Source organism: Sphingomonas sp. 67-41 (assembly GCF_001899725.1).
In the GTDB taxonomy this organism is placed as follows: Bacteria; Pseudomonadota; Alphaproteobacteria; order Sphingomonadales; family Sphingomonadaceae; genus Sphingomonas; species Sphingomonas leidyi.
Window position 1 is genome coordinate 1 of the sequence record NZ_MKWJ01000011.1, and the last position, 57,671, is coordinate 57,671.

33 protein-coding genes and 1 tRNA gene (1 of these 34 running past the window's edge) are annotated in these 57,671 nt (G+C 66.3%); 12 read left to right on the plus strand and 22 right to left on the minus strand.

The features are described from left to right. Positions 1-9,564, minus strand: a 9,564-nt coding sequence (locus tag BGP17_RS05850) for a beta strand repeat-containing protein (protein ID WP_286711324.1), incomplete at its 3' end; no start/stop codon positions are given. A 164-nt stretch (positions 9,565-9,728) separates the two neighbouring features. Next, a complete protein-coding gene (locus BGP17_RS05855; RefSeq protein ID WP_286711325.1) occupies positions 9,729-10,547 on the minus strand; it encodes a helix-turn-helix transcriptional regulator in 819 nt (272 codons plus the stop codon). A gap of 525 nt (positions 10,548-11,072) precedes the next feature. Between BGP17_RS05855 and BGP17_RS05860 the strand changes: the two genes are divergently transcribed. Continuing rightward, on the plus strand, positions 11,073-13,502 hold the full coding sequence (locus BGP17_RS05860; RefSeq protein ID WP_286711326.1) for a TonB-dependent receptor plug domain-containing protein: 2,430 nt from the start codon (positions 11,073-11,075) through the stop codon (positions 13,500-13,502). A gap of 78 nt (positions 13,503-13,580) precedes the next feature. Here BGP17_RS05860 and BGP17_RS05865 read toward each other — a convergent pair whose 3' ends face one another. From BGP17_RS05865 to moaA, 13 genes are all read right to left on the minus strand, one after another. Continuing rightward, positions 13,581-13,862, minus strand: a complete 282-nt coding sequence (locus BGP17_RS05865) for a hypothetical protein (RefSeq protein WP_286711327.1) — start codon at positions 13,860-13,862, stop codon at positions 13,581-13,583. Further along, positions 13,862-23,908 carry a LysM peptidoglycan-binding domain-containing protein gene (locus BGP17_RS05870; RefSeq protein ID WP_286711328.1) on the minus strand — a complete coding sequence of 3,349 codons (10,047 nt, stop codon included), beginning with the start codon at positions 23,906-23,908 and terminating at the stop codon, positions 13,862-13,864. The genes BGP17_RS05865 and BGP17_RS05870 overlap by 1 nt, the downstream gene beginning before the upstream one ends. Positions 23,909-24,129: 221 nt before the next feature. Then, positions 24,130-26,199, minus strand: coding sequence for a porin family protein (locus BGP17_RS05875; protein WP_286711329.1), 2,070 nt, complete (start codon positions 26,197-26,199; stop codon positions 24,130-24,132). A 183-nt stretch (positions 26,200-26,382) separates the two neighbouring features. Continuing rightward, the gene (locus tag BGP17_RS05880; RefSeq protein ID WP_286711330.1) at positions 26,383-27,930 is read right to left on the minus strand and encodes an amidase family protein; all 1,548 of its coding nucleotides are present in this window, start codon (positions 27,928-27,930) and stop codon (positions 26,383-26,385) included. A gap of 28 nt (positions 27,931-27,958) precedes the next feature. Continuing rightward, entirely contained in the window at positions 27,959-29,590 is a 1,632-nt protein-coding gene (locus BGP17_RS05885; RefSeq protein WP_286711331.1) for an alkaline phosphatase D family protein, read from the minus strand. Between the two features lie 25 nt (positions 29,591-29,615). After that, positions 29,616-29,978 carry a hypothetical protein gene (locus BGP17_RS05890; protein ID WP_286711332.1) on the minus strand — a complete coding sequence of 121 codons (363 nt, stop codon included), beginning with the start codon at positions 29,976-29,978 and terminating at the stop codon, positions 29,616-29,618. A gap of 68 nt (positions 29,979-30,046) precedes the next feature. Next, a complete protein-coding gene (locus BGP17_RS05895; protein WP_286711333.1) occupies positions 30,047-30,541 on the minus strand; it encodes a PraA/PraB family alkane oxidation protein activator in 495 nt (164 codons plus the stop codon). A gap of 104 nt (positions 30,542-30,645) precedes the next feature. Then, on the minus strand, positions 30,646-33,924 hold the full coding sequence (locus tag BGP17_RS05900; RefSeq protein ID WP_286711334.1) for a TonB-dependent receptor: 3,279 nt from the start codon (positions 33,922-33,924) through the stop codon (positions 30,646-30,648). Between the two features lie 205 nt (positions 33,925-34,129). Next, positions 34,130-35,005: a FecR family protein gene (locus tag BGP17_RS05905; RefSeq protein WP_286711335.1), complete on the minus strand. Its 876-nt coding sequence runs from the start codon at positions 35,003-35,005 to the stop codon at positions 34,130-34,132. Between the two features lie 40 nt (positions 35,006-35,045). After that, complete coding sequence (locus BGP17_RS05910) at positions 35,046-35,561, minus strand: RNA polymerase sigma factor (protein ID WP_208413404.1); 516 nt, start codon at positions 35,559-35,561, stop codon at positions 35,046-35,048. A 130-nt stretch (positions 35,562-35,691) separates the two neighbouring features. Beyond that, positions 35,692-35,766, minus strand: a tRNA-Asn gene (locus BGP17_RS05915). A 73-nt stretch (positions 35,767-35,839) separates the two neighbouring features. Continuing rightward, positions 35,840-36,610, minus strand: coding sequence for an NAD kinase (locus BGP17_RS05920; protein ID WP_167298509.1), 771 nt, complete (start codon positions 36,608-36,610; stop codon positions 35,840-35,842). Further along, positions 36,607-37,596 (minus strand): GTP 3',8-cyclase MoaA, encoded by a 990-nt coding sequence (gene moaA, locus BGP17_RS05925; protein WP_286711336.1) that lies wholly within the window; start codon positions 37,594-37,596, stop codon positions 36,607-36,609. Before moaA ends, BGP17_RS05920 begins: the two co-directional genes overlap by 4 nt. Before the next feature lie 59 nt (positions 37,597-37,655). Here moaA and BGP17_RS05930 point away from each other — a divergent pair, with 59 nt between their 5' ends. Beyond that, on the plus strand, positions 37,656-39,638 hold the full coding sequence (locus tag BGP17_RS05930; RefSeq protein ID WP_286711337.1) for a putative bifunctional diguanylate cyclase/phosphodiesterase: 1,983 nt from the start codon (positions 37,656-37,658) through the stop codon (positions 39,636-39,638). Continuing rightward, positions 39,635-40,018 carry a hypothetical protein gene (locus BGP17_RS05935; RefSeq protein WP_286711338.1) on the plus strand — a complete coding sequence of 128 codons (384 nt, stop codon included), beginning with the start codon at positions 39,635-39,637 and terminating at the stop codon, positions 40,016-40,018. The genes BGP17_RS05930 and BGP17_RS05935 overlap by 4 nt, the downstream gene beginning before the upstream one ends. A gap of 2 nt (positions 40,019-40,020) precedes the next feature. Here the strand turns inward: BGP17_RS05935 and BGP17_RS05940 are convergent, their stop codons facing one another. The 3 genes from BGP17_RS05940 to BGP17_RS05950 form a co-directional block, all read right to left on the minus strand. Next, positions 40,021-40,482, minus strand: coding sequence for a GAF domain-containing protein (locus BGP17_RS05940; protein WP_286711339.1), 462 nt, complete (start codon positions 40,480-40,482; stop codon positions 40,021-40,023). A gap of 418 nt (positions 40,483-40,900) precedes the next feature. Next, positions 40,901-44,356: a transcription-repair coupling factor gene (gene mfd, locus BGP17_RS05945; protein ID WP_286711340.1), complete on the minus strand. Its 3,456-nt coding sequence runs from the start codon at positions 44,354-44,356 to the stop codon at positions 40,901-40,903. Positions 44,357-44,362: 6 nt separating this feature from the next. After that, a complete protein-coding gene (locus tag BGP17_RS05950) occupies positions 44,363-44,629 on the minus strand; it encodes an FAD assembly factor SdhE (protein ID WP_286711341.1) in 267 nt (88 codons plus the stop codon). A 188-nt stretch (positions 44,630-44,817) separates the two neighbouring features. On the opposite strand from BGP17_RS05950, the gene BGP17_RS05955 reads away from it, so the two are divergent. After that, positions 44,818-45,036, plus strand: a complete 219-nt coding sequence (locus tag BGP17_RS05955; RefSeq protein ID WP_086130900.1) for a hypothetical protein — start codon at positions 44,818-44,820, stop codon at positions 45,034-45,036. A 50-nt stretch (positions 45,037-45,086) separates the two neighbouring features. Beyond that, positions 45,087-47,144, plus strand: a complete 2,058-nt coding sequence (gene recG, locus BGP17_RS05960) for an ATP-dependent DNA helicase RecG (RefSeq protein WP_286711342.1) — start codon at positions 45,087-45,089, stop codon at positions 47,142-47,144. 71 nt (positions 47,145-47,215) lie between these two features. Here recG and BGP17_RS05965 read toward each other — a convergent pair whose 3' ends face one another. Together BGP17_RS05965 and BGP17_RS05970 are read right to left on the minus strand one after the other, a co-directional pair. Next, positions 47,216-47,515 (minus strand): hypothetical protein, encoded by a 300-nt coding sequence (locus BGP17_RS05965; RefSeq protein ID WP_167298517.1) that lies wholly within the window; start codon positions 47,513-47,515, stop codon positions 47,216-47,218. Between the two features lie 349 nt (positions 47,516-47,864). Next, on the minus strand, positions 47,865-49,283 hold the full coding sequence (locus BGP17_RS05970) for a right-handed parallel beta-helix repeat-containing protein (protein ID WP_286711343.1): 1,419 nt from the start codon (positions 49,281-49,283) through the stop codon (positions 47,865-47,867). A gap of 190 nt (positions 49,284-49,473) precedes the next feature. On the opposite strand from BGP17_RS05970, the gene BGP17_RS05975 reads away from it, so the two are divergent. Beyond that, positions 49,474-49,662 carry a hypothetical protein gene (locus BGP17_RS05975; protein WP_167298519.1) on the plus strand — a complete coding sequence of 63 codons (189 nt, stop codon included), beginning with the start codon at positions 49,474-49,476 and terminating at the stop codon, positions 49,660-49,662. A gap of 37 nt (positions 49,663-49,699) precedes the next feature. On the opposite strand, the gene BGP17_RS05980 is transcribed toward BGP17_RS05975, so the two are convergent. Together BGP17_RS05980 and tyrS are read right to left on the minus strand one after the other, a co-directional pair. Beyond that, positions 49,700-50,020 (minus strand): PilZ domain-containing protein, encoded by a 321-nt coding sequence (locus BGP17_RS05980; protein ID WP_280279222.1) that lies wholly within the window; start codon positions 50,018-50,020, stop codon positions 49,700-49,702. Positions 50,021-50,131: 111 nt separating this feature from the next. Continuing rightward, positions 50,132-51,358, minus strand: coding sequence for a tyrosine--tRNA ligase (tyrS, locus tag BGP17_RS05985; RefSeq protein WP_286711400.1), 1,227 nt, complete (start codon positions 51,356-51,358; stop codon positions 50,132-50,134). A gap of 293 nt (positions 51,359-51,651) precedes the next feature. Between tyrS and BGP17_RS05990 the strand changes: the two genes are divergently transcribed. The 6 genes from BGP17_RS05990 to BGP17_RS06015 form a co-directional block, all read left to right on the plus strand. Beyond that, entirely contained in the window at positions 51,652-53,139 is a 1,488-nt protein-coding gene (locus BGP17_RS05990) for an alginate export family protein (protein WP_380926294.1), read from the plus strand. A 42-nt stretch (positions 53,140-53,181) separates the two neighbouring features. After that, positions 53,182-53,697, plus strand: a complete 516-nt coding sequence (locus tag BGP17_RS05995) for a DOMON-like domain-containing protein (RefSeq protein ID WP_286711345.1) — start codon at positions 53,182-53,184, stop codon at positions 53,695-53,697. A 63-nt stretch (positions 53,698-53,760) separates the two neighbouring features. Next, entirely contained in the window at positions 53,761-54,957 is a 1,197-nt protein-coding gene (locus BGP17_RS06000; protein ID WP_286711346.1) for an exo-beta-N-acetylmuramidase NamZ family protein, read from the plus strand. 44 nt (positions 54,958-55,001) lie between these two features. Continuing rightward, a complete protein-coding gene (locus BGP17_RS06005; protein WP_286711347.1) occupies positions 55,002-56,204 on the plus strand; it encodes a hypothetical protein in 1,203 nt (400 codons plus the stop codon). A 36-nt stretch (positions 56,205-56,240) separates the two neighbouring features. Further along, a complete protein-coding gene (locus tag BGP17_RS06010; protein WP_286711348.1) occupies positions 56,241-57,341 on the plus strand; it encodes a DUF2336 domain-containing protein in 1,101 nt (366 codons plus the stop codon). Continuing rightward, positions 57,338-57,671 carry the beginning of a sensor histidine kinase gene (locus BGP17_RS06015; RefSeq protein ID WP_286711349.1) on the plus strand. The gene runs 1,064 nt beyond the window's last position, so the window shows 334 of its 1,398 coding nt (coding positions 1-334); it begins with the start codon at positions 57,338-57,340; its stop codon lies off the right edge, out of view. Before BGP17_RS06010 ends, BGP17_RS06015 begins: the two co-directional genes overlap by 4 nt.

Consider the following 57,671-nt stretch of genomic DNA (forward strand, 5'->3'; position numbering starts at 1 on the left):
CAGCGCCAGCGTGCCTGCCTGCACGACGAGCGGGCCTGCCGCATTGCCGTTCAGGGTCGAGCTGCCGCCCAGGTTGAACACGGTGCCCGCACCGAGGTTCGCGTTCACGGTTGCGCCGGTGAGCTGGTACTGGCTGGCGGTGAGCGTGCCCGAACCCGCCAGCGTGCCGGCGATGGCGGCGATGGCCACCGCGTCGCTGTTCGCGCCCAGATCGACCGTGCCTCCGGCCTGGACGACCAGAGTCGAGCTGTCGGCCAGCACGTTCGAAGCGCCGAGCGTGAGCGTGCCCGCCACCACGGTCTGGCCGGTATAGGCATTGGCGCCCGACAGGGTGGCAGTGCCGCCGATCAGCAGGTTGCCGCTGCCCGAGATCGTGCCGGCGAAGGTGGTGCCGTTGCCGAGCAGGGTCAGTCCGTTGGCGCCAAGCGACACTGCGCCGGTGCCCGACAGGTTGCCGATCGCTTCCGACGCGCCCAGCTGCAGCGTGCCGCCGGTCATCGTCACCATGGCCGTGTCGGCGATGGCATTGCCGCCGGAGAGCAGCAGCGTGCCGTCGGCGATCGTCCACGAGGTCATGCTCGTCGGGGCCGAGATGGTCCAGGTGCCGCTGCCCGACTTGGTGGCGCTTCCGATGTTCATCACATCGCCCAGCGTTGCCGAACCGCTGCCCGTCAGCGTCAGCGTGTCGTTGCCCCCAGAGCCGCCATCCAGCACGCCGGTCACGATCGCACTGGTGTCGAGCGTGATCCTGTCGTTGCCCGCGCCGCCGGCATAGCCGCCGTTGAGCGTGCCCGAGATGTTGATCACGCGGTCGCCGGAGCCGCCCGAGAAGATCTTGCCGGTGGTCGAGCCCGCGTCGAGATTGACCGCGATCGCGCCCGTGCCGTCGAGATACATGCCGCCGAGGCCGCCGGTGATGGTGCCGCCCGACTGGTTGGTGAAGGTGCCACCCGCGCTGGTCCACAGGCCATAGCCGGCGGTGCCGCCGGTCAGGCCGCCCGAGTTGATGACCGTGCCGCCCGCGCCCAGATAGACTGCGGTCTCGTCGCGGGAGGTCACGGTGCCCGCGTTGGTCAGCTTCGAGCCGGCGTCGTACATTGCCACGGTAGTGCCATTGCTGGCGATCAGGCCGCCGGCATTGTTGGTGATCGTGGCCGCTCCGCTGCCGACATAGACGGCGGGGTAGCCGTTGAGCGACTGGATCGTGCCCGAATTGTCGATCGTGCCGCCCTGGGCGAGGTACACCGCGTTGTTGGTGTTGCCGATGATCGTGCCGTGAGCGCCGTTGATCAGCTGGATATTGGCGGCATTGCCATAGACGCCGCGGGTGCCGCCGATGGTGCCGTCATTGTCGAGCAGCGCGTTGGCACCGCCCAGCTGCACGGCCGCATTGCCGGTGCTGGCGATCGAGCCGAGATTGTGCACGCTCTGGTTCGCGCCATAGGCAGTCACTGCGGTGTTGCTGCTGGTCAGGCTGCCCGTCGCCGTCACATCGAGCCGGCTGGCGTCCGCGCCCAGATCGACGCTCACATGGGCGCCCGTGCCGGTCGCGCCGCTGATCGCGACTCGCGACGCGTCCTGTATCAGGATCGAGCCGTTGAAGCTGTTGGTGCCGGAGAAGGCGAGGGTGTTGCCAGCCGCCAGGCCGCCCACGCGCACCTGGCCGTTGCCGGTGATGTTCTGCGAGACGGTGCCGCCATAGGCCTGCTGATAGGCGAGGGTGCCGTTGTTGACGATCGCGGAGCCCGAGATCGTGTCGCTCGCCCCCTGGAGCGTCGCGCCCGACTGGATCGTGGTGGTGCCCAGCCAGCTGTTGGCGGTGTTGGTGAGGACTATCGTGCCCTGGCCGCCGATGACCAGGTCCTGGCTCGGATCGATGCCCGCGCCGGTGCCGGTGGTGATCGCGCCGGTCAGCGTCGCGGTCACGCCCGCATCGGCGTTCAGCGTCGACGGGTTGGCCGAGGACGGAGTGACCACTTCCAGCGAGATGTTGTTGGCATAGCTGCCGGTGGCGCCGAAGGTCGCGGTCGGGTCGATCATGTGAATCGTGCCGCTGCCGAAGGCGCCCGCGGTGTTCGCGCGGATCGCGCCGCCATTGACATAGATGTCGCCGGTCAGGCCGCTCGTGCCGTCGAAGGTGATCGTGCCGGCAGGCATGCCGCCGATACCGGCATGGATCGCCTGGCCGGGATCGTTGCTCGGTCCGGTCAGGGTCATGTTGCCGGAGACCAGGCCGATGCTGTCGAAGTTGATGAAGTTGGCCAGGCTGACATTGTAGCTCTGCCCGGCACCGAAATCGGCGAACAGCCGGTCATAGCCCGCGCCGCCATCGACGATGCCGGTGATCGTGCCGCCGAAATAGGTGAAGCTGTCGTCGCCGTCTCCCAGGTACACATTGGCGATCAGGCCGGAGCGCATGATGACATTGTTGGTGCCGGTGCTCGACCTGGCGTCGTAGTCGCCATAGACGATGCCCGACAGGTCGATGTTGCGCGTGCCGTTGCCGGTCGAGACGATGCTGCCATACATCGCCGAGCCGACCTCGTTGGTCATGTTGACCGTGCCGTCGCCGGAGAGCAGCACCGCGCCCATGGCGCCGACGAACGAACCGCTCCTATGGTTGGTGATCGTCGAGGTCTGGCCTGCCGCCGTGTCCAGCGAGACGCCGTAGCCGGTGTTGCCCTGGATGGTGCCCGAGTTCTCGATCGTCGCCGCGCCGCCCGTGATGACCAGGCCGTTGGCGCCGCCGACGATGATACCGCCATTGTTGGCGCCGCCGGTGTTGATCACCGTGCCGCCGGCAGTGAACCGAACGCCGTCGCCGTTGCTGTAGTCCTGGTTGATCTGCCAATATTGGGTGACGGTATTGGCCGCGGTGCCGACGGCGATGACGCCGGTGTTGTTCAGCGTCTGATAGCCGTCGCTGCCGATCACGCCACCGGTGCGGCCGACGATGATGCCGGCATTGTCGATGGTGTTCGTGCTGGCCGAGGCGGTGACGCCATTGCCTTCGGCGACGATCAGGCCGGGAGCCTGGTTCCCGAGCGTGCCGCCGAGCAGGGCGACGCCGCTATAGTTGGCGTCGGTCGAGCGGATCAGGCCGGCGTTGGTCACGGCGGTGCCGGTCTGGGCGAAGACGCCGTTGCCGAGATTGCCGATCACCGTGCCGCCATCGGCGATGGTCAGGCTCGTGCCGCTGCTGGCCAGCGTGACGGCCGTGCCGTCGGTTCCGATCTGGACGGTGCCGTCGAGCGTCAGCGTGCCGTCGTTGACGATCCAGCCGCCGATGCTCGCCGACGCGCCGCTCAGCGTCAGATCGCCGCCGTTGAGGGAAAGCTGCTCGAAATTGCCGAGCTTGCCGAGGTCGAGCGTGGTCGGGCTGGAGACGCTGGCGTTGAACCTGTCGAAGCCGATGGTGCCGGCTTCGATATGGCCGAAGCTGCCGCCATACCAGTTGACCGTGTCGTTGCCGTTGCCGAGCATGATCGCGCCATCGGTTACCGAGCCGGCAAAGAGGCTGATCGTGTTGTCGTTGTCGCCGGTCAGGTAGATCGCATAGTTGCCGCCGGTGATGGTGCCGCTGTTGAGGATGTTCACCGCGGTGCTGCCGCCCGAGTAGACGCCGTAATTGCCGCCGACGATCGTCGCGCCGGCACCGTTGGTGAGGTAGCCGCCGTTGAAGACGACGCCGCTGCCGGTGCCGTTCGCCGTGAAGGTGCCCGTGGTGCCGCCCAAGAGCGTGCCCGCGCCGATGAAGCCGGCATTGTTGATGTTCGCGGTGGCGCCGCCCTGGATGCCCCAGCCCTGGCCGACGATCACGCCGCTCGCCTGGTTGGTGACGGTGGCATTGCCGAACTGCTGATAGACGCCGCGGCTGCCGGTGCCGGTGCCGACGATGGTGCCGCCATTGTCGACGGACACGCTCGCGCTTCCCGAATAGACGCCGCCGGCGGTGCCGCTGATCAGCCCGCCCGACTGGTTGTTGAGCGTGCCCCCGGCGGCGGGGACGAAGCGCACGCCATAGCCCAGCGTCGCATTGGTGCCGCCGGTGATCGTGCCCGAATTGTAGATGGTGTTGCCGATACCCAGCAGGTTCACGCCCGCGTTCGTCGTGGCGGTGATGGTGCCGCCGTTGCCCAGGCTCAGCGTGCCGGCCGCGGTGATACCGGAGGCGCCGCGGATCGTGCCGTTATACTGGTTGGAGACGCTGCCCGAGCTGAGCACCAGGCCGGTGCCCGCACTGGGAGTGTAGGTGTCGGTTGCCGAGTTGTAGGTCGCCGCCGCGATCAGCCCGCTGTTGTTGACGGCGCCGCCCGCCAGCATCGACGCCCCCCCGGCGACGCCCAGGAGGCGGCCGCCGGCATTGTTGGTCAGGGTGCTGGCGTTCTCGACGCCATAATATTGGTAGCCGGCGATCGTGCCCGAATTGGTCACCGTGCCGCCCGACGCGACGTACACGCCGTCCCAGCCGCCGGTGATCAGGCCGGTGGCATAGTTGGTCACCGTGCCGCCGCCGCCCGAGACATAGACGCCGTTGGTGCGCACGTTCGAAGTCGATCCGTACGCGACGCCCAGGATCTGGCCGGAATTGCTGATGGTGGTCGCCGCGGTCGAGGTGATCGCGTTGGTATTGTCGCCGTTGCCGCCCAGGAACGAACCGCGGATCACGCCGCCCGCCTGGTTGGTGATGGTGCCGCCCACCGTCTGGATGCCGTTGCCGCCGCCCGCGACCAGCGTGCCGCTGGTGCCGCCCGAGAGCGTGCCCGCCGCGATCGTGCCGCTGTTGGTGATGCTGGCCGAGCTGCCGGTGAGGACGCCGTTGACGCGGCCGACGATCAGGCCGGCATTGGTGAGGCCGAGCGCGCCCGAGCCGACCGCGTAGATGCCGTTGCCGTTCGTGCCGCCGGCATTGCCCTGGCCGACGATCCTGCCGGTGCCGTAGTTGGTGACGATGAGGTTGCCCGAGCCGGCCTGGTTCTCGATCGCGTTGGAGAGGTTGCTGGCGATCAGGCCGTAATTGTTGACCGACAGCTGGCCGGTGGCGACCACGCCGTCCGAGCCGAGGTGATTGATGCCGCTATTCCGGCCGCTGATCGTCGCGGTGGCGTTGCTCGCCGAGCCGTTGTTGATGATCGAGGTGCCGCTGGTCGCCGCGACGCCGATCGCCGCGCCCCAGTCCTGGTCGATAGCGGTGCCGGTGTTGCTGATCGCGCCGAAATTGTCGACGCCGTTCCCGGCGCCGCCGAGATAGACGCCAAGATACTGGCCGCCCGCGATCGTGCCGCTCTGGATGACGCGCAGGATGTTGTTGGCGCCGCCCAGGGTGACTGCGGCGGCATTGGCGCCGCCGCTATACGCGCCGCTGCGCGCGCCGCTGAGCGTGATCGTGCCGCCGGTGGCCGAATTGACGTTGAATGCGCCGGTGTTGGTGATCGGGCCGCTCAGCGAGAGGGTGCCGAGCGCCTGGAGGTCGCCCGCGCCGCTGATCGCGCTGGCGAAGTCGTAATTGTCGTTGCGGCTGAAGACCAGCGTCGCGCCAGAATCGACGGTGATAGCGCCGGTGATGCGGCCATTGGTGGTGCCGTCGCCCACCTGCAGGCGGCCGCCGGCGACGGTCGTGCCGCCGGTATAGGTGTTGAACCCGGTCAGCGTGACCTGGCCGCTTTCCAGCCGCAGCGCGCCGCTGCCCGAGATCACCGTGCCGCTCGAGCTGCTGCCCGACTGGGCATAGGCGACCGTGCCGTTGCTGACGATGTCGCTGCCCGAGATCGCAGTGGTCGAGCCCCGCGCCGTCACGCCCGAATTGATCGTCGTGGTGCCGGTCCAGCCATTGGTGCCGGTCAGGCTGAACAGGCTTCCCCCGATGCCGGCGAAGGTAACGGCCTGCGAGGTACCGATCGCCTGGCCGGCGGCGTTGGTGCCGCTGCCCGAGGTGATGTTGCCGCTCAGGATGGCATTGCCGCCGAACAGGTTCTCGAACATGACCGGCTGGCCGTTCAGCACCGCGGGAATGTCGAGCACGAAGGTGTTCGCATAGACGCCGGATGCGGCGAACTGCACGTTCGACGTGAGCATGTGGACGGCCGCGCTGCCGAACGCGCCGGAGCCATTGGCGCGCAGGATGCCGCCATTGACGTTGATCGTGCCGACGCCGCTGGTGCCCTGGAAGTTCAGCGTGCCGCCATTGGCGTTGACGGTGATGCCGGGCACCGCTGCCACGCCGGTGAGGGTCCAGGTGCCGCTGTCGAGCTTGGTGATGGTCCCCGCGCCGGTCGAGGTGGCGAGCGAGAAGCTGCCTGCCTGCGCGCCGGTGCCGGTGCCGCGCAGCTGCAGCGTGTTGTTGCCGCCGCCGAGGTCGATCGCGCCGAAGGTCGCGGCCGCCAGCGTGCCGCTGTTCTGCAACGTCACGTTGCCCGTCGCGCCGCTCACCGCGTCGGTGTAGCCCTGCGTCACCGCACTTGCATTGATCTGGCCGTTGTAGATCGCCAGCGTGTCGTTTCCGGCGCCGCCGGTGATGCTGCCCGAAGCCGAGCCGGCGAACAGGTTGATCGTGCCGCCGGCATTGCCGGTGATTGCGGTAGCGCCGATCCCGCTGCCTGCCTGGCCATAATTGTTGAACGTGCCGCCGTTCAGGAAGACGGCGGCGCCGGAGCCGGGGTTGTTGCCGCCGCCCAGCGCGGCACCCACCGCATTGGTGATCGTGCCGCCGCCATTGGCATGAATGGCCGCGCCGCTGCCCTCGCTGATCGTGCCGGCGTTCAGGATGTTCGCCACGCCGCCGACATAGACGGCATCGAGATTGAGCGAACCGGTGCCGGTCCCGCGGATCATGCCGGTGTTGACCAGGGTGAGGGCGCCGCTGGTCTGGATGCCGCCGGACGCGCCTTCGATCAGGCCGGTATTGGTGATGTTGGCGCTGGCGCTGCGGATCGCCGTGGTGGTGCCGCCCTGGACATAGTTGTTCGCGCCATTGAGCGTGCCGGTGGCGATCGTGCCCGCGTTGCTGACGCTCAGCAGGCCGGTGCCGCCATTGTAGATGCCGGCATAGCCCGCGCCGACGATCTGGCCGCCGGATGCGTTGGTCACGCTGGCGGCGCCGCTGTTGATCAGCACGCCCGCACCTTCGCTCGTCGCGCCATAGATGCGGCCGGTGGCATTGTTGAGGACGACGCCGGGGCCGCTGATCTCGATGCCGGCGAAGCGGTCGCCCTGGATCAGGCCGCCATTGACGATATGGGCGCCATTGTTCGCGCGCACGCCGTCCCAGCGGCCATAGAGGCTCGCGCCGGCATAGTTGGTGAGGCTGAGCTGGTCGGAGCCGGCGAGGACGCCGTTGCCCTGGGTCGCGATCGAGCCGCCGGCGGCATAGGTGATCAGGCCATAGTTATCGACCGTGCCGCTGCCGATCGCGATGCCGGAGGAAGCGCCGGTGCCCGACGTGATCGTGCCGCTGTTCTGGATGTTGTTGCCGGTCGCGAGCGAGTAGATGACGTCGCCGGTCGCGCTCAGCTGCGCGCCCGACTGGACGACCATCAGGTCGGCGGTGGTGAGCGTGACCGCGTTGCCCGCGACATTGGTCAGCGCGCCGTTGACGATGAGCGTCGTCGCATTGCCGCCCGCCACCGTCCAGCCCGGGCTGCCGTCGCGGCTGCCGGTGAGCGTCAGGTTGCCGGTGACGAGGTTGTAGGCGTCGAAATTGACGATGTTGGCGAAGAAGCTGCTCTGATCGATCGTCCGGCTGGTCAAGGAACCGATATCGACCGCGAAGGTGTCCGTGCCCGTGCCGGCATCGACGGTGCCGCCGATGGTGCCGCCGCCCCAGGTGAAGGTGTCGTTGCCCGAGCCGAAGGTCGCGCCCTGCATCGCACCGGTCGCGCCGAGCGTGAAGTTCTGGGCGCCGGTGGCGGCGCTGGCGTCGTAGTTGCCGTTCAGCGTGCCGCCGAGATTGGTGGTGGTCGCGCCGCTGCCGGTGATCTGGATCAGGCCGTTCGTGGTCGATCCGGCATTGAGGTTGAACAACGAGGCGGTGGTGGCGTCGAGCCGGATCGCACCTGCGCCGCCGCCGGTGATGGTGCCGTTGTTGGTGACCGTCTGGCCGGTCGAGAAGGTGCTGCTGTCGAAGCGGATCGCCCAGCCGGTAGCAGCGTTGGCACCACCGGTGATGGTGGCGCCGGCATTGTTGGCGATCGTGCCGCCACGGCCCGAATAGATCGCCATGGAGTTGGTCGCGGTGATCGTGCCGGCGTTGGTGACGTTGGTGGTTCCCTGTCCGTCCACCACGGTCTTGCCGGCGCTCATCGCGCCGTTGTTGGTCACGCTGAGAGTGGAGGGCGCCTGGGAATTGCTTACGCCGGTTCCGGCGCCGCTGGTCGCGTTGACCGTGCCGTTGTTGACCAGGGTGATGTCGCGGCCGGCCCGGATCGCGAAGGAGCCCTGCGAGGTGACGCTGACGCCCGACGCCACGTTCACCGCGAGATCCGTGTTTATGGTGTTCGAACCGATCGCGGCGAAGCCCGTGCCGCTGCTGATATTGGCGTTGGCGTTGGCGGTGTTGGTGCCGCCGACCACGCCGGTGCCCTGGAACACCACGCCCGAACTCGGGCGCGTCGCGTTGCCGATTGCGGCGCCTACCGTCACGGTGCTGGTCTGGCCGGTCAGGGCGGCATTCACCTGGATGCCGACGCTGCCGCCATTGATCGTGCCGCCCGGAGTGGTGGTCACGCTGGTGGCGGCGTTGTTCGACGAGGCGTTGATGCCGATGCCGGCGCCGCTGGTGCTGATCGCCGAACCCGAACTGACCGTGACGGCGCCCCCCGCGCTGCTTGCGGTCGCGCTGATCCCGGTACCGCTGGCAGGGGTACTGATCGAGCCGCCGGTGGTGGTGACGTTGGCGCCCGTGGCCGAGATCGCGGCGATGCCGGTGGAGAAGCCCGAGATGACCGGCGCCTTCAGCGACAGGGTCACCGAGGAACCGCTGGAGCTGGCGTAGATGCCCGCCCCGCCGGCCCCGTCGGCGGTGACGCTGCGCAGGCTGGTGACGGTGCCGAAATCGACGACGTTCACGAAGCCGGTGGCGATCAGATAGGCGCCATAGGTGGCGGTGAGGTCGGTGGTCGAGGCGGCATCGAACTGGCCGATGGCCCAGGTAAGGTTGCCGTTGGCGGCCGTCATGCCGATGGCCGCGCCGTTCTGGTTGCTCGAGAGCGCGTTCGCGCCGCTGGTGAAGAGCACCGCGCTCTGGCCGTTGCCGGCGATCTGCTGATAGGCGATGCCGGTCGGGTCTCCGGTGGTGTTGTTGATGGTGACGCCGGACAGGGTGACGCCGGAGTTCTGCGTGTTGGTGACCTGCACGCCACCGCCGGCACCGGTAACATCGGTATAGGAGCCCGTGCCGGAGATCGTGCCGCCGCCCACGGGGTTGGTCGACTGGGCCAGCGCCGGCGTGGCGAGCGCGATGCCGATCAGCGCCGTTGAACCGAGCAGTGCCTTGCGCAACAGCGCCTCGCGGCCCACGCGCACGGAAACCGCCTTGGACGCACGCGCGCCATTGCCACGATCGATCATTTCAGAAGCCCCCGAAATCCTAAGGACCGTGCGCCCCCGACTCATTCGGGACGCACGGCAGACATGGGGAATTCCTTAGGCCCGGGTGGGGATTTTGCTGTTGAACGCCCGTCTCACCGATTTGGATCGATGTCGCACGGCGACACGGGTCCCGCTTTGGGACATCAGCGGTTCAGGATGCTCCGCGCGCGGCAATCGCTGGGAGTCTCGCCGAAGCGGGCCTTGAACAGCCGGCTCAGATGTGCGGCGTCGCTGAAGCCGAGCCGCTCGGCGATATCGCCGATCCGCTCGGGATTTTCGGGGTTGAGCAAGGCCTGGCGCGCCGCTTCCAGCCGCATGTCGCGGATATGGGCCTGCACGCCGCCGCTCTCCTCGAACAGCCGGTGCAAAGTGCTGCGCGACACGCCCAGCTTGCGGCAGAGATTGGCGATCGTCAGGCTGGGCGAGCCGAGATGCTCCTGGATCTCCTTGCGGGTGCGCAGCAGCAGCGTGGCGGGGTCCTCGCGGAAGCCCGGTGCTTCGCTGCGATTGGCGCCCTTCAGCGTCAGCATCAGCACGTCGAGCATCGATCGGCCGAGCCGGGGGGCATCTTCCTCGCCGAAGCGGGGCAGGGCCTCGCGCACCTGAAGCATGTGCGAGGTGAGCATGGCGCTTTCCGCCGGGCTCAGCACCATGCCGTGCAGGCTGGCGGCATCCAGTCCCGCTTCGGTCGCCAGGTGGCGTGGCACGGAAAAGCCGATGCTGCGTCCGCCGGCGGAATCGTGGAGCGAGGTCTGGCCATGGTCGACGAGCACCGCGGCGCCCGGCATCTGCACCCAGTCGTTCCTGCCCGCGATGCCGGCTGCCTTGCCGTCCAGGTTCACGGCGACCGCTATCGTGTTCCGCCCGATATCGACGAGCCGCCTGTCGCGTTTCCAGCGTTGCGAGGAGATGTCGGTATACATGAAACCGATCTCGCCCAGCCGTACGAACTCGCTCGACACGCGGAACGCTTCCAGGGGTTCGGTGCTGAAGAGCGGGCCGGCATTCGGCCAGTGACTCTCCCACGCGTCAAAGCGCTCGCTGGGGGCAATATCTGCGGTCGTGTAACGGTAAACATGGACGGGATGTGATGCCAAATCACGCTCCGGAGTTGCTTTGCTTCCAGGTTTCCATTCGATTCCCGGCATTTAAGCCATTCACATTAAAGGTGGGAAGATTCGGCTGCACGCAGATTCTGTGCATGTGCCCTGAAGCGGCACGAATATTAACAAGAATTAATCTTCGTCCGCAAGGGATGCCGCCGGCCATCGAACTGCGGCCCCGGCTCCGATCATGGTCGATGGCGCAGCGCGCCGCGACATCGGCGGGCGGCGAGGATCACGCCGAATGCGCGGACAGAAGGCGGTGCGGGCGCGCCGCTGCCTGCGAGTGGTTGACACGCCGTCGCCGCAAAAATACGAAGCCGAAAGGATATGATGCAACATATCATTGAAGGGGGCTCCGTGAACTTATCTGGGATGGGCGTCTTGGCGGCGTCTCTGGCGTGCGTTTGCCAGCCTGCCCTTGCGCAGGAAGCCAGGAATGGCGAAGCGCCGCAGCGGGGAGCGCGCCAGGATCGCCCGGCGGCGCATGGTGATGGCGGGGCGGAGTCCGAAGCCGGTGCCATCGTCGTGACCGGCTCGCTGATCCGGGGCCTGCCGCGGGAATATATGGCCAGCCCGGTCTTCACGCGCGACCGAATCGATATCGACCGATCGGGCGCTGGTTCGACCGCCGAGTTCCTGCTGACCATCCCGCAGAACTTCACCGGCGATCTGAGCGAATTCGCCACCACCGGCGCCGGTATCGGCAGCCCGCTCGGCGATGGGACGACCTACAACCAGTTCGACGGCTTTGCCGGCTTTGCCCTGCGCGGGCTCGCCTCGGATGCGACGCTGACGCTGCTCAATGGCCGGCGCATGCCGTCGGTCGGCATGACCGAAGCGCCGACCGTCTCCGTGCTGCCCTCGATGCTCATCGAGCGGATCGACATCATTCCGGATGGCGCTTCCGCCACCTATGGCGCCGATGCGGTCGCCGGCGTGGTCAATATCGTCACTCGCAAGCCCAGGCAGGGCCTCGAGGTCGAAATCCGCGACGCGATGGCGACCGAGACCGGCAAGACCAGCCTCCAGGTCAGCGCGCTCGCCGGGCATAGCTGGAACAGCGGTTCGATCTACGGCATGGCGATGTACCAGAAGCGCGCGCCCTACACGCGCGATCCTGTCCGCGTGTCGAACGAGTATCTCCAGATCGACGCGTTGCCCGACGAACTGCTCACCGGCTTCTATGCCGGCGGCCAGCAGTCCTTCGGCGATTTCACCTATTCGCTCGACGCTTCCTATTTCGAGCGTGAGCGCAGGTCGCAGCAGCGCTACCTGGACGAACCCCAGTACAATCGGCGCTTCCATACCGGCACCTCGGGCTATTCCTTCTACAACAATCTGCACTGGCAGGGGCGCGGGCGGACGGCCATCGACCTCTATGTCGATTATGGCCGCAACGACACCGGCAGCGATTCACGCCGCGTCACCGGCAGGCCCAGCTTCCGCAATTATTCGAACACGCTGTTCGTCGCTGAACTGCACGGGCAAGCCGAGCTGTTCCGTCTGCCCGCGGGCCCGGTAATCGCGGCTGCCGGTGCGCAATATCGCGCCGAGACGCTCTGGACCGATGCGAGGATCTTCTTCAACCGAAGCGGCGGTTCGCGAAGGACCAGGTCGGTGTTCGGCGAGGTCAACGTGCCGCTGGTCGGTGTCGATCAGGCGGTCCCGCTGGTCCGTTCGCTGACCTTGTCGGCAGCCGGCCGCTTCGAGGATCTGGGTTTCGACACCGCCTTCTCGCCCAAGCTCGGGTTGCGCTGGCAGGTCGATCGCTCGATCGCCCTGCGCGGGACCTATGCGCGCTCGTTCCTCGTGCCGCGCTTCCGCAGCACGATCGGCATTGCCGAGCAGGTTTCGATCGGGCTCTATCCCTACAAGTTCCTCGATCCCGCATTGCAGAACCCGGCGCTTCCGGCCGGCCAGACGCTGGTGATGTATCGCGCCGGCGCCAATCCCGCGCTCAAGACACAGAATGCCGACACCTTCACGATCGGCGCCGATCTCACGCCGGCCCTTATCCCGGGCCTGACGATCAAGGCGGATTATTACCGCATCAAGATCACCGGCCGGGTAGGCACGCCCGCGCCCGATGACAGCCTGTCCGTTGCCGACCTCCAGATCTTCAACACCAGGAATCCGAATATGGCGCAGCTGCAGGCGGTGCTGCGGAACCCGGATGTCTTCCGGCGCTTTGCCGAGGTGCCGGGCTATAATGGCGGCGAGCTGACCTTCTTCGACAATGCGGGCCAGGTGCCGGCGAGCCTGCTGTCGCAGATCCAGCTGATCGCGGACATCCGCTCGCAGAACTTCGCCGTCGAATCCACCGACGGCATCGACCTGGATCTGGATTACAAGACCCGGCTGTTCGGAGGAACCGCCGCGTTCACCCTGTCGGGCCAGTATATCCTCAACCTCGCGCTGAACGCAGGCGGCGCGACTGCGATCTCGCGGCTCGACGGCTATGCCAAGCCGGCCGACCTGCGCTTCAACGGGACCGTCGCCTGGGGCAGCGACGGTTTCTCGATCGGCTCGATGATCAACTATGTCGACGGCTTCGTCGACGATCGTGCCGGCCAGCCGCGCCGCCGGGTCGGATCCTTCACGACCGCCTCGCTGTTCGCCAGCTTCGACCTTGGCCGCCTGTCGCGCGCATCCTGGCTGCGCGACAGCGCGCTCCAGCTCGTCGTCGCCAATGTGTTCGACCAGGCTCAGCCGCGGATCGTCGATGGGGTAGTGGGCTATGATCCGTACAACAACCCGCCCAATCCCCGGACCGTCGCCGTCACCTTGTCCAGGCGCTTCGGCGGCCGCTGAACGGGGGCGGCGGAGAAAGCCCGCCGCCGTCATTCGCACCTGCCGTCCTGCACTCTCTGCGGCAACTACACCACAGCTCTACGCCGAAAGGACCTTACCAATATCGGCCAGAACCGCTTTCAAAGCGGCCTCTGAGCATCTGATCATAACGCAATCGATCGATGGTATCGTGGTAACGTTTGTACCCATGGCATTCATCTGGTGAGCGACCGTATCGGTTATATCGCGCCTATCCGCGTCGCTCACGGAAATGCCACACCCCTCAGAACCATAGGCAACCAAGGCGGTGAAATCTCCCACCGACCACCACTGCCGTTTCCCGATCACACCCGCGGAAGTTTCTTTGACTAGCTGAATCATCACTTCACCCGATAGTCGTATGTGGCATCGAAAACGTTCCTTCGGCCAGTGCTATTCAATATCAGACTGCGCTCTTGTCCCATGAGCTGCAATGCGTATCGATCGCCTGCGGAAGCATCCAAAAACAAATCTCTGTTACCCGGCTGCGTGTGGGCCGACCAGCGATATCCCCCGGCGGACAGCCCTGAAATCTCCTCCGGAAGGAGTGGAACGCCAGTTTTGTTACCCCGTATCAGCAAGCGCTGACTTCCCCTTGTAAACAGTGCGAATTCATCGCCAGTCTTAGCAGTCAAGGCGGCAAGGTCAGTTACGTTAACAGCCGATTTTCGCAGCGTTATCTCAGAAAGCTCGCTGGGCAGCTGGTCCAGGAGCCTTTGTTGCCTTCCGGACAGCTTGCCGTAGCCATAGAATATTTCACCCGGCGAACTCGCCGATATCGTAGATATTCCCTTTGCGGCACTTGCGGAACGCCAAGCCTGGATGCCGCGATAGCCGCCATAGAGCAGGTTGCCGCCGGTCGCGCTGACATCGAGAATGTTGCTCGCACCATCGCCAGCGAGATAGTCGAGCGGCAACTTGGTTGCCCCGGTAAACGGCGCACTGGCTCCAAGCGCGTGATTGGCATCCGCCGAAAGCGCCAGGGCTCCGAGCACGGTACCCAGGCCACCCTCTAGAAGCAGTGGTACCGTTGCCGGGGCAGCCGCCGCCGCGATGATGCCGCCGAAGAACATATCGACCCGATTCAGTTCCGGAGCCGCCGCGGCGTTGATTTTGAGGATATACTCTTCTTCCGCTTTGAACCCGGCAATGACGTTTGTGTAGTCATACAACTGCATTGTCGGATCATGCTCGGCGATCCAGGGCCCCCACTGCATCAGGCGCGCATTGTGCGTATTGATATCGATCGCGAACCCGACGACCGTGGCGGGCGCCATGGGAAGAGGAGTTTCCTCCACTTCCTCATCAAACTGAATCGTTGCCGTTCCTCTCCGTGGAGTTCCCGAGGAACTGCTCTTCCTCCTTCCGGTTACAACGATCTCAACGCCGTCGGCGGTATCCATGGCCGTGTTCTGGCCGAGCTCGACTGGAGCTACTGTGCCCGCGACAGGCCCGGCCCCCGGCGAGGGCGTGGTTTCGGCGGTGACGCCGCCCTTGCGCGCACCGCCGGTTCCCTCGATCGCCCCCTTGCCAACCGATACGACGAACTGCGCCAACGTATCCGGCAACGCGGCGATGAGGTTATCGCCAAAGTCCGTACCCGCGACCAGGGAACGGGTCGCGGCGTTCGCGATGTTGTTCGCCATCCCCGCCGCGAGACCCTTGAGCGAGTTGTCGAGATGGAAACCCTTCAGATCGGCATTGTATTTCAGAGCGCCACCAATCGCCGCCCCCGCAGCCGCACCGACGCCCGCCGCGGCGACGCCGGCCCAGTCGAACTTGGGCTGCAGACCGGTGACCACCCCGATGCCTTGCGAAACTGCGTTTGAGATCACCCCGTTTATCGCCGCATTGGCAACCTTGTTGCCGACGTCGACCACCATGTTGAGCTTGTCCAGCCCCGCCGCAACGCCTGCAGTAACGGCGGTCATCGCAAGGCTCTTGAAGCTGAACTTGTCCTGGATGCCGGTGACGATGCCGACGCCTTGGCTGACGACGTTCGCGACGACCGCGGCACCGACGCCACCCCAGACACCGCCAAAGACCGCCGGCGCGACATGTGGCAATGCCACGGCAACCGCGACCGAGATCACTGCCAGCAATATCTGCCCGAACACCCCGCACTTGTTCTTCTTCGCGGCCTTTTGCGGCTGCGGGGTCGTCGGGCTGGTGTCGCCGAGGATGTCGGCGGGGTTATAGGGGTTGAACGTGCCCGCGTTGTTGGTCGAGCGCAGCACGCCCGAGGGGATGGTGAGCGCCTGACCCTGGATCAGGCCGCTTGCGCCCGCCATGCCGTTCGCTTCGGCGAGGCGATACCAGAGCGCGCTGTCGCCCCAGAGTTGCGCCGCGATCGACTGGAGCGTGTCGCCGGCGCGCACCGTGTAGCTGCCGCCCGCGCCGCCCTGGCTGTAGCTGGTCAGCCCGGAGAAGCTCTGGTCGAAATCGGCATAGGACGAGCCATAATTGGCCCCGTTCTGGAAAGCCCCGTTGCCCGGCAGCGCGACCCGCCCGTTGATCGAGCTCTGGTAATCGGTGTTCTGGGTGCCGTTGTTGCCGGTATATCCCATCTGCTTGCCGTTGAAACGGTACCAGACCTCGTGCGGATCGCCGAGGTTGGGGTTGTTGTCATATTCGTCGCGCCGGATCGCCTGGCCGTTCATGTCGTTGGTGAACGAGATCGAGTGCGGCCGGCCATCGCCGACCCAGACGGAGAGCAGGTCGCCCGAGGCGCCATAGGTGAAGTTGGAGGTCTGCACCGCCTGGCCGGACTGGGCATAGGTGGTGCTGGCCTGAACCGCCCCCGCGAACCAGGCGAAGCTGTTCGTCGTCGTGGCGTAGTTCTGGTAGCCGCCGTTCTTGTACGTCGTCGTCGAGATGCTGACCGCCGCGCCCAGCGCATAGTTGCTGCCGAAGCCGAAGTCGGTGGAGCTGTAGGTGGTGATCGTGTCGAAGCCCTGGAGCTGGACGGTCACCTCGGACTCGACCTGCCCCCGCAAATTGTAGGTGAGCGTGTGGTCATAGGCGGCGCTGTAGCCATAGCCCAGCCAGTCGACCTGGCGGGTGAGGCGGCCCATGCCGTCATAATAGTAATTGGCCTTCAGCCCTCCCGTCGCGGGCGGCGCCGTTACCGTGAGGGTGCCGTCGCCATTGTCGTAATAGCCGCTCTCCGCAAGATAGACGGCTGAAAGGCGGCCGTCCGCGTCATAGGCATAGTCCTCGCGGCGCTCGGCCTCATAGGGGACCATGGCGTTGACGTTGACCCAATCGCCCCATCCGCCGGCGGCGTTCGGGTCATATTGCATGTAGCTGACCAGGCCCTCGGTCATCGCGTTGCGGGTCGACTGCACCCGTTCGCCCGCGACGTTATAGGCGAGGTCGATCCCCTGCGTGCCCCGCACGATCGAGCTGCCCGAGAGCTGGCCCTTCGACGTGACGACGCGGTTCATCGCGTCATAGCGGTACCAATAGTCCTGATTGCTCTGGTACCAGGGGTTCCCGTTCTGATCGAGCACGTAATAGGTGGCGTAGGTGCGGCGGACATTGCCGTTCGCGTCATAGCTATAGGCGATGCTGGCGGCGGGCGTGGTGCCGTTGCCGCTCTCCGCCCAGCTGGTCATCCGCCCCAGCGCGTCATAGCTGGCGCTGGCATTCTGATAGGTGGTCGTGGATGTCAAATACTGCCAATTCGACACCCAATACTGATCGTAATAGCCGTAATCGTAATTATATTCGTACCAGCCATTGTCGTACCAACCGCCATTCTCGACGGTGTAGGCTTCGGTGAGCTTGTTGCCGCTTGCGTCGTAGCTGTAGGCGGTCTTCCTGACCTGATAGGTTTCGCCGAAGTTGTTCGGCGCCGTGGCGGGCGAGCCGTAGCCGCTTGTCATCGATCCCAGCAGGCCGGTATTCAGATAGTTGTAATTGATGGTCTCGCCGCCGGTGCGCTGGATCATGCGCCCGGCATAGTCATAGTTGAAACTGGTGGCGTGGCCGCCCAGGTCCACGGTGTAGAGGACATGGCCGAACATGTCCTCCTGCTGCACCGAGGTGCGGCCATTGGCGTAGGTGGTGGTCTGGTACCAGCCGCCGAAGCTGCCCAGGCCGTTGGTCGACTGCCAGGACCAGACATAGCTGATGGTGGTTGCGGCCCCCATGGCGTCATCACCGAAGGCGACCTGGCGTACCACGCGGCCCTGGACGTCATAGTCGGTCCGCTCGACATTGGCGGTGCCGTAATGGGAGTTCCAGTGCCGGATGCGCTGGCCGAGCACGTCATAGGCATAATATTCGGCCTGGCCGCTCGGGCGAGTCACCTGGGTCAGGCGGCCCATCGCGTCATAGTCCATTGCGGTGGTGCGATTGACCTCGTCGGTCACCCGGCGCAGGTCGCCGAACCGGTCATAGCCCCTCTTGAGGATGCCGCCATCGGCATGCCATTCCCATGCGACCAGCGCCTCGGTGGCGCCATAGCCGGTTCCGGCGAGAAGCCGGCGCGTCGTGCGGTTCCCGTTGGCATCCTGCACGCCGATCGTACGGCCGGCGAGGTCGTAATAATAATAATCGGTGGGGTTGGTCCAATAGCTGTAATTATATTCGGTGGTGATCTGGACCGACGGGCGCTGGACCATCGTCGCGCGGCCCATGCTGTTATAGGTGTAGCTGGTCTGGTTGCCGCGCGCGTCCCGCTCCCAGGCGACCTCGCCGAACGCGTTGTAGCCGCGGGCGACGGTTAGGTTGACCGGCCCGCCCGTCTCGCTCAGCTGGCGCTGGGTCTGGATCGTCGACGTCGCCTGGCCACGCCGATCATAGGCGTTGATGGTTACGTTGATGCCATCGACATACAGGCTGCCGAGCGGGTAGGCGAAGCCGTTGGTCGCCGCGGAGATGGCGCCGTCGAGCTCGTACGAGCCGATCCAGCTGCCCTCGCTTTCGATCGCAGCGGTCTGGTTTCCCTTGCCGTCATAGACGAAGAAGCGCCACACGCCGTCGCCCGAGTTGGTCTTGTAGAGCCGGCCGGCGCCGTCATAGTAGAATTTCTCCTGCCATCCGTCGTTGAGGCCGCGCTGCGACACTTCGCCATAGGCATTGTACTGGGTCTGCTGGACGTCGCCCTTGATCCAGGCCGAACCGTTCCAGCTGCCAGCCACCTGCGCGGTGACCCGGCCCAGCACGTCGCGCGTGTAGAGTACGCCTTCATAGGCACTGCTGCCGTCCGATTTCTGACGGGTGTAATTCTGGCGGACGATGTTGCCGGCGAGGTCGTAATAATAGTCGAAGCCTGCGCCTGAAGGGTCGGTCATCGTCAACAGCCGCTGACCGGCGCCATAAGTGTATCGCGTGATGCGGTCGCCGCCGTTCAGGTCCTCTGCACCCTGGCGGGTCATGGCCAGGTTATTGATGCCGTTGTAATAGTAACGAACCGTGGGACGGATCGGATCGTCGCCGTTGTAATATTCCTTGTACGGCGCGCGGCTTTCCTGGGTCAGGCGTCCGGTCGCGTCATAACTATAGTCGATATAGTCACCGGTCGCCTCGGTCTTGCGCGTGACCTGGCCCAGCCCGTTATAGCTGTAGCTGATCGTCGCGGTGCCTGAGGCGCCGTAGAGCTGGCCGCTATAGATATCGACGCCATACGCCTCGACGTTCAGCCGCTGCTCGGTGAGCCGGCGGCCGTTGCGGTCATAGGTGAAGTTGGTGATGCGATCCGCGCCGGCATCGGGCACGCCGGGCTGGCTCGAGACGGTCGCTCCGCTCGTCTGCGTCGCATAGCGGCGCTCGCTGGTGACGTTGCCTTCGCCGTCGAGCGTCCAGCGGGTGACATAGCCTTCCTGGTCGACCTGGGCGACCTTGCCGCCACGCTTGTCATAATAGGAATAGGTGCTGGCGCCATTGCCGTCGGTCGCCCGCACGACGTTTCCGACCACGTCATACTCGAAGCTCGTGGTGACCGGTGCGGTGGTGGTGACGAAGGACGCGCCGTTCCACGAACCCGTCCGTACCCCTGCCACGCTCGTAGTGAGCAGCCGGTTGACATTGTCATAGGTGTAGCTGGTCTGGCGCAGGTCGCCGCCCGGTGCCGCCGGCGGGGTCCCGCCCGCAAGGGCCGGCAGGGAGACCGGCGCACCATAGGTCCGCGAGACGGTCATGTTGCCCGCGGCGTCATAGCTGTAGGTGGACAGGGTGCCGACCGCGGTGATGTCCGCGATCTTCCGGTTCAGGTCGTCATAATAGAAGAGCGTGCGGCCGCCATTGGCATTGATCGTCTCGATCAGGTTGCCGCGCATATCGTATTTGTAGCGCTCGATCACGCTGGCATAGCTGACGCCGATATGGTTGGACTGATCGATATAGCCGACCGTGTCGCCACGCTTCTCGATCAGCCGGTTCGCCTTGTCGTAGACGAACGCGGTATAGCGGTGCTCGGCGAGAGCATAGGCCTCGTCCATCCAGATGCGGTTGCCCCGCGCGTCATAGCCGAACTTGTTGGTCACCGTCGCGGCGACGATGCTGCCCAGATTGTCGACCGAGGCCATCGGCAGCGTCTCGGAAACGAGCAGGCCGCGCCGGTCGAAGACATTGGTGGTGACGCCGCCCAGCTTGTTGCGGATCGACGCGCGCTGGCCGAAGGCGTCGAGCGTATATTGCTCGTAATAGCCTTCGGCATCGATGGTCTTCGCCAGGCGGCCGAGCTTGTCGTACTCGAACGAAGTGACGGCATCGAGCACATGCGCCGCATAGCCGTCCGGCCAGTTGGCGACCCCGGCCGTATTGGTCGCCTTGTTGTAGGCCTGCTTGATCCACGCGACCTCGCCGAACACCGTATAGCGCGTCTCGGTGACATGGTCCTCGGCATCGCGGGTGGCGACGATGCGGCCGGCCTGGTCGTAATAGCTGTACGTGCTGAAGCCGCGCGCGTTGATCGTGCGCGTCACTTCGCCGAACGCGTTGTATTCGAACACCGTCGGCGAGCCGTAGGCGTTCGCCTGGCGGATCACCCGCCCCGCATGGTCATATTCGAACGACGTCGTATGCGCGTTCGGATCGCTGACTGCGATCAGGTCGCCCAGGCCGTTATACGTATAGGTCGTGATCGCCTGCTCGGCCGTGCCGAACGCCGCATATTCCGCCGCCTTCCGACCCGCCGCGTCATAGACATAATAGGTCCGGCTATCGTCCTGCCCCCCTTCCGACGCGATGTCCCAGGCCAGCAGCCCGGTGGCGTAGTAATAGAGGCGCCGCGACTGGCCTGCATTGGTGGTGGTGAGCGTCAGGCGGCCATTCGCATCATAATAGCTGTTGGAGGCCACATAGTCGCCGCTCTGGGCGTTGCTGACGGTGGCGATCGTCCAGCCGTCGTTTGCAGAGACGGCATTGTCCCAGCGCACCGTCGCCGATACGCGCCCCTCCGCGTCATAGTCGGTGCGGGTGACATAGCCTTCGGCGTCGATGGTGAAGCGCAGCTCGCCGCGCGCGCTGTAATAGTAACGCGTGATGCGATCGTTCGCCGTGGGGTAGCTGGCGACCCAGCTGTCCATGTCCCCCTTGCTCGGCAGCGACCCCGTCCAGCGCAGGTTCGCATATTCGGCCTTGCGGACCAGCTGGCCCCTGGTGTCGTAGCTGTAGCCGATCACTGCGCCGCCCGCGTCGATCGAATAGGCCAGCCGGCCGGCACTGTCATAGACCGCCCAGCCCGTGCGGTTGGCGGGATCGCTCGCCAGCGCGGCGACCGCGTTCTTCACGCTCGCATAGCTGTAGCTCGAGAGCGCGCCGATGGTGCCCGCATAGCGCTTCGTCCAGCGGACCGGCCTGAAAGCGCTCCAGAGCCAGCTCCGATCTTCATAGCCGAATTCGGTGACCTGCCCCAACGCGTCGATGGTGAAGCGCAGCAGGTCCTGCCCGTCATAGACATAGCGTATCGAGCGGTCGCTCGCGCTGGTGCCGGCGCTGTCGATCAGGCTCTGGAGGCTGCCCGATGCCCGCAGCGCCGCGCTCGTGATGTTGGCATAGGCGATCTCCTGCACCTTGCGCCCCGACCCGTCATAGATCGTGCGGGTGAGATAGCCCTCGCCATCGAGCGCGCCGATCTTGCGGCCGTCCTTGTCGTAGAAGATCCGCGCGATGCTGTCCTTGGCGTGCGCCGCCGGCAGCCAAGCGCTCGGCCCATTGACCTTGAACGCGTCGAGCTGCCCGCTGCCCAGCTTGTTGGCATAGCCGGTGGTCTTCACCAGCCGGCCGGACGCGTCATATTCGTACGCCGTGACCGAGCCGTCGCCCTCGATCGCCTCGATCACCCGGCCTTCCTTGTCGTAGACCGTCCAGGTCCACTGGTCGTGGCCATTGGGATTGGGCCGGATCGACGCCATGTCCAGGCTGTTGTTCGGATCGCCCAGCGTCGCCATCGCGCCGGCACCGCCCATGATGCCATTCTCATAGCGCACGGTCCCGATCAGCCGGTTGTTCAGGTCGTACTGATATTCGGTGACGCTGCCATAGGCGTCGATGTCGGCGACCTTCCGGCCGGCCTTGTCATAGACATAATAGGATTTGACGCCCGTCGCGTCGGTCGTCATCCGCAGCCGGCCATTCTTGTCATAGGCATAGCTGGCCGTGCCGCCGGCAACCGCCTCGCCGCTCTCGGTGAAGCTGACCAGCTCGCCCGCCTTGTTGTAGGTCGAGGTCTGGACGAACCCGTTCGCCAGCGTGATCACGGTCTGCGTCGCCGCATCGGCGAACACGATGCTCGTCGTCCCGCCGTTGACGTCGGTCTGCGAGACCAGCCGGTTCAGCCCGTCATAGACATAATATTGCGTGTTCTGCCCGGCCACGACCGAACTGAGCAGCCGCCCTGCGGAATCATAGGTGTAGTATTCGTGGGTGTAGCCGCCCGCCGTGTTGAACGAGGCAAAATTGTTGTTGGTCGAGCCACGCAGGCGCTGGGTCAGATTCCCCCGCGCATCGAACAGCATGTACGTGACTTGCGAACTCGCCGTATCGCCGAGCCCCGCGCACCAGCCGTCGAGCTGCGACTGGCTGAGCGGCTCGTCCGACGTGAGACCGCTCAGATCGTAGCGATGGTCGGGGAACTCGCTGACGAAGTAGAGCTGGCCATAGCTGTCGTACCAGTTGCGGGTGACCCGGCCTTCCGCCGAGACCGTGTAGACCAGCCGGTTGGCGCTGTCATAGGCAAAGCGGGTGGAGCCGGATCCCGGCCGGGTTTCGATGAGCAGCTTGTTGCCCGGACCGAAAACGCGCTGGGTGATGTTATCGAGCCGATCCGTCGCGAAGACGACATTGCCCCAGCTGTCATGGGTATAGCTGGTGGTCTGCCCGGCGGGATCGGTGACGAGACTCAGGTTTCCGTCCTCGTCATACGCGAACGTTACCGTCTGCGGCGCGGCGCCCGCCGAGGCCGGCGGTGCCGTGATCTGGGTCAGTGCGCCGGCATAGTTGTAATGGAGGGTGGTCGCCTGGCCGGCGGGATCGGTGACGACCGTGTAGTCCGCGCCATAGGCGATGCTCGTGGTACGGGCATCGCCCGCCGCGACGGTCTGGGTGAGGCTGGTGACGCGGTTGGCGCCGTCATAGCCGATCGCGAGGTAGGAACCGTCGGTCTCGCTGATCGTCGCGACCAGCTTCGAGCTGCCATGATAACTGTAATAGGTCGAATAGACCGCGCCGCCGCTGGTCAGCTCGGCATCGACCCGGCTCAGCCGGTCATAGCCGTCATAGTAATAGCGCGTAAGCGTGCCGTCGCCCGAGTTCACCTCGGTGATATGGTTGCCGCTCCAGGCATAGGTGAGCGTCTCGCCATTCGCGGTGGTGATCGAGGTAAGCTTGTCGCCGGTATAGCCATAGGTGAGCGCGTTGCCGCTCGTGTCGCTGACCGTCGACAATCGATACCATGGGCTCGGTCCGCCAGGGGCATAGGTCTCGACGGTGCCGGTATCGCCGTCCGTCCAGCGAAAGACCGAGCCGTCCCATGTGATCTTGTCATGGACGCCGCCGCCTTCGGTCGTGATATAGGCGGAACCGGACCAATAATAGACGATCTCCGACCCGTCCCCCAGCTGGTGCGTGACGGAGCTGCCCCAGCTATTCGCCGTGCCGTTGAGGCTCACTGCGCGCTGGGTGCTCTGGCGCCAATTGTCGCCATTGTCGTCGCTCTGGTTGCCCAGGCTGTTATAGGTCCGGCTGACTCCCGCATCGGGGCCGCGCCCAACCAGAAACTCGTCCCGCTGGCTGATCAGCAGATTGCCGTTGGCCGCGTTGAGGAATATCTGTTCGCCGCTCCGCCCGAAGCCGGCCGAGCCCAGCAGGCCCGACGAACCCAGCTTGCTCCCCGAACCGCGCTCGAATCCCGTCCCGGCGCCCGTGAAGATCGCAACCATCCGTTCCCCCACAGCTCAACGCGGCGCACGGAATGCACCGCTCGCTAGGAGCAATCGGCGGAATTTCGCCTTTGTTTAGCGACCGCGTGGAATTTCGGCCGCATGACGAGCGCATCCCCGGGGGGGAGATAGGCGCGGGCCTCCTCGCACGCATCGGGTTCGGCATGCAGCGCCGATTTGTGCTCGGCCCCGTGCTTTCCGCCGATTGAGGGCAGAATGCACTAGAAACGGTTTCTGACGGTCAGGCGGATCGTCCTGCCCACCGGATCCTGGTCGTCCCGGCCATAGCCTGGCGCCGGGCTGCCCCTTCCCAGGCGGGCGCTGGGCCGCGTATCGAACAGATTGTCGATATCCAGCCCGAACTGCATGCCAGCGGCACGACGTGGAGTGGCGCCATCATGGCTCGGTCGGATGGCGCGTGCCAGCGCATAGCTGAATTTCAGATCCACCGTGCCGATCGCGGATACCAGCAGATCCTCGGGGCCGTCGCGGCCGCTGTCGCGCCGCACGCGATAGGCGCTGCGCCAGCGCGCCGCCAGGTTGACGCCCCATGGCCCGTCTCGCCCGTCCATCTGCACATCCAGCTGGTGGCGCGGCACGCCGCCGCCGTCACCAACCAGCCGGTCCATTTCCGGCAGGCCCGCATGGATCATGGTGAGATTGCGCAATTGCAGATTGTGGTTGATCGCGATCCGCAGCGTGCCCGGCTTTGCCCCGCCGAGCGGGAGGGTGATGCTGAGGTTCGAGGCCAGGCTCTCGGCACGCGTGGAGCGGAAATTGATCGGGCGCCGGTCTATGGTGGTGAGCCGTCCGCCGGCATCGCGCGTGAACCGCCCGGGGAATGCCGCCTCCAGTTCGGGCGTGACTTCCGGCAGGGAGCCGATGCCATTGACGGCATTCGATCGTTGCAGGCTGACGCTCCCGGTCAGGTTCCAGGGGGAGAATGGGCCCGCCGATGCCGATAGCGCGATCCTGTCGAAGCGCGGCGGAAGCAAATCCGGTGTGCCGCCCAGGATCGGCAGGACCTGCGCCGATTCCCCGGTGGCGAAGTCGAACACCGTGATCGGGGCGCCATAATAGGCCGGCGCAAAGCGCTGTGCATCGGGCACGCTGTCGATCGAGGTCGACCAGTTGCCGATCAGCCGCAGCTTGGTCGTGGGCATCCAGATCAGGCCGGTGCTCAATCCCTTGCCTTGTCCGGCGTCCGTCTGGCGCAGGGTGCCGCCGAACGTCGCGGACATGCTTCCCAGCAACCGCGCGATCGCCGAACCGTTGCCGGGCGAGGGCGGGCGCCAGAGCGGAAGCGACACGGTGCCGCCCAGGTTGAGGTCGCGGGCGGAAAAGGCGCGTTTGGGCCCGGCGCCCAGGATGGACGTGCGGGACAGGGAGGCCCGCATGGTCAGGTTGACGGTCACCGGTCCGGCGGGAAGGTTCAATACGGGGCGGTTGGCCGACACGGCGGTCGCCAGCGATTGCTGGCGGGAAGCCGTGTCTGCCAGGCCTGACTGGCTGCTCGCCGAGAGCTGGCCGGTCAGCGATGCCTGCAGGGACCAGCCCAGGAGCGAACCGCTCAGGCCGCCGATCACCAGCAAGTTGCGCGTGCTGTGCCGGCTTTCGATCGGTCCGTCGCCGGACAGGGATATGGCGCGGTCGCTTCGTACCTGACCCTGGATGTTGAGGCTCGAGGACCAGCGCCCCAAGGCGCGGGTCAGCGCCAGATTGGCGTCCATGGTCTGTACCGAAGGGCGAAGGCTGACCGCCTCATAGCCGGGATGATCCTCCAGATACTGCGATCGTTCCGCGCCGAGCAGCGCGGTGTCCCGTGCGGCGCGGATGCCGAATTGAGTCGTGCTGTTGCCGGATATGGCGCCTTGGCGAAGATCTCCGGACAGGCTCGACATCCCGCCGGCGGTGGGCGCCTTGGCGTCGAACTGGCCGTCCCGGCTCTTGAAGCGTCGTTGCAGCACGATGTTGAGCACCCGCCGCGACGAATCGCCGCCATATTGCGCGCCCGCGCCGCGCGGCAGCACCTCGACCCGGACCAGCGCATCCGACGGAAACCGGGAGAAGACGCCGGGATTGGCGACGCGCTGGCCGTTGACGATGACGACGGGATCGTCTCCCAGCGCATTGCTCTGGATAGTGCGCTGGATCACTTCGCCGATATCATAGGCGCCCAGCGCGTCGATCTCTTCTGCGTTCAGTTCGATCTCGGGTGCCATGTCCGCGGCTCCGCGGCGTCCCGTCACCACGATCTGGTCGTGCTGGGGCAGGGGCAGGGGGGCTGGCACCTCCTGTCCCGCCGGGGCTCCATGGTCCTGTACGGGGACGGGGCCAGCGGATTGCCCGCCGTTCGCGAGGGCCGCAAGCGCGCAGACTAGCAACTGCATTGCAAGCGCCATCCTCCTCGTGCCCGGCAGGCTGCCGAACTGCCATCCCGGCCCACGCCCGTTTCGCGGCTTCCCGAAGGTGCCCTAGGTTCGCGATGTGACGCGCGCCGGCGCCCAGAGCGGCGGGCGCCGCCTGACCCAGGGTGCCGCCTGTTCCAGCTCGAAGGCGAGTTCCAGCAGTGTCCGTTCGTCGCCCAGCCGGCCCGCGAACTGCACGCCGATCGGCAGGCCTTCGGCGGTCCAGTGGACTGGCAGGCTGATCGCCGGTCCGCCGAATGCATTCTGCACCATCGTGTAGTCGGCATAGCCGTTCAGCCGCGAGGCCAGCATGTCGAGCGGCAGCGAGCCGTTGATCTCGCCGATCTTCACCGGCGGCTTGAGCAGGACCGGGGACATGAGGACATCGACCTTGTCGAATGCACTGTAATATCCCTTGGCATAGCCGTTCACGCGCCCGAGCGCCTTGTCGGCACTGGCAGGCGGGATGAGGTCCCCCATCGCGCCGATCGCCGCGGATGCGGGTTCGATCAGCTCGGCGAGATGCTGTGCGTCGAGCTTGGTGGCCGAGAGCAGATAGCGTTTCAGCTGAGCGCCCTCGAGCAGGTAGATTTGCGTGAAATCGGCCAGGAACGCCTTGGTGTCGAATGGCCATTTCACTTCCTTGACCGGATGGCCGAGGCCGCTCAGCACCTTGTAGGTGGTATCGAGCGCCAGGAGCGCTTCCTTGTCCGGCAATGCCCCGCTGAGGCCGCCGATCAGCAACCCGACGCGCAGCCGCCGGGTCGACGGCCCTTCGACGCGTCCCACCGGCGGATAGATGCCACCCCGGCGGATTTCGACCGCCGCGAGGAAATTGGCGGTATCGCGTACCGTCCGCGAGACGCATAGCGGCTCGGTCAGGTCGAGCTGGGCGAGATGGCCCGGCGCATCGGGCACGCGCCCGCGCGACGGCTTGAGGCCGACCAGACCGCAATTGCTCGCCGGAATGCGGATCGAGCCCGCGCCGTCCGCCGCATGGGCCATCGGCACGATGCCGGCGGCGACGGCGGCCGCCGATCCGCCCGACGAGCCGCCCGGCGTATGGTCGAGCGCCCAGGGGTTGCGCGTGATCCCGTAGGCCAGCGTCTCGACGGTGGGCAATGCCCCGAACTCGCTCATCGTCGTCCGCGCAAAGGCGTTGAATCCCGCCTGGCCGATCGCCGCGGCCATCGGGCCGTCCTGCCTGGCGATCGGTGTGACCTTGTCGAGCCGCGAACCGAAATGCACGTGCGTCCTGGCAAGGTCCTCTTCGTCCTTGACCAGGAACGGCACGCCCGCGAAGGGCGCGGAGAAGTGCTTCGTGGCGAGCGCCTGTTTGCGCGCGCGCTCGTAGAGCTTCTCGCTGAAGCAGTTGAGGTCGGGCAGCACGGCTTCCGCGCGGGCGATGGCGGCGTCCAGCGCCTCTACCGGGTGGATCCGGCGCGTGCGGATCGCTTCGGCCAGCGCCGTCGCGTCCATCTCGGCGAGGTCGCTTGCCGCAGCCGGCCCCGCCAGGGCAGCGCCGGGGAGCAACGCGCCGACGCCCATGGCGCCGGCCCGCTGCAGGAAGTCGCGGCGCGTGCCGGCGGACGAGAGGTCGTTGCAATCCACCATGATCGGCTTCCTTCGGGTTTGCTGGAGGTCAGGCGCTGAAAATCCGTCGGCCCCGTTCGACCGACATCGTCTTGCCGGGGCGAATGGCGAGCGAGCGTGCCTTGACCGTGTCCATGAACACCCATTCGCCCGTTACCCGTTCGGGCGTGAGCTGGACGGCCATGTAGCCGCGACTGCTGGTATCGGCCCATTTGAGCTCGGGGCTGGCGCGCATGATGAACTGGGCGGTCAGCTGGGGCGGCAGCGCCAGATAGGCTTCGATCCCCGGCGACGAGACGCTGTGTCCGCCGAACTCGACGCCTGCCGGCTTGCCTTGCGAAGCGAGATCGAACGCCCAGCCATTATGGCTGTCGCCCGACAGCACGACCAGGTCGGCATCGGCGGCCTGGGCGGCACCGAGCAGGCGTGCGCGCGCTGCGGGGAAACCGTCCCAGGAATCGAAGTCGGGTGCCGTGCCGGCCTTGCCGGCGGCCGAGAGCACGTTGAGGAACGCGGCCTGCTCGGGTGGCAATTTGAGGCTGGCGACAAATGCGGCCGGCAGCTCGGGCAGCCGCATCTGCCCCATGACCACCTGTTGCGCGAGGACCTGCCACTTCGCGCCGCGCCGCTTCGAGCGCGCGATCCCGTCTTGCAGCCATTGCTCCTGCTCGGGCCCCATCAGCGTCCGCTTCGGATCGGCCAATGGCCCGTCGCGCAGCGCCTTGAGCTTGGCGACCGGATCGCCGCTCGTACCGATGATCGCCACCGGATCGAGCCGTTCGCTGCGGGCGGTCAGCCGGGTTTCCGGGCGGAAGATCGTCGCCAGGTCGCCGATCTCGAAGCTCGACCAGGGCTTGCCCGATACCGGCAGCCATTCGTTCCAGGCTTTCATCGAGGCGCGCTTGCGCTCCTCGTAATCGCCTTCATCGGGCTGATGGTTCTCGGCGCCATGTGCCCAGGCGTCGTTCGCCGTCTCGTGATCGTCGTGCTGGACGATCATCGGGAACATCTGGTGCAGGCGCTGCAGATCGGGATCGGTGCGATAGCTGGAATAGCGCAGGCGGTAGTCGGCCAGGCGGATCGCCTCGCCGGCCGGCTCGATCAGGCGGCCGGCGATCGCCTGGTCCGCCCCCGGATAATAACCGCGCTGATATTCGTAGATATAGTCGCCCAGATGCACCATCAGGTCGATGTCGTCCCGCGCGGCCGCATGGGCATAGGCGTTGAACCAGCCATAGGGCAGGTTGGCGCAGGAAAAGACGCCAAGGCCGAAGCGCTCGACCGGCCCGGCCGGCAGCGTCCTGGTCCGCCCGACCGGCGAAACCGCGCCGTCCGGGGCGATGAAGCGGTAATAATAGGTCCGCCCCGGCTGCAGGCCGCCAACGACGACGCGCGCGGTATGGTCGTCGGCTCTGCTCGCCCCGGCGCCGCCGCTCGTCTTCTTCCGGAAATCGGGCGTTTCGGAAAGCTCCGCGGTCAGCTGCACGTCGCCGCCATCGGCAGGCACATAGCGGGTCCAGAGCAGGATCGAGTCCGGCCCAGGCTCGCCGCTGGCGACATTGTGGGTGAAGCCGCGCGCGGTCAGCAACGCCTGGGCACGTGCCGCGCCGCCCATCGCCAGCGCGCCGATTCCGAAACTGCCTGCCAGGACCAGGCTGCGGCGGTCGATGATGATCGTCATGTCGGTTCTCGCGGGAAAGGAGGGGCTATCGCGGATCGATTGGCGACGGCGACGGTGCCGTGGCGGAGGCCGGGGGCGATTTCGCAGCGGCGGGGATCGCACGCAGCGCCGCGTCGATCGCCTTCACGCGCTCATGCGGCATCGCATCGGGAAACATCGCTTCCAGCGTCTCCAGGCTCATCGCCTTGAACTGATCATATTGCGGATGGGTGGTGAAACCCGGCAGTTCGCGTTCCAGCACCGCCTTCGCCGCGGGATTGGCGGCGAGCTGCTCGATCGGCGTCCTGGCGCTGAACGCGGGTTTGTCCTGGCCGGCAACGGCGTGCAGCGGAGCGGCAATCGCCTGAAGGGCGATGGCGAGCTGCAAGATACGGAAACCCGTGCGCATCCATGCTGTCCTTGCTGGGCAAAGGAGCGATGCGGCGGGTGGAGCCGCCGCATCGCCCAGTTGGGGGGTCAGTTGATCGTGATCGCCGGCGAGACCGTGAGGCTGCCCGAGGCGTTGCAGACGCCGCCGATCAGGGCCAGGAAGCCGGTGGTGCCGGGCAGCGCGGCAGAGAGCGGGCCGGCGGTCGAGGTGAGGTTGCTCCACGGGCCGACGACGTCGCGCGGGCCGCAGTCGCCGAGGCGGGTCGAGACGGCCATGTCCTTGATCGTCACGCTGGTCGAGGAGTTCGCCTGAACGCGCAGCGGAAGCACCAGGCCATCGTCGCACGCCAGCGGGCCGCTGACGGCGCTGCCGGTGTAGCTGGTGAAGGTGATGCCCGTCGAGTCGGTGGTGCCGCTCAGCGTGACATTGCACACCGTGGTCAGGGTGCCGTTCAGGTCCTGGGTGAGCTGGCCCGAAGCGGTCACCGCCGTGTTGGCGGGCGACAGGGTCTGGGCCATCGCCGCCGACTGGAAGGCAACGAGGCTGATGAGAGTGGCGACAGACTTGGTGAAGATATTCATCGTGAGTTTCCTTTTCAATTGGGATGAATTTGAAACAAGGCACGTCCTTCACGAGTAGTTTCTTGTTATATGTGCGACCACATCTTCGAATTTTTGAATGATTGTTATTTAATTCCTACGCGCACGCTGAAACCGATGATGCGCGGATCGAGCGTGAATACATTGGAGAAGGTGCCGACTTCGTTCGGACCGGTGAAGGCGTCGGTGATCGGCGTGCTGTTGAACACGTTCTTGACGTAGAACTGGTACGTCAGGTTCGAGGCCGGGCGGCTGAGCGTGATCGCCAGGTTGGCGTTGCCCCAGGCGCGCAGGTGATCATAATCGGTGTTGTAGACACGGGCGAAACTGGCCGACTGGCGATAGTAATCGCCGCGCAGCGACAGCCGCCAATCGTCGAGGAACAGGGTGTATTCCGCGCCGATATTGAAGGTGAGGTGCGGCGCGTTGGGCAGTTCGTGGCCGCTCAGATCGGCGGCGAAGCCATAGCCGTTGTTGGGCGCGCCATAGTTGGACGGGTTCGGGCCGTAATAGTTCGCCGGCTTGCTCGGGTCGTAGGGCGCGGTCGGGCTGTAGGTAAATCCATAAAGGGCCTGGCCTATCCCGCCAGGCGCAAATGGATTGCCGGCGGATCCGAATACATGGGGCGCTTCGCAGAAGAAGTTGATCCCCGAATCCGAGGTGCTGTTGATATCCTTGGGATTGACCTTCTTGAGATAGGCGGCGACCAGCGCCTTGGGCGCGATGCAGGTGTTCGGGCTCTGCGCCCAGGGATTGACGGTCATCCAGTCGTCATGGCCCTGTACGCGGTCCATGACGTCGATCGAGCTTTGCCCGTTGCCGATCCGGGTCCTGAGATACCCTAATGTCGCACCCACCTTGAAGTGCCGAGACGGTATCCACGCGGCTTCCAGCTCCGCGCCATAGGTGATTGCGTTGAGGTTCTCGGTGTTGATCGCCCGATTGATCAGCTGCGAGATCTGGTAGTTCTTGTAGTCGTTGAAGAAGGCGGAGAAATTCAGCAATACCTTGCCGCCGGCAATCTTGTTCTTCATGCCGATTTCGAAGGTATTGAGTTCCTCCGGTTCGAATTTGGTGGGAAGCCGCGTGTAGGTGCCGCACACCAGCGCCGGCGCCACCGGCAGCCCGTTCGGGCCACAGGGCTTGTCGGCCTGCCCCCGGGGATTGTCGCCACCGCCCTTATAGCCGCGCGCATAGGAAGCGTAGAGTGCGGTTTCGTCGGTGAACGTCAGATTCGGCTTCCAGTTCAGCGCAAGCCGGCCGGTCACCCGCCGCCATCGCATCGTCTCGGCGGGATCCGCGGGATAGCCGCGATCGACCGTGCCGCTATTGAGCCCTCGGGTGTCGCTCAGCAACTGGGTGGCATAGGGTATGATCAGCTTCTGATCGTCGGTATAGCGCAGCCCCCCGGTGACCTTGAAATTCTCGGCGGGCTTCCAGTAGAACTCGCCGAACGTCGCCCAGGATTTGGTCTTTAGCTGCTGAATACTCCGAAAGTAATTGTGCCCCTCGCCATTGATCTTGTCGATGGGGTTCGGGTCGATATAGGCGCAACCAACACCCTTGGCGTCGCAATACGGGCCCTCGGACAGCGCGGCGATGGTGAAGAGGTTGCTGAAGACGTAATAGTTTTCGGTGGTCTCGTAGGACAGGTAGTTGGCGCCGAGATTGAAGTTGAACGGTCCGTCAAAGGACGAATTCAGCCGGACCTCTTGCGCCCATTGCTCGCTGCGTGCCTCCGAACGATCGATTGCCGCTGGCGTGGTCAGCTCGCCGAGCTGCGGATCCTTGAACGTGCCGAGGCCATTGCGCGAACCGAGATATGGCTTCCAGGCTGCCTTGACGCCGGTGGCGTATTGCTCCGGCGCAATGAAATAGGGCACCGCCTGAAATCGGAAGAAGTCCTGCGAGGCGCTATAATAGTCCTTCGTGTAGAGAACCTGACCGGTGAAATGCAGGCGATCGGTGATGTCGATCTCCGCGTTGAACTGGAACAAGTCGTTCCGCGCCCGGTATTTCGGATCGTAGAAGGTGCCGATCTCCCGCAGGTCATGGGATTGTTGCCCATTGGCGGTGCCGAACGGATCGAGCCCCATCGGGGTATAGTAGCTGCCATAGGGCCCCCGGTTTCCGGCTAGCGCCAGGGTGAGCGCCGTCACGATCGGAAATCCGCGGCCATTGGGCACGCCATAGGCGGCATCGGAATAGAGGGTCTTTTGCTGGCATCCCGGCGTCAGCGCGCCAATGCTCCACGCGCCGACCACGGGCTGCGACTGGGCGACGCCGTTCCGGTCGGTATAGTCGATCTTCTGCGGCGTCTCGCCGCGCGTGCAAAGCTGTTTGCCGGTGCGCGCGCGGTCGTCATTCTCGTTGAAATGCTCCCAGAAGAAGCTGAAGCGCAGTGCCGGATCGGGCTCCCACAGCGCCGACAGCCGCGTCGAATAGAGATTGCGGCCGTTCACATTCTTCTGCGTGACCGTGTTGTAGTCATAGCCGTCGCGCTTCGTCCACGCGCCCGCGGCGCGGAACGCGAGGGTGTCGCCAAGGGGAATGTTGACGAACCCGCGCACGCGGGTGGAGGCATAATTGCCCACCTCGCCCTGGATTTCGCCGCCCCATATGCCGAGCTTCGGCTTGGCCGGCAGCATGTTGACGACGCCTGCCGTCGCGTTGCGGCCGTAGAGCGTGCCCTGCGGTCCACGCAGCACCTCGACGCGCTCGACATCGAAATATTCCTGCTCAAACAGGCGGTTGCGGATCAAGGGCGTGTAGTTGAAGCTGATCGCGACCGCCGGATCGGCAGTGACGGAGATCGCCTTGGTGCCGATCCCGCGGACGGTGAAATTATAGCCCGAGAAATTGTCCTTCGAGAAGGAGACGTTCGGGATGGCGCGCAGCAGCTCGGGGCCGCCTTCGATCTTCTGGTCCGACAGGTCCTGCGCCGTGAAGGCCGAGACCGCGGCGGGCACATCGATCAGGCGCTCGGACATCTTCTGCGCGGTGACGACGATGTCGTTGCCGCTGCCGGCGTCTCCGGATGCCTGTCCGTCATCGGCCGCGAGGGCCGGGCCTTGCCCGCGGATTGCAGCCTTGGGCCGCGGACCGGCGACGGTCCTCCTGGCAGGCTGCGCATGGCCTCCCCGAAGGATCAGGAAGGCATCGCCGCGCTTCTGATAGGTCAGGTCGGTTCCGTGCAGGAGCTGGATCAGCGCTGCCTCGACGGAGGAAGCCCCCTTGATCGCGCGCGCCTTCTTGCCGCGCACCAGATCCTGATCGACCAGGATCTGCGCGCCGGACTGGCGCGACAGCACGTTCAGCGAATCCTCCAGGCTGGCTGCAGGAAGCGTGATGCCATGTTGCGCCAATGCTGGCGGAGCGGCGCAAATGGCGCCGATGGCGAGCGCGAGAACGGCAACGCCTGTACGAAGCGACCCCTTTAACTTCGGCACTATCTATTCCCCCCTTGGGCTCGGATTGAGCGACCTCAGGGGAAAGACGCGGCGCACGCCGAAACTTCACAAAGTTTCTTGCTTCAGTCCTGTTGCGACTGGAACGGGTAACGCGGAGCAATCAGCGCTTCGATAGCGTCAATGCGTTCTCTGTCTTGTGAACCCGGAATGCGTGCGTGATCGACAGGTTCTCGAGCTGGCCGACCGGATCGGTCAGTTTTATCCGGCCGCTCACCGGCTTCTCGGCCAGGCCCTTGTCGGTGATGTCGATGGGCAGCGGGGACAGGCTTTGCAGGTCGGCGATCACCTGCCGCAACGGCGCGCCCCTATATTCCATCCACTCGCCGCGCCAGCGGGCGACTTCATCCGGCTTCACGTCGGCGATCCGGTTGAGGCCCGCCTTGTCCAGAATGGCCGCCTGCCGGGCCTGGAGCTGGATCGGCGTGTCAAACCATCCGTTCCTGCCGAACCGGACCACGCCGGATGCGACGGCGACACGGATGCTCCCGGGCTTGTTCGAGACCTCGAAGCTGGTCCCCACGTCCACGATACGCGCGCTTCCGGTATCGATCCGGAAGGGGCGCCGCGCGTCATGCGCGACCTTGGCGAAGAGCGTGCCTTGGATCAGTTCGACCACGCGGTCATGGCGCGTATAGCGGATCTTCACCTGCGCGCTGCCCCCCAGGGTCAGCTGCGTACCGTCGGCAAGGGTGACTGCGCGCACCTTGCCGTCCGCCACGGAATAGTCCTGCGGCTGGGCGAGGTACAACGCGATCAGGGGGAGCGACTGGTAGCCGCCCAGCATGACGAGCAGGACGGTCATGCCGCCGACCAGCCAGGCATGCCCCGATCCGCCCGGGCGCCCATAGGCTTGCAGCGCGGCGTCCATGTCGGACCCCATGATGCGCCGCCACATGGTGTCATAGGCGGGTCGGCAACGCGGATCGCCGGCAAGCCATGCGTCGAAGGCGGCCTCGTCAAAGGCCTCGTCGCCCATGCGCCGCTCGATCCACTGGGCTGCTTCCCATTTTATGGAGCTAGTCTCGGACAGGGCCGCCTCTCTTCTCGATCTTCTCGATCGCCGAATCGAGATCGAATATGGCGCGCGCAACATGATTGCTCACGGCGCTGGGGGAAAGGCCCAAGGCCAAGGCCACCTCGCTCGCCGATTGTCCGCGTACGCGCCGGCGAATGAAGACTTCCCGTCTGAGGGAGGGCATGGTCTCGAGGATGCCCGCGATCAGCTCGATCAGCTGCTTGCGCGCCAATTGCTGATCTATCATCGGCTGGGGGCAGGGGATCGCGTCGGACAGTTCGACGAGCGGAGCCCGGCCGACTCTGCGGAAATGGTCCCTGACCAGATTCAGCGAGATGCGACGCAGCAGGGCAGGCGCATTCTTTACGCTGTTGTCCGGCTTCGCTTCGAAGATCAGCAGCCGCAGATAGGCTTCCTGAACAATGTCCTCGCTGAGCGCCGAGTCGTGGACCTGCCGTCCCACATATTCAAGCAGGCCAATGCGTTGCGCGCTCAAATGGGCGGGACTCGAAACCATCGAAGAGGTGCATATGCGTTCGATGTGACATGGGGGTTTCGGTCGGGGCAGGCCGGTTGGGGATGCTCGCCGCGCAATTCGAGTGGCTGACGGAGCCCGGATTCCGGCGCGTTCGCGCCATGCCGGAGGATGGCTCCCTGAGTAGGATTCGAACCTACGGCCGCTCGATTAACAGTCGAGAGCTCTACCGCTGAGCTATCAGGGATCACCATCTTTCCACCCGGCGAACCGCAGCGGAGGCGGCCCTATAGCAGCGGGTTTTCGCGGATTGCAAGGGGTCAGGCGACGAATTGTTCCATCGTTATCCGATCGTCCAGCGCATGCTCCGGATCGAAGAGCAGAGTGAGGTCGCGGTGGTGGTCGATCTCTATCTCCACCCGAGCGACGTCGCGCACTTCGCGCTGGTCCGCCACGGCGCTGACCGGCCGCTTGTCCGCCTCCAGCACGCGAATCGCGATGCGGGCCTTGTCGGGCAGGATCGCGCCGCGCCAGCGCCGCGGACGGAACGGGCTGATCGGCGTCATCGCCAGCATCGCCGAGCCGAGGGGCAGGATCGGGCCCTGCACCGACAGATTATATGCGGTGGAGCCGGCAGGCGTCGCGACGAGCAGGCCGTCGCACACCAGCTCCGGCAGCACGACGCGATCATTGACGGTGACTTCGAGCTTCGCCGTCTGGCGGGTTTCGCGCAGGAACGAGACTTCGTTGATCGCCGGCAGTTCGAAGCGCTCGCCGGCGGCATTGATCGCGTTCATCTTGAGCGGGCTCACCTTGAACGGCTTGGCCCGCGCGAGCCGCTCGTCGAGCCTTTCGCGCCGCCAGTCGTTCATCAGGAAGCCGACCGTGCCGAGATTCATGCCGAACACCGGAACGCTGCGGCGGCTTTCCAGCAGATTGTGGAGGGTCTGGAGCATGAAGCCGTCGCCGCCCAGGGCAACGATGGCCTCGGCCTGTTCGAGGGGAACCCATTCATACGCCTCGCGCAACTCGTCGGCGGCGAGCTGGGCGGGTTCGGTGGGCGAGACGACGAGCGCGCGGAGCTGGCTCATCCGCCGGTGACGCTCATGTGGCGGCGTGTGGCCGGAGCCGCGCCGGCGGCGATGCGGAAATCATGGCGGGCGGGCTTGCGCCGCAGCGCGGCATCGATCGCTTCGTCGAGGCCGTCACCGCGCAGCGCGGCCTTGATGTCCACTCCCTCGTCATGGCCAAGGCACATATAGAGCTTTCCGTCGCTGGCGAGGCGAACGCGGTTGCATCCGTCGCAGAAATTGGCGCTGAGCGGCGTGATCAGGCCCAGCCGCGCGCCGGTGCCCGCAACGCGCCAATAGCGTGCGGGGCCGCCGGTGCGATGCGTATCGGGGATCAGCTCGAAGCGCGCGCGGAGCGCGGCCAGCACGCCGGTGAGCGGCAGGAAGCGATCGACGCGATCCTCGTCCACTTCGCCGAGCGGCATCGTTTCGATCAAGGTGAGATCCATGCCCCTGGCCGCCGCCCAGTCGAGCATCGCGGGGATCTCGTCCTCGTTGAGGCCCTTCAATGCGACCATGTTGAGCTTGACCGCAAGGCCGGCGGCCTGGGCGGCGGCAATGCCGGCCAGCACTTTCGACAAGTCGCCGTGCCGGGTGATGTGCCGAAAGACCGCCGGATCGCGGCTGTCGAGGCTGACATTGATGCGGCGCATGCCGGCCTCGCGCAGCGCTTCGGCATGTTCGGCGAGGCGAGTGCCGTTGGTGGTGAGCGTGATTTCATCGAGACCCGCGCCGAGATGACGGGCGATGCGGCGGACCAGTTCCATGGTATCGCCGCGGACCAGCGGTTCGCCACCGGTAAGGCGGATCTTGCGCACGCCACGCGCGACGAAACGGTCGGCGACCAGGGCGAGTTCGTCGAGGCGCAGCAACGCGTCGCGCGGCAGGAAGCGCATATGCTCGGACATGCAATAGCGGCAACGCAAGTCGCAGCGATCCGTGACCGAAATGCGCAGATACTCGATCGTGCGGCCATGGGCGTCGATCAAGGCGGGCGCGGCTGCCATGCAAGACGAGTTACGCATGATGATGGCGGTGGGCAAGCGTTCGCGTTATCGAGAGTGGAATGTCCGAAGATTTCACAGTCATCGAAAGCGCCAACGCAGATGCGGCCCCGGTGTTCGTCCTCAGCTTTCGCCAGCGCGACGAAGTCGCCGCGGCCGCGGCCGGGGGCGGTTGGCGCGTGGTGGCGGCGCGGCGCTCGGATGCGCTCGAGCGGCGCTTCCTGTCGAGCGGAGCCGCCGTCGCGGTGATCGACGCGCGCGGCGCGCTTTCGGAGGGGATGGACGCGGCCAGGGTGCTGGGGCCGACGATCGAGGCGCATGGCGCCGCGATGCTGATCCTCGTCTCGCAGAGCGACACGGTGCACATGCGCCATTTCTTCGACGCCGGCGCCACGCACTTCCTGTCCAGCCCGATGTCCTCGGCGGCGATGGCGCATGCGATCCGCTTCGCCCAGCGGCATGTCGAGCGGCTCTCCGGGTGGAACGGGCAGGAAAAGGGGCCGCCCGAGCCGCTTGGCTGGCGATTCGATCCGGCGATGCGCTCGCTCCAGCTCACGCCGGCGCTGGCGAGCCTGCTGGGCCTGCCCGAAGCGCCGGGCACGCGGACCTTCTTCGCCCGGCTCGATCCGGCGGATCGGTCGCTGGCGCGCAGCGCGCTGCGCCGCTTGAGTGCGGCTACGCCTTCCACAGCCTTTGCGCATGACCTGGCCGGGGTGGGGCGCGTGGTGCAGCATCTTCAGTACGACGCGCAGACCAACCGCTTGCATGCGCTCGTCGAGGCCCTGGGTGTGGCGCCCGACGCGAATGCGGCGGTGCGCGACGCGCTCACCGGCGCGCGCGACGGGCCCAGTGCGCGCCGCTGGATCGACCGGCGCCTTGCGGAGGGCGGCCGCGTGGGCGTCGTGCTGATCGGGCTGACGCGTTTCGAGACGGTGAACACCGCCTATGGCCGGGCCGTGGGGGACGAGCTGTTGCGCAGCGTCTCGCGCCGCGTCGGCGAAGTCGTGCGCGAGACGCTGGGCAAGGGCGCGATCGTCGCGAGGATCGGCGGATCGGAATTCCTGGTCGCCAGCGACGATGCCGATGCCGCGAGGATCGGTGCCGCGGTGGCGCGGCTCGAAGACGCGCTGGCCCGCCCCTTCGTGGTGGGCGGCGATATCGCGCCGCTCGGGGCGCGGCTCGTGACCGGGGAGAGCGTTGCCGGCGACAATGCAGCGGCGCTGCTCCGCCGAACGAGCGAGGCGCTGCTCGGCGACGTGCCGCTGGAGAAGGGCGCGCCACCGGTCGATCTGCTCGTCGACAACCTTCACCGTGCGCTGGAGCGCGGCGAGATCGGCGTGCTGTTCCAGCCCCAGGTCTCGATCGCCACGGGGCAGATCATCGGGGTGGAAGCGCTGGCCCGCTGGAACCATCCCGAGTTCGGCGAGCTGGGTGCCGATACGCTGTTCGCGGCCGCGGAACGGGCAGGGCTCGACGCGACGCTCTCCGACCATGTCCAGCGCCGCGCGCTGGCGGCGGCGGCGAATTGGCCGATGTCGCTGAGCAAGTTGCGGCTTTCGATCAACGTGACTGCCGCCGACGTGGCGCGGGCAAGTTTTGTCGATGCGCTTCTCGGGCGCATCGATGCGAGCAACTTCCCGCGCAATCGCCTGACGGTGGAGATCACCGAAAGCGGCATCATGTCGGATCTGGGCGAAGCGGCGCGGCTGCTCACATTGCTGCGGGCGGCGGGATGCCGGGTGGCGATCGATGATTTCGGCACGGGATATTCAAGCCTGGCCTATCTCAAGGCATTGCCGCTCGACTATCTCAAGATCGACAAGAAGCTCAGCCAGGACATCACCGGTTCGCCCCGCGACCGCGTGGTGGTCCGGGGCGTGATCGACATGGCGCGTTCGCTGGGCCTGGCGGTGGTGGCCGAGGGCGTCGAGACCGCCGAGCAGCTCGATCTGCTCGCCAAGGAAGGCTGTCAATATTTCCAGGGCTTCCTGTGTTCGGCCCCGATCGACGTGCCCGCGCTGGCCCAGCTGGTGAGCCGGGGGTGAGCGACCCGCGCGATGTCAGCGGTGTCTGGTACGGCCGCTATGTCAGCAGTGTCGATGGGCAGGACAATGGCTTCATTGCCCTGCTGGAAGAGGCCGGCGGCGTCTTCTCGGGCAGCATCAGCGAGCGGGACGGGCAGGGCGGCCTGCGCAGCGCTACGGTGGCGGGGCGGCGCAGCGGCGCGCGCATCCAGTTCGTGAAGCAATATCGCGGCGACTGGAACCATGCCGTCTTCTACGAAGGCAGCGTGGACGACCGAGGCACCGAAGCGAGCGGCAACTGGAAGGTGGACTGGGTTCACGGCGGCTTCAGCATGCAGCGCGAGAAATTCTCGGCGGACGTGCTGGAAGAGGAGCGCGAGGACAGCCTCCCGGTCCGTTGACCTCAGGCCGGATCGGCGCCCTTGCCATGGGTGACCCGGCCCAGCGTGACTCCGGCATAGCGAGCCAGGCTGGCCAGCAGCGCGCTGGTGCTCGGATCGATCGGCCCGGCTTCCGCCCAATAGGCACCCATCGCCATGCTGGGGCCCATCAGCCCGATCGGATACATCGACATGCTGCGCACGAAGGTGGGCCGGTAGGCGTCCACGGGAACGCGCGGATCGTCATAGATGTCGGGGATATGGATCGGACGCGCCTCGAGGATGGCGAGGCCCGATATGCAATTCTCGATCGGGAACCGTTCGCCCGCCCAGAGCGGAGTCATCGCGTCCTCGGCGACATAGGCGACGCGGTCGCCCTCGCGGCGAATGACGGTTACGCCATCGCACCGCGCGATGGTGCGTGCGCATTCCCGCAGCACGTTGACCAGCTCGTCGATCGAGGTCGCATGCGACAACCGGGCCATCGCTTCGGTCAACAATCGGCGTTGCTCGAAACTGTCCGGCTCCCTCAAGCCTCGCTCCTCACGAGCGGACCCGTTCAGGGTCTCGCCTGCCTCAATCCCATTGGTCACGGCCAGATACGCAGCCTTGTTCTGTTCGTTTCAACGCGAAACCGGCGAAATCGGATCGGCTTCAACACGACGAAGCCGCGCGATGACCCGAGGCCACCTGCGCATCATGGGGCAGGCGGTCCAGGCATTGCGCCGAATAGCACCATTTCGCCTGCATCCTGAACGGAGTTCCAGTATGCGCAACTACGCAAAAATACCGGGTGCCCTGGAAACCGTCACTCGGCACTCGCTGGGGGACGCCCGCCGGACAGGGAGCGGCCCATCTCCGTCCTGGAAGGCTGCGACGGCGGAAGCGCGGGCCGCCAGGGGCTTATCCCGCCGCTTTCGCCAGGCCCCGCGAAAGCTGGAGCGCGCCGTTGAGCCGCGCCTGGGGCGTCGCCCATGCGCGGGCGATGACGAGCTTCATGTCGGGACGCAGCTTGGCCGTACCCTCCAGCTTGTCGACATAGGCGAGCAGGCCGTCGACATTGGGGAATTTGTCGTCGTGGAAGCTGACCAGCGCACCCTTCGGGCCGACGTCGAGTTTGGCGATGCAGGCCCGTTTGGCGTTCAGCTTGGCCTCGATCAGCGTGATCAGGTTCTCGGTCGCCTCGGGCAGCTTGCCGAACCGGTCGATGAGCTCGGCGGCGAAGGACTCGATGCCGGCACGGTCCTCCACGTCGTTGAGGCGACGATACAGGCCCATGCGCAGGTCGAGATCGGGAACGTAGTCCTCCGGGATCATGATCGGCGCGTCGACGGTGATCTGCGGGCTCAGGTCGCGCGGGCGCTCGTCGCGCAGGCCGCCGGCCTTGGCGTCGAGGATCGCCTCCTCCAGCATCGACTGATAGAGTTCGTAGCCGACTTCCTTGATATGGCCGGACTGTTCGTCGCCGAGCAGATTGCCCGCGCCGCGGATGTCGAGATCATGGCTGGCGAGCTGGAAGCCGGCGCCCAGCGATTCCAGGTCGGAGAGCACCTTGAGGCGCTTTTCCGCCGCCTCGGTCATCAGGCGCTGGGCCGGGGTGGTCAGATAGGCATAGGCGCGCGTCTTGGAGCGCCCGACCCGGCCGCGCAGCTGGTAGAGCTGGGCGAGGCCGAACTTGTCCGCCCGGTTGATGATCAGCGTGTTGGCGCTGGGGATGTCGATGCCGCTCTCGATGATCGTGGTGGAGACGAGCAGATCATATTTGCGATCGTAGAAGGCGGACATGCGCTCCTCGACCTCGCCCGCCGCCATCTGGCCGTGTGCGACGACATAGCGGATCTCGGGCACGTCGTTGCGCAGGAATTCCTCGATCTCCGGCAGGTCCGAGATGCGCGGCGTGACGAAATAGGCCTGGCCGCCGCGATAATGCTCGCGCAGCAGCGCCTCGCGCAGCACCACCGGATCCCAGGGCATCACATAGGTGCGCACCGCCAGGCGATCGACCGGCGGAGTCTGGATCACGCTGAGCTCGCGCAGGCCCGACATCGCCATCTGGAGCGTGCGCGGGATCGGCGTGGCGGTGAGGGTGAGGACGTGGACGTCCGCCTTCATCGCCTTCAGCCGCTCCTTGTGGGTGACGCCGAAGCGCTGCTCCTCGTCGACGATGACCAGGCCGAGCCGCTTGAACTCCACGCCCTTGGCGAGGACGGCGTGCGTGCCGACCACGATGTCGATCGTGCCGTCGGCGGCACCGTCCTTGGTCGCCTTCATCTCGGTGGTGCCGACGAGGCGGGAGAGGCGGCCGACCTTGATCGGGAAGCCCTCGAAACGCTGGGTGAAATTGTTGAAATGCTGGCGGGCGAGCAGGGTGGTGGGGCAGACCACCGCGACCTGCATGCCGGCCATCGCCGCGACGAAGGCGGCGCGCAGCGCCACCTCGGTCTTGCCGAAGCCGACATCGCCGACGATGAGCCGGTCCATCGGGCGGCCGGCGGCGAGATCCTCGAGCACGTCGCCGATCGCGCGATCCTGGTCGTCGGTTTCCTCATAGGGGAAGCGATCGACAAAGGCGGGATAGCCGCCGGCATCGGGCTCGGCGACTTCGGCGGGGCGGGTGGCGCGCTTGGCGGCGGTGGCGATGAGCTCGCCCGCGATCTCGCGGATGCGCTCCTTCATGCGGCTCTTGCGCCGCTGCCAGGCCTCGCCGCCCAGCCGGTCTAGCGCCGCGCCTTCCTCGCCCGCGCCGTAGCGGCTCAGGACCTCGAGATTCTCGACCGGAACATAGAGCTTGTCGCCGCCGGCATAGGTGAGCGCGACGCAGTCGTGCGGGGCCTTCTGCACGGGGATCTGGGTGAGCCCCTCGTAGCGGCCGATGCCATGATCGACGTGCACGACCAGGTCGCCCGGCGAGAGCGTCGCCAGTTCGTTGAGGAAGGCGTCGGTCGACTTGCGGCGTTTGGAACGGCGGACGAGGCGGTCGCCCAGCATGTCCTGCTCGGTGAGCACGGCGACGTCGGGGGCGGAGAAGCCGTGATCGAGCGGCAGCACGATCATCGCGACCGCGCTGTCGGCGATGCCCATCGCCTCGTGCCAGCTCTCCGCCTTGCGTGCGGTCTTGAGGCCGTGGTCGGCAAGCAGCCCGGTCAAGCGCTCGCGGGCGCCGTTCGAATAGCTGGCGAGCACCGGTTTCCTGCCCGATTTCCGCAGCTTGGCGATATGTTCGACCACGGCTTCATAGACATTGGCGCCGGCAGCGCGCTCGGGTGCGAAGTCGCGCGGGCCATCGACGTTGAAGTCGAGGACGGTGGCGCTTGTCGGCTCGTGGAAGGGGGTGCTGACATGCGCCGGCCAGTCGGCAAGGCGCTTTTCCCATTCGTTCGCAACGAGATAGAGCGCATCTGCGGCGAGCGGGCGATAGCTGCCCGGATCGGCCGACTGGGCGCGGACGCGGTTCGACTGATAGTCGGCGATCGCTTCGAACCGCGCTTCGGCGGCGCCGGCATCGCCCGCGTCGCGGATCAGGATCGCATCGGCGGGGAGATGCTCGAACAGCGTCTCCAGTCGCTCCTCGAACAGCGGCAGCCAATGCTCCATGCCGGCGAGGCGGCGGCCGTCGCTGATCGCCTGGTAGAGCGGATCGCCGGTCGCGGTGGCGCCGAACTTCTCGCGATATCGCGTGCGGAAGCGCTTGACCGATTCCTCGTCGAGCAGGGCTTCCGAGGCGGGAAGGAGCGTGAAGCCGTCGATCCGCCCGGTGGTGCGCTGGTCGGCGGGGTCGAAGGTGCGGACGCTCTCGATCTCGTCGCCGAAGAAATCGAGGCGCAGCGCCTGCTCGGCACCCGAGGGAAACAGGTCGACCAGGCCGCCGCGAACGGCGAACTCGCCGGCGTCGTTCACCGTGTCGACGCGGACATAGCCGTTCGCCTGGAGCAGATTGCCTAGCTTTTCCAGGCTGATGCGCTCACCGGGCGCAAGGCGGGCGACGAGCTGGCGGATGCGGAAGGGCGTCAGCGTCCGCTGCGTTGCGGCGTTGACCGTGGTGACCAGCAGGCGCGGCCTTTCGCTCTTGGCCTGAAGGGCATGGAGCGTCGCCAGCCGCTCGGCCATGACGCGCAGGGTGGGGCTGGCGCGGTCATAGGGAAGGCAGTCCCAGGCGGGGAAGCCCAGGACCTCGAGCTCGGGCGCGAAATAGGGTGCGGTGCCCGCCACGGCGCGCATCGCCGCCTCGTCGGGCGCGACGAACACGGTCAAGCGCCCGGTGCGGGCAAGATCGGCCAGCATCCAGGGAAGGAAGCCGGCGGGAGCGCCCGACAGCGTGAGGAGCTTTTGCGCGGAAAGGATGGTCTTGAGGTCGGGCATTCGGGCTCAGCGAGAAATGGGCACGTAGTTCAATGCCTTGAGGGCAGTCATTACCGTGCCGGCATAGCATTCGGGCACTGGCTGCGTCCCCATTGCCCAGGCCATGATGTCGACATCCTGTTCCTCGAGCAGCGCTTCGAACAGGTCCATCTCGGTATCGCTCCAGCCGGCGCCATGCCGGTCGAAGAAGCCGCCGATCAGCAAGTCTGCTTCCTTGACGCCGCGGTGCCAAGCGCGGAAGCGCAGGCGCTTGAGACGGGTTTCGCGGTCCATTCGGTCCTCAACGGGAAATGGCCGGCAGCGCAAAAAATGCGTGTCGGCGAAAATGGTGGGTACGGTCCCCCCCAGATAGGTTGCCGCGCAAACGAACGCCAGCCGCAACTTAATCGGCCGTTTCCGCCCGCCCGGCCGGCGATCTTCCTATGATGGACAGATACTCTGCGTAGAAGGCCGTCCAGAAAATGCGTTTCGTGATGCTCAAGTCGATCAACGGCGACCCCATTCTCGTCAACATCGCCGCCGTGCGCACGGTCGCGACGATCAACATGGCCGGGGCCGATGTCGGCGTGCTCTCGTTCGACGGCGCGCACGAAGTGGTGGTCGGCTCGACCGTGACCGAAGTCCATGCCGCGATCGAGGCGGCGGGCCAGGCGATCGCGCCGGTGCGTAGCGCCGCCTGATCCCGCACACCCTCTAGCGGCGCGCCATCGCAGGGATTAGGTCGGGGCCCATGCGTCCCGAGATCCTCAATCCGCTCTTCGCCGAAGTCACGGCGCTCAAGGGGATCGGTGCCGCCCTGGCCAGGCCGCTCGAGCGGCTGGGCCTGGCGCGCGTCGTCGACGTCGCCTTCCACCTTCCCACCGGCTTCATCGACCGCATTCCGCGCGACGCCCTGGCGGCGTCGGACGCAGGCCGGATCATCGCGATCGAACTGACCCCGGTGCAATATCGCTTCGGCGGCAATGCCCGTTCGCCCGCGCGGGTGCAGGCGGTGGACGCGCACGGCAACCATGCCAGCCTCGTCTTCTTCGGCGGCAATTCCGGCTGGGCGAAGAAACTGCTCCCCCTGAACGAGAAGCGCTGGGTGTCCGGCCGGCTCGACCAATATGGCCAGGAGTTGCAGATCGTGCATCCCGAGGTCGCGCTGCCCGAAGAGGCGGAAGGCGGCGGGCGCGAAGCGATCTATCCCTGTTCCGAGGGCATCACTTCCAAGCGGATCGCGGCGCTGGCCGCCCAGGCGATCGCGCGCGCGCCCGAACTGCCCGAATGGATCGAGCCGAGCCTGAAGGACCGGCGCCAATGGCCCGGCTGGAAGGAGGCGCTGGCCCGCATCCATGCCGATCCCGCCGATGCCAAGGCGCGCGAGCGGCTCGCCTATGACGAAGTGTTCGCCAACCAGCTCGCGCTGATGCTGGTGCGCGGCGAGGCGCGGGCCAAGCGCGGCCGGCCGCTCACCGGCGACGGGCGACTGCGCGACGGGCTCCGGCTACCCTATACGCCCACCGGCGCCCAATCGCGCACGATCCGCGAGATCGAGGGCGACATGGCGCAGAGCCAGCCGATGCTCCGCCTGCTCCAGGGCGATGTCGGCTCGGGCAAGACGCTGGTGGCGACGATGGCGCTGCTGATCGCCGCCGAGGCGGGGGCACAGGGCGCGATGCTGGCTCCCACCGAGATCCTCGCCCGCCAGCATTACGAGAATCTCTCGCGCCTGCTTGCCGGGCTCGACATCCGCATCGCGATCCTCACCGGGCGCGACAAGGGCAAGGTGCGCGAGGCCATTCTGATGGGGCTAGCCGCCGGCGAGATCGACATATTGGTGGGCACCCATGCGATCTTCCAGCAGGGCGTGACCTATCGCGACCTAGGGCTGGTGGTGGTGGACGAGCAGCATCGCTTCGGCGTGGCCGAGCGGCTGATGCTCCAGGCCAAGGCGCAGGTGCCGCCGCACCTGCTGGTGATGACCGCCACGCCGATCCCGCGCACGCTGCAGCTGGCCAGCCATGGCGAGATGGACGTGAGCCGGCTGGACGAGATGCCGCCCGGCCGCCAGCCGATCCAGACGACGGTGATTTCCGAGGACAAGCTCGACGCGGTGATTGCCGGGCTGGGCCGGCATCTCGATGCGGGCAAGCAGGCCTATTGGGTATGCCCGCTGGTGGAGGAGAGCGAGAAGACCGACCTCGCCGCCGCCGAGCATCGTGCCGCCACGCTCACCGCGCGGTTCGGCGACAAGGTCGGGCTCGTCCATGGCCGGATGAAGGGGCCGGAGAAGGACGCGGTGATGGCGCGCTTCGCCGGCGGCGAGCTGGGCGTGCTGGTGGCGACCACGGTGATCGAAGTGGGCGTCGACGTGCCCAATGCCACGCTGATCGTGATCGAGGCGGCGGACCGCTTCGGCCTGGCCCAGCTCCACCAGCTGCGCGGGCGCGTGGGCCGGGGTGGGGGGCAGTCGCACTGCATCCTGCTGCGCGGGGAGAAGCTCGGCGAGACGTCGCGGGCGCGGCTGGCGCTGATGCGCGACACCACCGATGGCTTCCTGATCGCCGAGCGCGACCTGGAGCTGCGCGGCGCGGGCGAGATACTCGGCACCCGCCAATCGGGCGAGCAGACGTTTCGGCTGGCGACGCCCGAGAGCCTGGCGACGCTGATCGCGGCGGCGAATGCCGATGCGCGGCTGCTCGAGGACCAGGACCGCGCGCTGCACACCGCTCGCGGCGAGGCGGCGCGGATCGCGCTGTACCTGTTCGAGCGCGACGCGGCGGTGAGCTTATTGCGGGCGGGATAGGGCTACCCGCACGCTCTCCTTCCGGCGGGTTCGCCGCCGCCGATCGATCGGCGGCGGCTATCCGGTTGCACTCAGTCCGCGCGGCGCGGCGTGACCTTAATCGACTGCGCGGGCAGCGGGATGCCGCTTGGATCGAAGATATTCGGGCTGAACGCCTTGTCCCGGCTGCTCGGGCAGTTGAGCGGCCCCACCGTGCCTGGGGTGCCATCCTTGTTGTAGCAGGCGACCGATCCCGGTTGCGATCCGTTTATCCAGCTACCCGAACATGTTCGAGTACAACCGTTGGAGAAGGTGTGGACCTGATCGGCCGAAGCCGGCGTCGCCCAAGCAGACATCGCGAACAATGCTGTTCCTGCAATATATACCTTCATTTCAGCTTCCCTCCTTTAGTGGGAGTCAATGCTTCTCATTGGACGATATTATGCAAGCTGAATGGTGTGTTGTAGAACAGAAAGAAGATATACGTAATATATGAGAATGGCCAAGAACCGATATCGACGAAGATATCGCCATGGCCTTCTCCTGTCTTGCCGATGCTCCGGGGGTTCATTCAAGGACGGCGCAAAGCTATCCTCTCTCGTCTTCGCGGAGATCGCGAAGGAGGGGCGCTTGCCTCAAGGGGAGGCTCGCTTGCTCGCGGGCGATCCGGCTGTTCGTGGAACCGGGCGCTGCAACGGATAGGCCGCCGGCGACAGAAATCGCCGACGGCCGTTCGGGAAATCAGGTACGGAACACCAGAACGGTCAAGGTTCCCGAGAACCCGCCATCGCTTGCTCCGGTGAAATTCCGCAGGTCCACGCGCACGGTATCGGGGCCGATGCAATTGCCGGCGGCTTCCCAGCCAGGCTTGAGGCCGGTGTGAGTCACTTCGATCCGGTCGCCACTGGCCGCACCGGGAATGATGACGTTGAACGAATCGCTCAGGCCGTGACCGATGCTGGGCGATGCGGTGTAGGACTGGCGGTGCAGGAGCGGCGCGCTGCGGTTAAGCAATGCACTTGCCCCGCTGCCCTGGAAATCGGTGAAGGACACCAGCCCGTTCGCTTCATTCTCGGTATTGTCCTCGACGACGATGTGGCTGACATATGTGTTGCCCACCGAAAAAGACCCGAGCCGATTGCGAATGAAATAGAACCTGTCGGCGCAATCGACGATATTGACGCTGAGGCCTTTATTGTCGACGAAGACGAAGTTATTCGAGATATACTCGCCCGCGCTGTCGCCGTTCTGCACGAAGCAATTTTCCGTCGCCTCGAAGTAATTCGAATCGAATTTGACCTGGGTGCTCCAATTATAGGAAACCACGTCGGCGCCGGCATAATTTCCCTGGATCGCATTCGCGCGAATGCTGAGCAATGAGGCTGTCCAGATCCCGATGCCGATCCCATTGCGTTCGATCATATTGCCGACGACATTTCCGGTCGTGGTCGCCGCTCTGAGATCCAGGCCGATCATGTTGAACCGGATGTGGCATTCCGAGATCGTATACGCATAGCCCTGATGGGTCCTGATGCCGGTTCCGAAGCATTCGATCATGCAGTTTCGAACCGAGCTCATGGGCTCGAATTCCCATTCGATGGCCGTCTGCGTCGAATCGCAGCCGGCATAGCCGTTGCCGGCCTGGGTCGTGAACTGGCCATAGGTGACGGCGATGCTTGCGCCCTTCACGCCGGCACCCACCAGGCCGAGGCCATCCAGCGAAAGGACCTGAGGGTAGCCCATGCCAGGATAGCCGGCGTTGGAGACGGTGGTGCCGCCCTTGAGAAAGGTGCCGTTCCCGGTGAACTTGACGACCGAACGCGCCGCGCCTTCGCCATGGAGCGCGACGACCGGGATCTCCTTGCCGGTTGCAGCCTTGATCGCCGCGAAATCGAAGTTCCCGGATACCAGATAGGGAACGCCGTTCTCGGTGCCGGGGAAGAATACCGGCTTGTTGGTGAGCAGCGCCGCCATAAGGGCAGCGGTGTTGTCCGTCACGCCGTCACCGACCCCGCCGAAATCCAGGATCGAAACGGTTTCGCGAAGCTTGTCCGCCGTCGTTCGATGCGATGCGCCGCCGCCCGACTGGGCGAAGCCGACCATATCGGCGCCCTTGCCGGCCGCAGATGCGGCAAGGTCCGTATCGATCACATATGCCATGCTCGTTCTCCAAATCTCCATCGCCACGCGCGACGAGAACATTTGAAGAACATTGGAAATCCTACATTGCAAGCGGCAACGCTCTTCGGCGAAGCCGGGCCGGCGGCCCTGCCGGCGCACGGATCCAGGATGCCGGGACTCGGAATCCATGCTATCATCCTACGCATCGAACGCAGGAAGAGAGGCTTCTATGCGAAGGTCCTGGTGGTTGGCGGCGGGGCTGCTGGCAGTCGCGATCGGCCTGGTGGCCGTGGTTTACGAAGGGGCCCTGGCGGCGATGCGCCTGGACATGCCCCATTGGGTGATCCTCATGCTGGCCGTCGCCGTGCCGCTGGCGCTCGGCAAGGCCGCGGATCGCGTCTGGCGCCAGTTGCGATAGGGGCCCTGCATTCCGGTCGCGGGAAGGGGGAAGGCGCCTATTTCGCCTTCACCATCGTCGAGATCAGCTCGTAATAGCTGGCGAGATCGATCGCGCGCTCGAACTGGCAGCCGATCCGGCCACCCAGCGCCCAGCGCACATCGGCCACCACGGTGCCCGCATGCGGCAGCACCACGCGGATGCGCGCGCCCGTCTCGAACGGATCGTCGCATCGCGCCATCAGGCCATGCGGCGAGATGTTGACGATGATGAAGTTCAGCTGCTTCGCATCGGGGCCGAAGGCGCGCGCGCGGTAATAGACGTCTTCACGCCCCTCCCGCCGGATCTCCGAATAAGCCAGGTTCGATCCAAAATTCACGCACGGCCTCATGAAACGCTTGAGGTACGTCTGCGGTTGATACCGTTACCGCGTGAATCTCGTTGCAACGAAGACGCTTAACAGCGACTTATCAGGCCTGTCCGAGGAATGTCATGCGGGCACCAGCATCCCGTGCCTCTTCCTGCCGAAGCTGAGCTTGACCGGCGCGGCCACCGCGATCTCGAGCATGGGGTCGTGCACCACCTGGTCGTCGACGCGGATCGCGCCCTCGGCGATCTTGCGGCGCGCCTCGCCCTTGGAGGGGCAAAGGCCGAGCGCGATCAGCCCGTCGACCACGGCGATGCTGCCGCCCGCCACCGGATGAGTGGGCAGCGAACCGCCGGCCGAGCCTTCCTCGAACACCTTGCGGGCCGTCTCGGCGGCTTCCTCGGCGGCGGCGCGGCCGCGGCACATGGCAGTCGCCTCGTTAGCCAGGATCTTCTTGGCTTCGTTGATCCCGGCGCCTTCCAGTGCCTCGAGCCGGGCGATCTCGTCCAGCGGCAGGTCGGTGAACAGGCGGAGGAAGCGACCGACGTCGCGATCGTCGGTGTTGCGCCAGAACTGCCAGTAATCGAACGCCGGGAGCTGGTCCTCGTTCAGCCAAACCGCGCCCGACATGGTCTTGCCCATCTTGCCGCCATCGGCCGTGGTGATCAGCGGCGTGGTGACGCCATAGACTTCGGTGCCGTCGACCCGCCGCGCCAGTTCGATGCCGTTGACGATGTTGCCCCACTGGTCCGATCCGCCCATCTGCAGGCGGCAGGCGGCGCGGCGCGACAGCTCCAGGAAATCATAGCCCTGGAGGATCATGTAGTTGAACTCGAGGAACGAGAGCGACTGTTCACGATCGAGGCGCAGCTTCACCGAATCGAAGCTCAGCATCCGGTTGATCGAGAAATGCCGACCGATGTCGCGCAGGAAGGGGATATATTCCAGCTTGTCGAGCCAGTCGGCATTGTCGACCATCACCGCATCGCTGGGGCCGTCCCCGAAGGTGAGGAACTTCTCGAACACGGTCTTGATCGAGGCGACGTTCGCGCGGATCGTCTCGTCGGTCATCAGCTTGCGCGCCTCGTCCTTGAACGAGGGGTCGCCGATCTTGCCGGTGCCGCCGCCCATGAGGACGATCGGCTTGTGCCCCGCCTGCTGGAGGCGGCGCAGCAGCATGATCTGGACGAGGCTGCCGACGTGCAGCGAAGGCGCGGTGGGATCGAAGCCGATATAACCGGGCACGACCTGCCTGGTGGCGAGATCGTCAAGCGCCTCCGGGTCGGTAACCTGGTGGATGTAACCGCGTGTGGAGAGCAGGCGGAGCAGATCGGACTTGAATTCGGTCATGATGCGCGCCGCATAGCCGAGGCGCGCGGGCGCGTCATCCCCGGCCAGGATATGCGACAGGTCCGGAGAATGTGCGGAATATCGCACGACGCTGATAGGGGGTGTCACCAGATTCGCACGCTTTAGGCTTGTCGCTGGAAGGCCTATGTGGATAAGTATCTGTGAAGATATGAATTTTCTCGGATGCTTTGCCGGGCGGCGGGCTTTGGCAAGTGGCTGTACAATGGCCGGACATCAACATCGTCCGTCACGAAACCGGCCGAGTATCCGAGAGAGGATTCGATCCCGTGCCCATAGCGCTGCGCGCCCTTGCCGGCGGCACCGTGCCGCTTGCCTTGCTGCTGACCGGCGGCGCGGCGGCGGCGCAGGCCGTCCGGGAGGTTCCGGCCGCGGCGCCACAGGACAAGGCGGGGGGCGGGAGCTATCCCGCGGCGGCGGCGGGCGACGGCGCGGTCCCCGGCGGCTACAGCCTGTCGCGCTGGGCCGAGGACTGGCGGGCGATGCGCGACCCGGCGCGACGCGACGATCCGCTGGACCGGCTGAAATTCCTGCCGCTCGACGCGGATGGCGACATCTATCTGACGCTGTCCGGCGAGGCGCGGCTGCGCGTCAACCTGACGAGCAATCCGGGCCTGCGCGCGGCGCCGCACCAGCGGCAGGACATCAACCGGCTGGTCGCCGGGGCCGACCTCCATCTGGGCCCGCATCTGCGCCTGTACGGGGAAGTCGCGCATGGCGGCATTTCGGGGCGGGAGCTGGGCGTGCCGGCGGCTTCGCTGCGCAACGACCTCGTCTTCCAGCAATATTTCGCCGAGGCGACCGCCGAGCTGGGCGGGGTGGCGATCGGTGCCCGTTATGGTCGGCAGGAATTCACCGACGGGCCCAACCTGCTGGTCTCGCAGCGCGACAACAACACGATCCGCTATACGCTGAACGGCGTCCGGGCCTGGGCACGGAGCAGCTGGCTGCGGGTCGACCTGTTCGATCTGCGGCCCACGGCCTATGGCGATCTAGGTCCCGACGACGACGTCAACGATCCCGCGCGCCGTTTCTCGGGCGTGACCTTCGGCATCGCGCTGCCGAAGACCTGGTTGGGCGGCTCGAAGCTCTATCTCGATCCCTTTCTGTGGCGCCGGCGCAACGATGTGGGCGCCTGGGGCGGCCGGGTGGGCCCTGCGCGGCGCTATTATGCCGGCGCGCGGCTGTGGGGCGATGTGGGGCGAGTCGCGATCGACTGGTCGGTCAACCATCAATGGGGCCGCTATATCGGCCAGGACATCGATGCGTGGCAGGCATTCTTCGCCCAGAGCTATCGCCTCGGCAAATCCGCCACCGCGCCGCGCATCGGCTTCCATGCCGATTATGCCAGCGGCGGGGGCGGCTATGGCGATGGCAGGCTGCGCAACGCCTATGCCCCGTTCGGCAACAACATCTATTACAGCTACCAGCTGTTCCTGACCCCCTCGAACCTGATCACGGTGGCGCCGACGCTGGCCTTCTCGCCCGTGAAGGGGGTACGGCTGACGGCGGAGTATGAGCTGGCCTGGCGCGACGATGCGCGCGATGCGGTGTACCGCGCCAACGGCCAGCCCTTTGCCGGCACGCAGAAGGTCGCGGATCGCAAGATCGCGGACGTGAGCCGGGCGCAGCTGGTCTGGACGATCTCGCCGCGCCTCTCCGTCACCGGCCGGTACGAGCATCTGGCGGCCGGCCCGTCGCTCGCCAAGGCCGGGTATCGCAGCTCCGATTTCCTGTCCGGCTGGGTCAGCTTCCGGTTCTGAACCCGTTTCGCCGATCGGGCGAACTGGGCTAGGGCGGGGCGCATGCCACGCCATGTCCCTCTGGTCCCGCATCCCGCCCATCCGCCGCATGGGGTGGAGCGCGTCGAGGCCACCGCCGATATCCGGCGCGGCCCGAGCATCCTTGCCTATCGCGTGACGGGATCGATGCCGAAGCTGCCGGCGCCCGCCATGCCGGAGCGGACCGACGGGCTATGGCGGCACACCTGCTTCGAACTGTTCGTGAAGCCGGCGGGCGGCGAGGGCTATTTCGAGTATAATTTCTCGCCTTCGACGCAGTGGGCGGCGTACCGGTTCGACGGGTATCGCGAGGGCATGCGCGACCAGCCGCTCGTCGCGCCGGTGATCGAGCCGCTGGAGGACGGCATCCGCGTGCAGGTCGATCTGGGCGCATTGCCCGGCGGCGTCTGGCACGTCGCCATCACGGCGGTGATCGAGGAGACGGATGGCGCCAAATCCTATTGGTCCACCGCGCACGGCCCGGGGGCGCCCGATTTCCATGCGCCAGGCAGCTTCGTGATCGAGGTGCCGGCGGGATAGCCTGCCAGCTGGGCGCGACGATCCGGCTTGCTTCGCCGCCGAACTCCCGGCACCTGCTGCGCCATGAAATTCGGCATCGACCGGCTGCTCGCCGACCCTGAGCTTCGTCGCCCCCTCGCGGGCAAGCGCGTGGCGCTGCTCGCGCACCCCGCCTCGGTGACGGCGGACCTGACGCATTCGCTGGACGCGCTGGTCGCCGCCGGGCTCGACGTCTCGGCGGTATTCGGTCCGCAGCACGGCGTGCGCGGCGACCTGCAGGACAATATGATGGAGTCGCCCGACTTCACCGATCCCACCTATGGCATGCCGGTGTTCAGCCTCTATGGCGAGGTGCGCCGGCCGACCGGCCAGTCGATGGGCACGTTCGACGTGCTGCTGGTCGACCTCCAGGACGTGGGCTGCCGCATCTACACCTTCGTGACGACCCTGCTCTACGTGCTCGAGGCGGCGGCGGCGCACGGCAAGAGCGTGTGGGTGCTCGACCGGCCCAATCCCGCCGGCCGGCCGGTGGAGGGCACGACCCTCCTCCCGGGCTGGGAGAGCTTTGTCGGCGCCGGGCCGATGCCGATGCGCCACGGCATGACGCTGGGCGAGATGGGGCATTGGTTCATCGCCCAGTTCAGGCTGGACGTCGACTATCGGGTGGTCGCGATGGAAGGCTGGCAGCCTGATGCCGCCCCGGGCTTCGGCTGGCCGCCCGAGCGGCCCTGGATCAACCCGAGCCCCAATGCCGCCAATGTCAACATGGCGCGTGCCTATGCGGGCACGGTGATGCTGGAGGGGACGCTGCTCTCGGAAGGGCGGGGCACCACGCGGCCGCTCGAGCTGTTCGGCGCGCCCGACATCGATGCGAAGGCGGTGATCGCCGAGATGCGCGCGCTGGCACCGGCATGGCTCGCCGGCTGCTCGCTGCGCGATCTCTGGTTCCAGCCGACGTTCCACAAGCATGTGGGCCAGCTCTGCTCGGGTGTGTTCATCCATGCCGAGGGGCAGGCCTATGACCATCGCGCCTTCCGGCCCTGGCGGCTCCAGGCCCTGGGCTTCAAGGCGATCCGCAAGCTGTATGGCGATTACCCGCTGTGGCGCGACTTCCCCTATGAATATGTCTTCGACAAGCTGGCGATCGACGTGATCAACGGCGGCCCGGACCTGCGCGAATGGGTCGACGATGCCGGGGCCGAGCCGGGCGATCTCGACGCGCGCACCGCGCCGGACGAGGCGGCCTGGGAAGAGGCGCGGCGGGGGCATCTGCTTTACTGACTTCACGCCCTTCCAGGGAGGGGATCAGCGGGGATTTGATTGTCGTGCATGAACCCCTTAACCACCCCAAGATGCTCGCGGGGCTCATATTCGCAGTCGAGGAGGCCGAGGGGCGTCCGGGGACGCTGATGGCGACATTGCCCTTTGGCGGGATGACGCTGCTCGAATATCAGGCGCGGCTGCTGTTCGGCGCCGGGGCCGAGCAGGTGCTCGTCGCGGTCGGCAAGATGACGCCGGCGCTGCTCGCCGCGGTCAACCGCGCCGCCAAGCGCCATCCCCGGATCGAGATCGTCCGCTCGGCCGAGGAAGCGGCCGAGAAGATCGCGCCCGGTGCGCAGGTGCTGGTGATGGCCGACGGACTGGTCACCACCGATCCGGTGATGGACAAGATGGCGACGGCGAGCGGCGAGGCGCTGCTCGTCACCGACGATCCGGCCTCGCCCGCCGCGATCGAGCGCCTCGACATGCGCGACAGCTGGGCCGGCGTCGCCCGGATCACGGTGGAGCAGCTCGCCCAGATCGCGCAGATGCCCGAGGATTACGACTTCCAGTCGGCGCTGCTGCGGGTCGCCGCGCAATCGGGCGCCGAACATGTCCCGCTCACTGCGGGCTGGCTCAAGAGCGGCCATGCGGTGGAGCGCAGTGTCGAGGGGCTGGCGGCACGCAACACCGGGGTGCTCGCTGCGCTTACCGAGCGACGCACCGACTGGGCGGACCGCTGGGTGTTCACCCGCGCCGCACGGATCGCGCTGCCCGAGCTGGTGGGCCGCAACGTGCCCGGCTGGTCGCTGAGCATCGCCGGCGGCGCGATCGCCGCGCTGGCGCTCGTCCTCACCGCGATGCGCTGGCCCGGGGCGGGCACCGTCGCCGCGCTGGCCGGCACCGCGACGCTAGCCACCGGCGCGGCGATGGCGGTGCTGCGCGGCGAGGACAAGCGCGCGCGCCTGCTCGAATGGGCGATCTTCGCGCTGTTCGCCCTGATCGCGCTGCTCATCGGCTGGGGCGAGTTCGCCGCCACGGCCAGCACCACGCCGCCGGTGCTCGCCCTGGTGGCCATGGCAGCCCAATTGCTCGTCGAGCGCGCGCCCTCCCGGCCGAAGCGCTGGTGGTCCAGCCCCTCGGCGCATCTGCTCATCCTGACGCCGTTCGCGCTGGCCGGATTCGCCACGATCGGCCTTGCTGCGGTTGCGATATATTCCTTCGCCACGCTCGCCGCGGCGGTTGAGGGCGCACGCGAAAAAGCTTAGTCTCGTCTTAAGGACATTTCCGCTAGCTTGAGGTCGATGTCGGATAATCCCGTCGACATGCGCGATGGTTCGGCCGTCGGCGCCCGGGAGCTGCTCGCACGTGCGGCGGCTGCGGAGCTGCGCGCCTATAGGGGTCTGATGGTCGCGGTCGAAGATTTCTTCCTGCCCGAGGAGGCACGGCTCGACGAGCATAGCCGCGCAGGCCTGGCCGCGCTGCTTCGCGGGCTCGTGGAGACCGTGGAAGGCGAGATTCGCGAGCATGCGGTGCGCCTGCTCACCGGGCGCGGCGAAGCGGAGCTGGTCGGCGCGCTGATCGAGCCGGGTACTGCCGTGCTCGCGCGCCTATGGTCGTCCGGCCTGCTGCGCGACGGCGACCTGATGGCCGAGCTGATCGCCCGGGTGCGCCAGGAGATGCTGGGCACGGCGCTGCCCATGAGCGCGCCGGACGACCCCGAGCGGCCCAGCCTGATCAACCGATTCGTCCAGCACCCCGACCGGGTGGTCGCCGCCAGCGCCATGGCCGTGCTGATCGCCGAAAGTCGCCGCAGGACGAGTCCCGAAGTGGGACAATTCCAGACCGAGCTTCCCGCCGAACTGCACCACAAGCTGGTGTGGTGGACGGCCGCCGCGCTCCGCGAAGGGGTGGAGGGCATCAACGAGGCGCTCGACCGGGCACTTTGCGACGCGGCGCAGCGCAGCCTCGCCGCCTATGACGAGGGCGACCGGCTCGAGGCCGCCGCGATGCGCTTCGCCGCTGCGATCGACGCCCAGCCGGGTGAGCTTTCGGGCATGCTTGTCGAATCGCTCGGCGACCGGCGGGTCGTGCTGTTCATCGCGCTGCTCGCCCATGCGATGGGCGTGCCCTATGCGCTCGCCCGCGATCTCGTGCTCGATCCCGCCGCCGAGCGGCTGTGGCTGGCGCTGCGTGCGCTCGAGATCGGCCGCGAGGGCGTGGCCCAGATCGGCTATGCGCTGAGCGAGGCCGATCCGCGGCGCGACCTGGAGAAATTCGCCGACACGCTCGATACGATCGCCGCGATCGCCCCGGCCGAGGCGCGCAATGCGCTGGCGCCACTCCGGCTCGATCCCGATTATCGCGCGGCGCGGATCGCATTGCAGCGGGGTGGGGCGAAGTGAACGTCATCGACCCCAATCTTCCGCTGTCGATCGCCAGGCTGGACGCCGAAGGACGGCTGATCGACGCCGAGGCACGGCTGTTCGAGCTCAACATGCGTGCCGGCGGCACGATCGGCGCCCCGCTCGCCGTGCCGCAGATCGCCACGCTCGCACGGCTCTCGCAGCGGCTGGGCATCGCCATCTCGCGCAACGTCATCGCCGCGGATGGCGAGGACGATCTCGAATTGTGGGTGCGGGCCGAGCCCGAGCAGGGCGGCGTGCGCCTCGAAGTCAGCGGCTGGCGGCTGCGACCGGGCTGGCGCGCGCCGGCCGGCGAGCCCGAGCGCGACG

Coding starts and splice junctions, on each gene's coding strand:
- BGP17_RS05940 (WP_286711339.1), bottom strand. CDS start 40,482: ATGGCCCGGTTGTCGCATGCGACCTCGATCGACGAGCTGGTCAACGTG.
- BGP17_RS05965 (WP_167298517.1), bottom strand. CDS start 47,515: ATGAAGGTATATATTGCAGGAACAGCATTGTTCGCGATGTCTGCTTGG.
- BGP17_RS05905 (WP_286711335.1), bottom strand. CDS start 35,005: ATGGGCGACGAGGCCTTTGACGAGGCCGCCTTCGACGCATGGCTTGCC.
- tyrS (WP_286711400.1), bottom strand. CDS start 51,358: ATGACCGAATTCAAGTCCGATCTGCTCCGCCTGCTCTCCACACGCGGT.
- BGP17_RS05895 (WP_286711333.1), bottom strand. CDS start 30,541: ATGAATATCTTCACCAAGTCTGTCGCCACTCTCATCAGCCTCGTTGCC.
- BGP17_RS05970 (WP_286711343.1), bottom strand. CDS start 49,283: ATGGCATATGTGATCGATACGGACCTTGCCGCATCTGCGGCCGGCAAG.
- BGP17_RS05890 (WP_286711332.1), bottom strand. CDS start 29,978: ATGCGCACGGGTTTCCGTATCTTGCAGCTCGCCATCGCCCTTCAGGCG.
- BGP17_RS05910 (WP_208413404.1), bottom strand. CDS start 35,561: ATGGTTTCGAGTCCCGCCCATTTGAGCGCGCAACGCATTGGCCTGCTT.
- BGP17_RS05975 (WP_167298519.1), top strand. CDS start 49,474: ATGCGAAGGTCCTGGTGGTTGGCGGCGGGGCTGCTGGCAGTCGCGATC.
- BGP17_RS05880 (WP_286711330.1), bottom strand. CDS start 27,930: ATGGTGGATTGCAACGACCTCTCGTCCGCCGGCACGCGCCGCGACTTC.
- recG (WP_286711342.1), top strand. CDS start 45,087: ATGCGTCCCGAGATCCTCAATCCGCTCTTCGCCGAAGTCACGGCGCTC.
- BGP17_RS05950 (WP_286711341.1), bottom strand. CDS start 44,629: ATGGACCGCGAAACCCGTCTCAAGCGCCTGCGCTTCCGCGCTTGGCAC.
- mfd (WP_286711340.1), bottom strand. CDS start 44,356: ATGCCCGACCTCAAGACCATCCTTTCCGCGCAAAAGCTCCTCACGCTG.
- BGP17_RS06010 (WP_286711348.1), top strand. CDS start 56,241: ATGTCGGATAATCCCGTCGACATGCGCGATGGTTCGGCCGTCGGCGCC.
- BGP17_RS05885 (WP_286711331.1), bottom strand. CDS start 29,590: ATGACGATCATCATCGACCGCCGCAGCCTGGTCCTGGCAGGCAGTTTC.
- BGP17_RS06000 (WP_286711346.1), top strand. CDS start 53,761: ATGAAATTCGGCATCGACCGGCTGCTCGCCGACCCTGAGCTTCGTCGC.
- BGP17_RS05865 (WP_286711327.1), bottom strand. CDS start 13,862: ATGATTCAGCTAGTCAAAGAAACTTCCGCGGGTGTGATCGGGAAACGG.
- BGP17_RS05870 (WP_286711328.1), bottom strand. CDS start 23,908: ATGGTTGCGATCTTCACGGGCGCCGGGACGGGATTCGAGCGCGGTTCG.
- BGP17_RS05995 (WP_286711345.1), top strand. CDS start 53,182: ATGCCACGCCATGTCCCTCTGGTCCCGCATCCCGCCCATCCGCCGCAT.
- BGP17_RS05930 (WP_286711337.1), top strand. CDS start 37,656: ATGTCCGAAGATTTCACAGTCATCGAAAGCGCCAACGCAGATGCGGCC.
- moaA (WP_286711336.1), bottom strand. CDS start 37,596: ATGGCAGCCGCGCCCGCCTTGATCGACGCCCATGGCCGCACGATCGAG.
- BGP17_RS05955 (WP_086130900.1), top strand. CDS start 44,818: ATGCGTTTCGTGATGCTCAAGTCGATCAACGGCGACCCCATTCTCGTC.
- BGP17_RS05920 (WP_167298509.1), bottom strand. CDS start 36,610: ATGAGCCAGCTCCGCGCGCTCGTCGTCTCGCCCACCGAACCCGCCCAG.